Here is a 55,620-nt window from a genome sequence, read left to right on the forward strand (position 1 = left end):
GTCCCGGCCATCGTCGCGTGGGAACTGATCGGACTCGGACTGCTGCTCGTGGTACGCGACTACCGAGAGTCGGTCGGGATCGAACTCCCCGCGCTCGATGGACCGGGGGAGAACGACCGTGGAGGGGTCAACTCCGACGACGAGAGCGACCCCACCGACGCGTCAGACCCCGCCGACGAGTCCGCGCCGGAACCGTAACCCGCAACCGCGTGGCCGCCCTGATTCCGGCAATGGAATCCGGGGCGATCCCCCTCGAGTCGGCCGGACCGTTCGACCTGCAGGCGACCGTCGAGAGCGGCCAGACGTATCTGTGGGACCGCGCGGACGGAAACATGTACGAGACGATGTCCGCGTACGGCGGCGACCACTGGTACGAGACGGTCGTCCCGCCGCTGGGGGGCGTCAGCGACGAGCGTGCGGTCGTCCGTGTTCGCCAGACTGACGGGCTGCTGGAGTGGGAGTCGACGACGGACGCGGTGCCGATACTCACCCATCTCCTGCGGCTCGACGACGACCTCGACGCGATCCTCGAGGCGACGCCGGATCTGCCCCTCTTGAACCGCGCGTACGAGGAGTATCGGGGGATGCGGCTCGTCCGTGACCCGCCGTTCCCGTGTCTGATCTCGTTCATCTGCTCGGCGCAGATGCGCGTCAGCCGCATCCACGGGATGCAGCTGGCCATGGCCGAACAGTTCGGCGACCCGGTCTCGTTCGACGGCCGGACGCTCCACGCGTTCCCGACGGCCGAACAGCTCGCCGAGCGCACCGAGGAGGAACTGCGCGACCTGTCGCTGGGCTACCGCGCCCCGTACGTGCAACGCACCGCGGAGATGGTCGCCGACGGCGAGGCCGACCCCGCGGCCGTACGCGGCATGACCTACGAGGACGCCCGCGAGTACCTCACGCGGTTCGTCGGCGTGGGCGACAAGGTGGCCGACTGCGTCCTGCTGTTCTCGCTTGATTTCCTCGAGGCGGTGCCGCTCGACACGTGGATCCAGACGGCGATCGCCGACTACTACCCCGAGTGCGACGCAGGCGGCTACGCCGAAACGAGCCGAGCGATCCGGGACCGGTTCGGCGGAAAGTACGCCGGCTACGCGCAGACGTACGTCTTCTACTACCTCCGCGCGGGAGGAGAGTAAGCCGCAAGCGACGGTGGTTCGGGCTTGCTCGGTCCGATCACCGGTCATCGGCCGGTTCTCACATGGCGGCGGCCGAACATTCATGGCCGATCCAGTGGTACAATGTGGCATGGACTGTAGGGTCGTCGTCGAGGCCGCGGTGCCGGTGTACGATGTCGAGACGACCGACGAGGCGGTCCGGATCGCGATCTCGAAGACGGGGGAGATGCTCAACCCCGATCTCAACTACGTCGAGATCTCGATGGGCACGCGGACGTCGCCTGACGGCGAGCAGCTGCCGCCGGCGTTCGTCGCGGCCGACGAGGCGCTCGTGGCGCTGGAACTGGAGATGTCCGTGTTCAACGTCGAGCGAGAGGAACACGCCGCGCGGATCGCCCGCAAGGAGATCGGTCAACGGCTCCACGACATCCCGCTCAAGATCCTCAGCGTCGAGCCGCTCGAGGACGGTGACGACCGCGGCGACGATGGAGGGGACCACGACGGCGGAAGCGACTACGGTGATGAAACTGATCGCGATGCCGGGGGCGACGAGCTGCTGCCGGAGTTCGAGGAGATGGTCGAGGACGAGCGGTAGGTTCACCCCACGCGTCGCTTACGGGCGGTGTGGTCCGGCAGTCGCGAACTCGGCGCTGTCGCTGTGAACTGTTCGGTCGCTACGGGAGAGTACGTTCCGTGAGTTAGTCGGCGCGAGGCGCGACAGTCTCGGTCGTCTCCTCCTCGGCGGACGACGTGATCCCGGACGCCAGTTTGAACACGGCGGCTTTGTGATCCGTCTTGGATCGGTGAATCGACGTCGGTTTGACGCCGAGTTCCTTGTACTCGGTCAGGTCGATGTCTGTGCTCCACTCCTCATACTCGCTGCGTACCTCGCTAAGAAGGCCGTGCAGGTGAATGAGCTCCTGCTTTTTCATGGACGAATTTCGGTTGCGACCCAAGGGTTAAAGACTTATCTTGAGGTTCGTTAGCACGGTCCTCGACGCATTTAGATGGGTCGAGCGAACCGGTCGGATCCTAGGGAGATAGCCGAGTTCGTTTCGAGCGAATCGGCGAGAAACGGAGCCGTTCGGCGGCCGATCGGCGCCTCGCGCGGACGGCGACTCGCGGCGGTCGCTCCGACTGTCCGGCCACGAACGTTTTTTGAGGCGGCGCACGCCTACGGGCGTGTATGGAGTACGACGACATGTTAGACCGCGCGATCGAGGAGACGCCCGACGTCGAGGAGCGCGGCTCCCGGTTCGAGGTCCCCGACCCGGAGGTTCGTTCGGAAGGGAACGTCACCGTCGTCGAGAACTTCCAGGGGCTGGTCGACACGCTGAACCGCGAGGAGTCGGCGCTGTTGAAGTTCCTACAGGACGAACTCGGGACGGCCGCGCGTATCGACGAATCCGGACGCGCGCGGCTCACGGGCGATTTCAAGCAGGGTCGGGTCGCAAACGCCGTGGAGGCGTACATCGACGGCTCCGTCATCTGCTCGGAGTGCGGGCTCCCTGACACGCGAATCGTCGAGCAGGGCGGCGCGGACGTGCTCAAGTGCGACGCCTGCGGCGCGATCACGAGTCTCGGAACGTAGTCGCGCCGACCGGTACCGGCTCACCTGCGGTTCACTCGAACTGTTTCACCGCATCGAGGTCTCGCTCGGTCCGCATGAACTCCGCGAGCCGTCGCGTCGCGTGACACGAAGGACATGAGAAGTTCTCCCGGTGGTTCGGGAGGTCGGTGGGCACCTCTTCCCAGTCTTTCGAGCATTCGGGACACATCAGTCGGACGAAGGCTTCCACCATACCCGGACCCGTTGCTCGGCGGACCAATAAAGACTTGTGAGAGTTTCCGGCCGCCTGCTGTGGACACTGCGGATACGTGGTCCGGTCAGCCGTCGGCGACGTGGGTCGTCACGGGCGGGCGATCAACTCACTTCGGCTTCCGAGCGCGGGTAGTATCGTATCAAAAGTCGGCGGTCAAACGAAATCAGCGGCCGCACGTCGACGGGAGCAACGGGATCAGGCGTTCACGTGCCCGCGGTCGGGCCCGCCCGATCCCGGGACGCCCTCGGCGTCCTCGGCCGCATCGAGCAGCTCCTTGTAGCGGTTCCGGATGGTCACTTCGCTCACCCCTGCGACCTCGCTCACCTGGCTCTGGGTCAGGGCCTCGTTGGTGAGCAGCGCGGCGGCGTAGACGGCGGCTGCAGCGAGCCCGACCGGCGACTTCCCGCTGGTGACGCCGGCCTCCTCGGCCGTCTTCAACAGCCCGCGGGCGCGCCACTCGCCCTCGTCCGACAGCCCCAGTTCGGAGGCGAACCGCGCGAGATACTGCGCGGGGTCGGCCGGGGCGACCTCCAGTTTCAGCTCGCGGACGATGTAGCGGTACGTCCGCGTCAGCTCCATGCGGTCCACCCGCGACACCGCCGTCAGCTCGTCGAGCGAGCGCGGGGTGTTCGCCTGCCGGGCCGCGGCGTACAGGCTCGCCGAGGCGACGCCCTCGATGGAGCGGCCCGGCAGCAGGTCCTCCGAGAGTGCCCGCCGGTAGATGACGGAGGCGGTCTCGCGGACGTTCTCCGGCAGACCGAGCGCCGAGGCCATCCGATCGACCTCGCCGAGCGCCTGCTTGAGGTTGCGCTCCTTCGAGTCGCGCGTGCGGAAGCGCTCGTGCCACGTGCGCAGCCGCTGCATCTGCTGGCGGCGCTCCGCCGAGAGCGTGTTGCCGTAAGCGTCCTTGTTCTGCCAGCCGATGTTGGTCGACAGCCCGTTGTCGTGCATCATGTTCGTCGTCGGGGCGCCGACGCGCGACTTGCTCTCGCCGTCGCTGTTGAACGACCGCCACTCCGGCCCGCGGTCGATGGCGTCCTCCTCGAGGACGAGTCCGCAATCGGTACAGACGGTCTCGCCGTGCTCCTCGTCGGCGACGACGTTGCCGCCGCACTCGGGACAGACGCGGACCGATTCGGTCTCCTCGGTCCGTTCGTCCGATCGTTCTTTCGATTCCTCCTCGTGCTGCGTGTACCTACTGATGGTGGTTTCTGATTCGCTCATTGTGTGCTCCCGGATCGACGGCGGACCGAAGGCGAATAAGGGGCCTTCGACCGTGTCGTCCTTACTACTTGTTACGCACAGCAAGTATATAACTGTTTTGCTGATGTGTATGCGACACTCACGCCCCTCTCCGGGCTGCTATTGGGCAAATTCTGGGCTTTATCGGTTGGGTAGACCGGAAAATATGTGAATAAAAATCATTCGGAATTCGGGATAGTTATCAATAATAAATCTTTCGGCGACGGGATCGCGGAACGCGGAGAGCGGAGCCCGCATGGCCGGTCGACGACCGACAACACTTACCACGGCTCGGGATCGGGTTCCGTCATGACCGACGCCTACATCGTCGGGGCGGGCCAGTCGTCGTTCGGCTCGTTCCCGGAGGAAACGTACCGGACCCTCTTTCGCGAGGCGTACGAGGCCGCAGTGCCCGCGGACCTCGATGGGGGTGACGTTGACGAAGCGTTCGTCGGAACGCTCGGCGTCGGCGGCCGCCAGATCGGGCTCGCGGGCCCCGCCGTCACTGAGCACATCGGACTCCACGGAGTCCCCTGCACGCGCGTGGAGAACGCCTGTGCGGCCTCGGGGTCCGCGCTCCGGCAGGCCGTGATGGCAGTTCGCTCCGGAATGGCGGACCTCGTCCTCGCGGGCGGCGTCGAGGTGATGACGGACGCGTCCGCCGAGGCGACGAAGTACTGGCTGGGCGTCTCCGGGGAGACCGAGTGGGAGCGCATGGCCGGGACGACGTTCTCGGGGGTGTACGCCCAGATGGCCGACGCGTACCTCCGCGAGTACGACGCCCCGCGCCGGGCGCTCTCGGCGGTCGCCGCCAAGAACCACGCCAACGGCGCGTCGAACCCGAAGGCACACCTCGGCTTCGAGTGCTCGATCGAGGACGCCGAGTCGGCGGCCGTCGTCGCCGACCCGCTCACGCTGTACCACTGCTGCCCGACGAGCGACGGCGCCGCCGCGGTGCTGGTCGCCAGCGAGGAGGCGGCGACCTCGTTCGACGAGCGCGTTCGGGTCGCCGGCGTCGGCGCCGCCTCCGATCGCGTCGGGCTGTTCCAGCGCGACACCTACACCGCGATCCCCGCCAGCGAGTCGGCCGCGGCGACGGCCTACGATCGCGCGGGAGTCGCCGATCCACGTGCCGGGCTCGACTTCGCCGAGGTCCACGACTGCTTCGCCATCGCCGAGCTGCTCGCCTACGAGGACCTCGACTTTTGCGAGCGAGGCGGGGCCGCCGAGCTCGCGCTCGACGGCGTCACGGCCGCCGACGGCGACCTCCCGGTCAACACCTCCGGCGGGCTGAAGTCGAAGGGCCACCCGATCGGCGCGACCGGCGCCGGGCAGGCGGTGGAGGCGTTCGACCAGTTGACCGGCGCCGCGGGCGAGCGCCAGCTCGACGATCCCGAGCGCGGATTGACTCACAACGTCGGCGGTTCCGGCGGTGCGGCCGTCGTTCACGTGTTCGAGGCCGAGGGGGTGACCGGCGCGTGAGCGATCCCGAACCCGGAATCGGAACCGCATCGGGATCCACCGAGACCGCAGGGGGGTCCGAGGCGGACGCACGGACACGGATCCTCGGCGCCGGCGCGTACGTGCCCTCGGCCGGCCTGCCCCGCGAGGCAGTCGTCGACGCGTGGGGTCGATCCCGCGCCCGCGGCGTCGACGCCGTCGCGGTTCCGGCCCCGGACGAGGACGCGCTCACCATGGGCGTCGCGGCCGCCGAGCGCGCGCTCTCGGCGGCGGGGATCGACGCCGGCGACCTCGCGGGGCTCGCGTTCGCGACGACGACCCCGCCGCTGGCCGAGGAGGACCTCCTGCCGCGGCTCGGCGCCGCGCTCGGGGTCCCCGCGGACGCGCGAACCCACTACGTCGGTCGGAGCACGCGGGCCGGGACGCGGGCACTGCGGGCGGCGCGCGACGCCGGGGCGGTCCCGGCGCTCGTCGTCGCCGCCGACGCGCCACCCGCGGCGCCGAACTCCCCGGAGGGCCACGCGGCCGGTGCGGGGGCGGCGGCGGTCGTCTTGGGTCCCGGGTCGGGCCACGGCGCCCGACTCGCGGGCGACGCCGAGGCGGCGGCCGACTACCCGGGAACCAGGTTCCGACGGGTGGGCCGCGAGGAGACGGAGGGGCTCGGCGTGACGACGTACGACCGGGCGGCGTTCACGCGGCCGATCCGCGCGGCCGTCGACCTACTCGGCGACGAGGCGGACGGACCCGCTCCGAGCGAGGCCGCCGCGCTCGCGATGACCGCTCCGGACGGCGATCTTCCTGCTCGGGCGGCGCGGGCGGTCGGACTGGACGCCGACGCGGTCTCGACGCCGGTGGAGACGCTCGGCGACACCGGCGCGGCCGGACCGCTTCTCGGGCTGGCCGCGGCCCTTCGCGAGGGGGCTACTCCGACGCTCGTCGTCGGCTGGGGGAGCGGTGCCGGCGCGGATGCGGTGGTCGTCGACGGGCTGGCGCCTGTTGAAGGCGACCTCGACACCGACCGGGAGTTGTCGTATCCGGCGGCGCTCAGGCGCCGCGGCGAGATCACGGGCGACGAGCCGCCGGCGGGGGGCGGCGCGGCGGTGTCGGTGCCGACGTGGCGGCGATCCCAGCCCGCGCGCTACGGCCTCCTGGCGGGCCGATGTCCCGACTGCGGGGCGCTCGCGTTCCCGCCGGAGGGGGCGTGCCCGGACTGTCACGGGCTCGTTTCCTACGAGTCAGTCCGGCTACCGACCGAGGGCGTCATCGAGACCGTGACCGGCGTCTCGCCCGGGGGTGCCCCGCCGGAGTTCGCGCGTCAGGCCGAGCGCGGCGGCGACTACGCGGTCGCGATCGTCCGGTTCGAGCGCGACGGCGCGGCCGCGAGCGTGCCCCTCCAGGTCACGGACGCGGACCCGGACGCCGTCGAGGCCGGCGACCCCGTTCGGGCGGTGTTCAGACGGATCTACGAACAGGAAGGGGTCGTGCGGTACGGTCGAAAGGCGCTGCTCGCGTCCGAGGATCGGTGAGACGGCCGGGACGATGGCCGACGAGGCGGGTGGGAACTCTGTGTGAAAAGTGCCCGCGGGGGCCACGTCGTACCTGGGGGGGATGAGAGAGGCACACGACGGGACGGCCGTCCGCAGGCAGTGTTGACTAGATCAGTTGTATGTAATCAGCGTTACGACTGACAGCCACCGATCTCCCGCCCGATGTGACGGTGTCATCCGGTCTCGCCCGGGATGGATCGTGTTGTTCTAACCCATAGATATAAGTAATTCAATCACCTCACCGTGGGACGAGGTACACGCGAATGGCGAAAGGCACGGTCGCATTCTTCAACGACACTGGCGGTTACGGATTCATCGAAAGCGAGGACGCGGACGAGGACGTCTTCTTCCACATGGAGGACGTCGGCGGTCCCGACCTCGAGGAAGGACAGGAAGTCGAGTTCGACATCGAGGAGGCGGAGAAAGGCCCACGGGCCACCAACCTCCAGCGTCTGTAAGGCGCTATCCGAGGTATCGAACCCGGACCGTCAGCGGTCCGTCGGAGCTATCTACTTCGATCTGTTCTTGCAGGGACTCGCGCGCCGCCGAGCGCCAGCCGTCCGCGCCGGTACCCGGGAACCGCGGGAAGCCGTCGGGGAGGAACGCCCGCGGCTCGACGTGGACCGGCTCGGCGTCGCCGTCGTACTCGTACGCTCCCTCCGTGCCGGCGACGTGGATTCGCGCGCGCATCCGTCCGGAAAACGGGGGCGTGATCCTGAGCACCGCCTCCCGGCGCCCGCGGTCGCGGGCTTCGAGCGCGGCGAGCACGTCGTCGGTGGTCACCGCAAGCTGGCGGATAACCGAGGGATCGCGGTTGTCGGACTCCGACACGCGGAGTTACGTCCTCGTGTGGACTCTCTGTTCGAGCGGTCCCGAGCAGTCCGGGCACGTCGCCCGGTAGGAGAGGGAGCTGACGCTCGTTTCACACTCTCGACAGACGAACGACTGTCCGACCATCGAACTCCCGTAGTACGGACATGATGTTAAGTGTTACCACGCCAGAGCGGGCGTGATCCTTGCGACCGGCGATCCCGGTCGCCTCGGGCTATCCGCGCGGCTGTCGAGGATGGAGCAATATCCGAAAAGCGCGGTATCGTTCGAGCGGGAGACGGTCGTTGCCTACGCTTCGTGGTCGGTGACGAAGTCGGGCTTCACCGTCTTCCCGTCGACCTCGCCGCGGAGGTGGTCGACGAACTCGCTCGGGGCGACGTCGTTGCGCTCGTTCTCGAAGCGGTCGCGCACCGAGACGGTTCCGGCTTCCTCCTCGTCGCCGCCGACGACGACCATGTAGGGGACGCGGTCGTCGTGGGCCGCGCGGATCTTCCGCCCGACGGTCATGTCGCGGTCCTCGACCTCGACGCGGAACTCCGATAGCTCATTCTTCACGCGGTGGGCGTACCCGAGGTTGTCGTCGGAGATGGGGAGGATGCGCACCTGCTCGGGCGCCAGCCAGAACGGGAAGTCGCCGCCGAAGTGCTCGATGAGCACCATGAAGAAGCGCTCGTAGCTCCCGTACAGCGCGCGGTGGATCATCACCGGGCGGTGCTCCTCGTTGTCCTCGCCCGTGTACGTCAGGTCGAACCGCTCGGGCATGGTGAAATCGAGCTGTACCGTCGGCCCGTCCCACGACCGACCGAGGGCGTCCTCGAAGGAGAAGTCGATCTTCGGGCCGTAGAAGGCGCCGTCGCCGGGCTCGATCCCCCACTCCAGCGAGGACGACTCCAGTACCGCCTCCAGCTGCGACTCGGCCTGCTCCCACACCTCGTCGCTGCCGACGGACTTCTCCGGGCGCGTCGCCAGGTCGACGGACACGTCCAGATCGAACGTCTCCAGCACCTGCTCGATCCCGTCCATCACCTGCCGGACCTCAGCTTCGATCTGGTCGGGCCGCACGAACAGGTGGCCGTCGTCGATGGTGAACGCCCAGGTGCGCGACAGGCCGGACAGCTCGCCGCGCTGTTCCTTACGGTACACCTTCCCGTGTTCGGCGTAGCGGACCGGGAGGTCGCGGTACGACCACGATCCCTGATCGAAGATGGTCGCGTGCCCGGGGCAGTTCATGGGCTTGAGGCCGTACTCCTCGTCGTTCACGTCGAAGAGGAACATGTCGTCCTCGTAGTTCTCGTAGTGGCCCGACTCCTCCCACAGCTCCGTGCGGAACACGTGGGGCGTCTCGACCTTCCCGTAGCCGGCGTCGTCATTCAACTCGTCGACGTAGTCCTCCAGCTCCGAGAGGATCGTCTTGCCCGGGGGGTGATACAGCGGGAGGCCCGGACCGGTGATCGTGGGGATGGAGAACAGGTCCATCTCGCGGGCGATCTTGCGGTGGTCGCGCTCCTTGGCCTCCTCGCGCATGTGCAGGAACTCCTCGAGATCGGACTCGGACTCGAAGGCCGTCCCGTACACGCGCGTGAGCTGGTCGTTCTCCTCGTCGCCGCGCCAGTAGACCGAGGAGATGGACAGCAGCTCGAACGCGCCGATCTGTCCGGTCGACTCGACGTGCGGGCCCTTACAGAGGTCGCGCCAGTCGTCCTGCTCGTACACCGAGACGGGGTCCTCGCCGGCGGCCTCCTCGTTCAGGATCTCCGTCTTGTACTCGTTGTCCTCGTACTCCGCGAGCGCGTCCTCACGCGACACGTCGAGGCGCCGGATCCCGTAGTCCGCCTCGACGACGTCGGCCATCTCGGCCTCGATCGCCGCGAAGTCGTCCTCGTCGATGTCGACGTCGGCGACGTCGTAGTAGAAGCCGTCCTCCGTCGGCGGGCCGATCGCGAGCTTCGCCTCAGGGTACACTCGCTGGAGCGCCTGCGCGAACACGTGCGCCGCCGAGTGACGCAGCACCTGCAGGTACTCCTCGGACTGGTCGGTGACGATCTCGATCCGCGCGCCGTCGTGGACGGGCGCGGCCTTGTCGACGAGTTCGCCGTCGACGACGCCCGCAACGGTGTCCTTCCCGAGTCCGGGTCCGATCTCGTACGCCACGTCCTCGACGGATGCACCCTCCGAGACGGACAGCTCCGAGCCGTCCGGCAGGGTGACGACGATGTCGCTCATACGCGTTCGGTGCCGGGGGGCGCGAATAAGTCTTGTCGAACCGTGCGAGAGCGCCACGGAGGCGGTCGCTTCGGGGTACGCGCTCCGGCGGCCGAACCGACGCTCGCGCCGCCCGGATCCCCGCTTCGGAAAGAGCCAACACCTGCGGGGTCGAACCCGACGTATGGACTTTACCGTCGACGCCGACCGGCTCCGCGACGACATCGAGGCAACCGCCGCGTTCGGGGACATCGACGCCGGCGAGGGTCGCGGCCGGACCGTCCTCGTCGGCACCGAGGCGAACCGCCGCGCCCGTGAGTACCTCCTCGACCGCATGGATGCCGTCGGCCTCGACGTGACCGTCGACGCCGTCGGTAACATCGCCGGCACGTGGATACCCGACGGCGCGGACCCCGACGCCGCCCCCGTCGCCGCGGGGAGCCACCTCGACTCGGTGCCGGAAGGCGGCATCTTCGACGGCCCCCTCGGGGTGTACGCTGCGCTCGAAGCCGTCCGCGCAATGCAGGAGGCCGACGTCTCGCCGGATCGCCCGGTCACGGTCGTCTCGTTCACCGAGGAGGAGGGACAGCGGTTCGCCGATGGACTGCTCGGGTCGTCCGTTGCGGTGGGCGAGCGGACGGTCGAGGAGGCGCTCGCCCTGACCGACGACGAGGGCGTCACGCTGGAGGCGGCACTCGAGGACATCGGCTTCCACGGCGAGGGGCATCTGGACGCGAGCGGGTGGGACGCCTTCTACGAACTGCACGTCGAACAGGACACCACCCTGGAGGACGCGGGTGTCCCGGTGGGAGTTGTCACGACGATCACGGGGATCACGCACCTCGACGTGGAGATCCTGGGCGAGGCGAACCACGCGGGCGCCACCCACATGCACGACCGGACGGACGCGCTCGCGGCGGCCGCCGAACTCGTGCTCGACGTGGAGGCCGCCGCGAACGGGGTCGTCGAGGCCAGCAGCGACTCGGCGGTCGGCACGGTCGGCTCGCTCGACGTGTCGCCGAACGCGACGAACGTCGTCCCGGGGCGCGTCGAGGCCGGCGTTGACATTCGCGACGTCGAGTACGAGTCGATGGAGACGGTCGTCGGCGCCGTCCGCGACACGCTCGACCGGATCGAAGCGGAGCGCGGCGTCGAGACCGAGTTCGCTCGCCCGTTCGATCTCGAACCGACACCGATGGCCGAGCGACTCCGCGAGGCGGCTCACCGCGCCGGCGACGACGCCGGGATCGGGACGATGGACCTGCACTCCGGCGCGGCCCACGACACGATGCACGTCGCTGACGTGACCGACGGGGCGCTCCTGTTCGCCCCCTCCCGCGACGGCATCAGCCACAACCCTCGCGAGTGGACAGACTGGGACGATTGCGCGGCCGCGACGCGGGTGATCGCCGGCGCCATCGCCGAGACCGCGGGCGTCGCCGAGGAGTAGGCGTCACCTCACGCCGCGAGCGCAACGTCCAAGTATAACATCACCACGACACCCACCATCGTCCCGAGCGTCGCCACCCGTTCGTGGCCACGTGAGTGGGTCTCGGGCAGGATCTCGTCGGAGATGACGAACAGCATGCCGCCGGCGGCGAAGCCCATCGCGTACGGGAGGATCGGCGCCGCCAGCGCGACGGCGACGGCGCCGATCACGGTCAGCGGGATCTCGACGAGCCCCGACCGGATCCCGGTGAGGACCGCGTACGCCCGGCGGTCGAACCCCGCGTTGACCGCCGCCACGGACACCGCGAGCCCCTCCGGGATGTTCTGGAGTCCGATCGCGAGCATGAGCGAGAGCCCGTTGGCGACCTCCCCGGAGCCGAAGCCGACGCCGACGGCCAGCCCCTCGGGCATGTTGTGGATCGTGATGGCGACGATGAACAGGATCACGGAGGCGACCTTCGTGTCGACGACCGTCTGGTCGGGACGCGACCGGCCCGTGATGAGCACGTGGACGTGGGGAACCCAGTGGTCGGCCTGGTCGAGGACGAGGACGCCGAGGACGATCCCGACGAGGACGGGAACCGGCGAGAGCAGTCCCGTCGCGGGGATCCCGGGCGCGACGATCTCGGTCAGCTCGATCCCGGGAACGATGAGCGAGGTGAACGACGCCGCGAGCATGACGCCCGCGGCGAAGCCGAGCGCGCCGTCGAGCGCGCGCTCGCTGGGGTCGCGCACGACCAGCACCAACAGCGCGCCGATCATGTTCATCCCGGCGATGACGACGCCCCCGACGAACGCCTGAACGATGGGGTTGGTCCCGGCGACGGAGACGAACAGCTCCTCGAGCACGTACGCGACACCGACCGGCGCCCATCAAAAGCTACCGGTCGCCGCGACGCTCCGTCCGCTGAACGTGGCGGGTTTCCCGGCCGGCGTCGGGAGTTCACCACCGTACCATCGGGACCTGCCGTCGAGACTCACTGACTGCGGGGATCAGTCGTCGGCCGACGGGTCGGGCGATACGACGGGAGGGACGCGGGACTCGTCGCCGGCGGCGACGCGGAAGCCGCCGGTCTCGGTGCGTCCGGACAACTCGCGCTGGGGGTACGGGATCTTGATCCCGGCGTCGTCGAGGGCGGCTTTCACCTCGCGAACGACCGCGGCGGTCGCGAGCGCGCGCTTCGGCGCGCTCGGCGTGTCGATCCAGAAGCGGCACTCCAGCACGACCGCCGAGTCGCCGAACGACTTCGGCACCACCTGTGGAGGAGGATTGTCCTCGACCTCGCTCACGTTCGCGAGGGCGTCGTTGACGACCTCCTCGGCGACCCCGAGATCGGCGGCGTAGTCGACGCCCACGTCGACCGAGAGGCGGAGCTGGCCGAGATGGGTTCGATTCGAGACGGTCGCGTTCGCCACCCGCTCGTTCGGGATGACGACTACCTCGCCGCCGGCGGTGCGGATGCGGGTGTTGATCACGGTGATGTCGGCGACGATCCCCTCCTCACCGTCGATCTCGACCCAGTCGCCGAGCTCGAACGGCCGCGAGAACATGAGGACGAAGCCCGCGATGAGCGAGCCGATCGTCGTCCGCGAGGCGGTGCCGACGACGATTCCGAGGAAGCCCGCGCCGATGAGCAGGCCGCCGAGGTTGATCCCCCAGACGGTGAGGGTGCCGACGACCGCCGCCCCGAGCACGCTCACTTGGAGGACGCGGAAGACGATCCCCTTCTGGTGTTGGTTGATGCTGTCGGACTGTCTCGCGTAGTCGTCGAGGCGACTCTCCAGCAGGTCGATACCGATGAGCGCGGCCGCGACGACCCCGACAGTGACCAGCAGCCTGACCAGCCCGGGCACGGTCGCGGCCATCGCGTCGACGGCCGCGAGCGCCACGCCGACGTATCCCCACACGAGGAGCACGGCGAGCCCGCAGCCCAGCGTCACGGCGAACTGGATCGTCCTGACGACCGCTGTGACGGGGAGCCGCCAGTCGACCGTCGTCGCCTCGACCGGGACGCGTTCGTGGCCGAGAACCCGGTCACGGACGACCCGATGTGCGACCCGGACGCTGCGCGGCGCCAACAACAGCGCGGTAACCGCTGCCGCCACGATGATGACGACCGTCGCCGCCACGCGCGCCTCGACGGTGACGAACCCCTCGAGGGTCTCTCTCAGCGTGGCGAGGAAGGCGTATTGCATACGTTCGACAACGAAAGCAAACGCAAAAACGCGGCGGTGTGGCTATCGCTCCCGATTTTCCCAAGCCCAGTCCGCGCCGCCGGCCGGGGCGTGAGGGCTCTCGTCCGGACGCCTCACAGCCGTTTGCTCACGTACGGCCCGTCCTGGTGGTAGCCGAGCTTGTCGCGGTAGTAGCCCCGCACGCCGATGCCCGAGATGACCGAGAGCTTCCCGAAGCCGGCGTCCGCGGCGATGTCCTCGGCCCTCCGGAGCAGTTGTCGGCCGTAGCCGCGGTGCTGCCAGTCACCGTCGTCCTCCTCGGCGTCGGTCCCGCGGTCGGCGCCGTCGAACGTCGCCGGCGAGCCGTACACGTGGAGTTCGCGAACAAGCGCCGCGTCCGCAAGCTCCCGGCGCACGGGGTCACCGTCGGCCGCGGGGCCGGCACCCGGCGCGGCGTGGGAGTACGACGGGAACCGGAGGCGGCAGAAGCCGACGAGCAGGTCCTGTTCGGTGTCCTCGAAGGAGATGAAGTGCTCCACCCCGCCGCCGGACTCGTAGGTCATCACGTCCAACTCGACGTCCTCGGGGCGGGGGTCGGCGTCGTTGTGTCCGACCTCACGCGCCCGAATGTCCCGAAGCTCGTACCCCTTCTCGTCGGCGCGCTGCTCGGCGAGCTGCCGAAGGTTCGACTTCCAGACGCCGGCGTCGATGAAGTCGGCGGGGATGTCACGCTGGACGCGCTGGAGCCGGCAGTACTTCGGGATCCGATCCATCGCGTCGGCGACGAGGTCGGCTGCCTCCTCGTTGTCCAGCGGTTCGAACTCGTCGCGGCGCCACGAGTCGTACACCCGCGTTCCCCGGACGACGAGCGTGGGGTAGATCTTCAGGTAGTCGGGTCGCCAGTCGGGGTTCTCGAACAGCTGTCGGAAGTCCTCCCGGCACATCTCCCGGCTCATCCCGGGCTGGCCCGGCATCATGTGAAAGCCAACCTTGAACGCCGCGTCGCGCAGCCGGCGGTTCGCGTCGATCGACGCCTGGTTGCCGTGGCCGCGGTGCATCTCTCGGTTGACGCGCTCGTAGGTCGTCTGGACGCCGACCTCGACCTTCGTCCCGCCGAGGTCGAGCATCCGGTCGATCTGCTCTGGGTCGCACCAATCGGGCTTCGTCTCGAACGTAATGCCCACGCAGCGCACGTCCGACGACTCGTTTCGGCTCTTCACGTCCTCCAGGTACTGGAACTCGTACTCGTCCGGTTCCTGCGCGAAGCTGCGCCCCTCGGCGGGGTTCGGCCGTGCGTCCGTGTCGTACTCGTTCATCGCCTGCAGCGCGCGCTTGACGAACCACTCCTGGTAGTCGTGCGAGCGCGCGGTCATCGTCCCGCCCATCAGGATCAGCTCGGCCTTGTCGACGGGATGACCGATGTGGCGCAGCTGTTCCAGCCGGAGGGTGACCTGCCCGTAGGGGTCGTAGTCGTTCTGCTGGCCGCGCGCCGCCGCCGGCTCGTGCCCGGTGTAGCTCTGGGAGGAGTCGAACTCCGAGGCGGGGCCGCCGGGGCAGTAGAGGCACTTCCCGTGCGGGCACGTGTGCGGCGAGGTCATGATCGCGACCGGCGAGACGCCCGAGGCGGTGCGCACGGGCTTCCTGCGCACCACCTCGCGGACCTCCTCGCGGCGACCCTCGGGGGCGCGCTGGAGCAGGTCGGTGTTCTGTGGCACCTTCGGGGAGGAGAACGCCGAGCAGGCGTCGCGCTTGGCCGACTCCAGGTCGTCGCGGCCGATATCGCGGTCGAGGATCCGCTCGACGAGCCGGGCGCACGCGCGCTCGAACGCCGCCGGCTCGTCGGACTCCTCGGCGTACTCGGTGAGTTCGGGGTCCGCCTCCGCGGTACCGCTCATTGGGAGTATGTGGCCGGGGTTCGGGCCTAAGGGTTTCGTTCGTCGGGATCGTCGTCGTCGTCGGAGGGCCCCCGAAACTTCGGAGCGAAGTACAGGAAACAGATCCCGAACAGGATATAGAACACACCCATCAGAGAATCGACAGAGACGCCGATCAGCGGTACGTCGCCCATCCAGCTCCAAGCGACAAGTCTCCACACACCGTTGAGAATCAGTACGATTCCCATCGCGACCGGAAACCAGTAGTTCACCTTCTCGACCTGGGTCATCCCCCGCGTGTCCTGGTCGGGCATCGGCGGTCCGCCTCCGTCTAGGACAGACAGCGGAGTTTGTTAGGCCGATCGTACGTTCGTCGCGAGCGGCTCGAAAGCCCACACGCTTCCCGGCTGATTCGTCCGTCGATCACGGAGCGTCCGCTCGCGAATGGAGGCGAACCGCGGCAGAACCGACGATCCGTGTCGCGCTCAGTTCAGCTGCCCGGCGACCGCGTCGACGACGGCGTCGGTCACCTCGTCGCGGCGGCCCGCGAGGTACTCGATGCGACCCTGGCGGACGCCGACGGCGGTGACGCCCGCGTCGGGTACCGCCATCGCGGCGTCGCCGGCGGCCGAACGCACGTCAACCTCGTCGTCGGCGCGGACGTACAGCTCGTCGGTGCCGTACAGGACCGTCGCGTCGCGGTCGCCCCGGCGCTGGAGCTCGTCCGCGAGCAGCGTCGTCGACGGGAAGTCGAAGCGGTGACTGAACGCGTCGGCGTCCAGCGTCGCGAACGTGCGGCCGTCGACCTCGCGCTCCTCGATGTTCGCCTCGGCGGTGTCGAGTTCCGTCTCGAGCTTCTCGCGGAACTGCCCCGCGATGTGGCCCGCGAGGTCGCCGCCCTCGGAGTCGAAGAGGATGTCGGTGATGAGCTCGCGTTTGTCCTGGTAGCTCTGGTAGTACGCCTCCAGCGCGACGGCCTCGCGCAGTTCGGTGACGCGGTCGGCGTCGACGCCGGCGTCGGTCGCGAGGTCGGCGTACGTCTCCGGCGTCCCCTCCCAGTAGCTCACGGCGGGGAGGTGGACGACGTCGTCGGCGACGTCGTCGTTCACGGTCGCCGCCAGCACCGACGCGAGCGCGCCCGTCGTCAGGTCGGCGGTCTCGGCGCCCGCGAGCCCGGGGTTGACGAGCGTCGCCACGGTATCGGCGATCTCCGGGTCCGCCGTCGCGGCGTCGACGACGACGCGTTCGGCATCGTACACGCCCAGTAGGTCGAGTCCGTCCTCGGACTCGACGGTGGAGCCGGTGCCCAGAAGGAGGACGAGCGGGAGCTGCTCGCCGTGGCGGTCGCGGTCCTGGAGCATCCGGGTGGTGTCCTTCGTCGCCGCGTCCATGTCGTACACCGGCTCGTCGAGCGGTCGGCGCTTGAAGTAGTGGTACTCCGCGTCGCTTTTCGCGTGCTCCTCGCGGATCCGCGGGAGCACCGCGCGCTCGACGGCCGCGCCGGCGACATAGCCGTCGGCGGTGGCGGCGTGGCGAACGACGATCGGGCGCGATTCGATAACTGCACGGCGGATCGACTCCGCGGCCTCGAGCAGGTCGTCGCCGACCGTGTCGATCGCCGGGTGATCGCCGAGCGCGGCGACGCCGTCGGGGCGTGCCTCGTCGCTCAGCGCCTCGGCGAGCCGTCGTTCGACGGCCGCGGCTTCATTTCCCTCGAGCGCCGCCAGCGCATCCGTTTCGACCTGAATCTCGTTGCGCCGTACCTCGACGTCTCCCTCGAGACGGACGATGTCGCCGACCTCGATCTCGGGGTACGCGCGGACGCCAGCCTGGACGAACGCCGCACAGTCGACGACGCCCGTCTCGTCACGTAGCTCGAACACCGTCGGCCCACCCGTCTGGCGCGCGCCGACGACTTCTCCCTCGATGCGGACCGTCTCGCCGACGCGGTCCGACAGCGAGCCGATGTCGACGCGCTCGCTGTCGCCGTTGGGCATCGACTGCTTCCGCTCGCGAACGGCCTCGATGTCGTCGCCGTCGTCCGACTCGCCTTGCGAGGGTTCCGATCGGCTGTCGGCTCCGGCGTCGTCGGCTTCGGTTTCGTCAGTCCCGGCGTCGGCAGTTTCGGTCCCTTCAGTTTCAGCCGCTTCGTCTCCGTCGTCGGCCGCGGACTCGCTCCCGTCGTCGCTGGGATCGTCCGGGGTCGGCTTGTGGGTCACAGCGGAGCCGTCGTCCCCGTCACCGTCGCCGTCGTCCGGTTCGGGATCGACCTCCTGTGTCCCCTCCTGGACGAGCACGCCGCGGAACTCTCGCTCGGTCTGTCGAATGGACCACGCGAGGTCGACGTTGCCGTTCTCGCGAACGTTCTTCACCTGAACGAACACCTCGTCTCCGGGCTCCCAGTCGAGCGATTCGATCCGGCGGTCGAGCTCGGATCGGTGAAGGAGACCGGTAACGTTCGATGACAGGTCGATGAACACGCCGAAGTCGGCGTAGCCGTCGACGACGCCGCTGTAGAACCGGTTCGGCTTCAGTTGGTTCGGGTCGTTGCCGCGGAACTCGAAGACGACGTCTTCCTCGTGGGAGGAGCAGATGCGTCCGTCCACGGACGCACCACAGATGATACACTTACCCATTTGTGTGGAGCCAGTGGCCCCTGCCTAAAACTGTTGTCGAAACGTCGACGCACGTGCTTGCCACGTGAGTTCCACGTCGTCACCCGATATCGCCGGGTACGAGCGCCGCGAGTTCCGTCGCCGGTCGGGGCGACGCCGTCAAATGATGTACCACCGGGTCAGCAGCGTCGCGATCGCGTCGAACCCGCGGAAGCCGTAGCCGAACACCAGTGCCGCCGGCACGGCTGTCGCCGCGACTGCCCGCCACGTCGTCGTTTCGTGAATCTCGCGGATGCCCACGACGAGCAGACCCGCGCCGTACAGCGCACACGCTGCTCGAAGCGACGGAACCGGCACACCGGCGAGCGCACAGGGGGCACTCGCGTACGCGATCACCTGCACCGTCTCGCTGATCCCGGCACGGTCGCGAACGAAGACGATCAGCAGGACCGTCTGCAGCGCCGCCGTGAGGTGGAGGCCCGCGGGCGCGATGAACACGGCCACGAACAGCAGCGAGACGAGTGCGGAGACCGCCGGACCGCCGAACGCGGTCGGGATCGTCGCGGGATCGAGGAGGAACCGACCGGCGGCGAACGCGAGGGCGACGCAGACGGCGAACACGAGCCCCGGCGCCTGATCGCCCGGAGCGATCCCGGTACCGAAGAAGCGACCGGGCCGAACGAGCACCTCCGCCCAGGCCCGCGCGACCGCGTTCGGGCCGCGAGCGCGCCCTCCGTCGGGGTTGTCAACCCACGTTGTCACACCCGAGGTAGCGACGGCGCGGCCATGACGGTTGCGGTCTCGGCGGCGACCGCGCGGTGTTTCGGTCGCCAGATCGTACAGCGTTCAGTCGCGACGGAGCACGTGACAGTCCCGACACCGTGCCTGGTAGCTCTCCTCGGCACCGACGAGGATCGTCGGGTCGTCGGCGTGGGCCGGCTCGCCCTCGATGAGTCGCTGGTTGCGGGTCGCAGGCTCTCCACACTTCGCGCAGATCGCCTGGAGCTTGTCGACGTACTCGGCGACGGCCATCAGGTCCGGGAGCGGATCGAACGGCTCGCCGCGGTACGTCTGGTCGGTGCCCGAGACGATCACGCGGCGGTCGTCCTCCGCCAGCGCCTGACAGACGTCGACGAGCGCGTCCGAGAAGAAGTTCGCCTCGTCGATCGCGACGACCATCTCGCCGTTGAGCTCCTCCGGGATGTCCCACGGTCCGTCCCCCTCGTTGTCGACGACGCTTGCTTCCCACGACCGGCCGTTGTGGGTGCCGATAGTCGTCTCGCCGTACCGGTTGTCGAGCGCGGGCGTGAAGACGGCGATCTCCTGTCCCGCGATCTCCGCGCGACGGAGCCGTCGGAGGAGCTCCTCGGTCTTCCCGGAGAACATCGATCCCGAGATGACCTCGATCCACCCGGAACCGGTGATCGCGTGCATACCAGTTGAGGGCGGTTTCTCCGCGGAAAACCGTTTCTCTCTGTGGTTCGGCTGCCGTTCTGGCGCGACACTGTGCTGTCGCTGGCGGGTGTAGCGTTCCGGAAGGATTGTGCGTGGGTGCTGTCTGTAGGGCGCCCCGAAGGGCGCACAGCACCTGCATCCGTGTGGATGCGTGGGACCGGATTTGAACCACGGTCGCGCGTTCCGCGCTCCCTGCCTCAAATCCGCTCGTGTACGCATCCCGTGAGATGCGTGGGACCGGATTTGAACCGGCGGACCTCTACAGGACAGCGCCCTCAACGCTGCGCCGTTGGCCTGGCTTGGCTACCCACGCATCGTGCGTCAGTACGCACTCCGTTGTATCCCGGTTACGGATAAAGGGCTTTCCATTCCGACCAGTCCGCGAGTGAGATTCCCATGCCGCGCGGTGATCTGACGCCCCGAGCGGGAACGCTCCGATGATCAGACAACTGCTATACGGCAGCCGGTACAGTGGGCGCCCATGAGCACGGACGCTCCGCCACCACTGGCTCGGTTCCGCGGGTTCGCGCGCGAGCACAGCCTCGGCGTCGCCGGGATCCTCTCTGCGGTCGCGCTCGGACTCGTGTTCGCGGTCGTCGGGGGCGTCGTTCCCTCGACCGTCCTTCCTCGTGCGCCGTCGGCGGTGCTTGCGGCTATCCCGACGATCAACGCGGTGATCTCGCTTGCGGCGATCGCCACGATCACGCTCGGCGTTCGGGCGGCTCGGCGACGCGAGTTCGAGACGCATCGACGGTATATGCGCGCTTCGACCGGTCTATTCGGTACGTTTCTCGTGCTGTACCTCTATCGGCTCACGATCCTGGGAACGACTGACTTCGGCGGACCGACGACTGTCGAGCGGTTCGTCTACCTCCCGGTGCTCGCTGTACACGTTCTCCTCGCGATCGTTTGCGTGCCGCTCGTCGTGTACGTCCTGACGCTCGCGGCGACGCGACCGGTCACCGACCTGTTCGACACCGCGCACAGGCGGGTCGGCCGAATCGCGGCCGCGCTGTGGCTCGTCTCGTTCGGACTCGGCGTCGTCGTGTACGCGCTCCTGTATCTCGTGTACTGAGCGGTGCTGTTACTGGGTCTGCTACCGCCTGAGAGGCTCGAAGGTTGAAATACGATGACGGAACCAACACCGCTGATGCGGTGAGCGTCGCCGCGGACCGACAGCGGGTGTGCGACACGACGGTCCGCGGGCGGAGTGTGTGTCGCCTGTTCGCCAACACGATCGCGACTGTCGTCGCGAGGAAGCATCACACAGCCGTTCGACCGCGCACTGCTCCCTCTCGCTGTATTCTGGGCGGCTCGGCACGGGGACCTCGCCACGGTTCCCACGAGGGTTCGTTCGCGTCGCTCACTCACCCTCGCGTTAGTCGTCCGCGGGGGACGGGCCACCCACCGCCGGCCGACTCACCTCGCGGTCGGCCGCCTCGCCGTCGATGTCGTACGGATACTCCCCGGTGACGCAGCCGAGACACAGGTCCGCCTTCGTCGACGAGAGCGCGCCAGCGACAGCGTCGACCGATAAGTACGACAGCGAGTCGGCGCTGATATCCTCGCGGACCTCCTCGACCGATCGGTCCGCGGCGATGAGCTCCTCGCGGGTCGCCATGTCGATCCCCATGTAACACGGCGCGATGATCGCGGGCGCGCCGATCCGAACGTGGACCTCCTCGGCGCCGGCGTCTCGAAGAAGCTGCACGAGCTGCGTCGAGGTGGTGCCGCGCACGATGGAGTCGTCGATCAGTGTGACGGACTTCCCCTCGACGGTCGAGCGGATCGGGTTCAGCTTGAGTCGCACCGCCCGCTCGCGCTCGTCCTGCGTCGGCATAATGAACGTCCGGCCCACGTATCGGTTCTTCATCAGGCCCTCCGCGAACTCCACCTCGGCGCCGTCCTCGGCGGCGGCGTCGGCGTAGCCGGAGGCGAACGCGCGCCCGGAGTCGGGCACGGGCATCACTACATCCGAGTCCACGCCGGCCTCCCCCCACAGCGCGCGTCCGAGGTCGCGTCGGGCCTCGTACACGAGCGTGTCGTCGATGACGGAGTCCGGGCGTGCGAAGTACACGTGCTCGAAGAAGCAGTGCGCGGAGTTGTCGGCCTCGAACAGCTGATACGAGTCGAAGCCGCTCCCGTCGCGCTCGAGAACGACGAGTTCGCCCGGGCGCACGTCGCGAACCAGATCGCCGTCGAGCGTGTCGATCGCCGCCGACTCGCTGGCGATGACGTAGCCGTCCTCTAGTTCGCCGATGCACAGCGGTCGGTTCCCCTGCGGGTCGCGCACGCCGATGACGGTGTCGTCGTGCATCACCGTGAGCGAGTACGAGCCGTGGATCCGACTCATCGTCCGCTTGACGGCGCGGATCAAGTCCGACTCCAGGAGGTTACGCGCGAGGTCGTGCGCGATGACCTCCGTGTCCCCCTCGGAGGTGAACGCGTGGCCCGAGGACGCGAGCTCGTCGCGGATATCGTCGGCGTTGACGAGGTTCCCGTTGTGCGCGAGCGCGAGCGCGCCGGACTTGAACGACACCGAGAACGGCTGGGCACATCGGGCGTTGACGCCCCCGGCTGTCGGGTAGCGAACGTGGCCGATCCCCGCGGACCCGGAGAGGTCGTCCAGGTCTGACTGCGTGAAGGCGTCGCCGACGAGGCCCATCTCGATGTGGCTGTGCTGCTGGAACCCGTCGTGAGTGGCGATCCCGGCGGAGTCCTGCCCGCGGTGCTGGAGCGCGTACAGCGAGTAGTACAGCGGCCGCGCGGCGGCGCGGTCGTCGAGTGTGATGCCGACGACGCCGCACTTCTCGGTCGGGCCGTCCACGGGGGCCGGCTCACGCGAGCCGTCGCCGAGCGGTTCGGTCAACGATGTGACCGGCGCCGCTGCCCGGTCCCCGGAGTCGCCGTGTGACATGGTCGCTACTGGAAGCCGATTCCACAAAAACCCTCGTTATCGTGCGTAGGTCGCCACGAGAACTCACGGAGGTATTCACGAACGTGAATACAATGGCGGAGCCTCGTTCTCACCGCTGCGTCCGCTGGTTCGGATACTGGTGAAACGGGATCCGTCGACGATCGTGCCTCATGGGCTGTCGGATCTCAAGCACCGCCTGTACACGGACCGTCGTCAGCTCGCGCACTGAGGACGTGGACCCGTTCGACCGATAGCGGTGGCGCCGCTGAATGACGGTGGTAGCGAGTGAAGGAGAGAGAAGACGCGAGTTAGTTGTCGCCGGCCTTCGACTGCCACTCGTAGTCGCGCCGCTTGGCGGACTTGCCGAAGCCGCACGAGGAGCACTTCTTCTTCTTCACGTGGTAGGACTTCTCGCCGCAGCGTCGACACTTGACGTGCGTCGTCTTGTTCTTCTTCCCCTGAGACGGCGTTCCGGCTCCGGTCATACGTTGATGGAAACGACGTTGTCGCCACGGATAATCGTTGTGTCTTCGACTTCGTCGTCGGTCGACCCCTCCAGTTCGGTGGGGTCGAGCACGACGTTCATGTGCTGGTCGTAGCCAGCGAGTACGCCGAAGTGAGCGGTACCGTCTTTGAGGTGGACCGTTACCGGAGTGTCCAGAGTCTCCTCGAGTACGTCGAGCGGGCGGCCAGTCATGTTCGGTTCGTCGGCAGATTCGGGTTTAAGCGTACCGGACGCCGTCGCTCCCCTTGGCGATCGGTCCGCGGTGTGACTGCGCCCTCCGAGCGCGCGAACCGCGACTCCGTCGACGACGTGACACCCGAACCCGAGCAGTTTTAACAGATGACCGATACAGTACATATACCATCGCCCGCGGGTAAGTACGGGGTTCGGCCCCGTATTGTGGGATTGCGGACCGACGCGCTGTAAGACGCCGGGGTCCACAGTGACCCGTCCGGGGCTTTCCGTACGAGCATCGGCCGCGCGCGACGCGCGGGATTCACGCTCGCAACGCAGACAACACACAATGGAAGTAGAAATCGCAACAATCGGCGGCTACGAGGAAGTCGGTCGCCAGATGACGGCAGTTCGCGCAGGGAACGACATCGTCGTGTTCGACATGGGCCTCAACCTGAGTCAGGTCCTGATTCACGACAACGTCGAGACGGAGAAGATGCACAGCCTGGACCTCATCGACATGGGCGCCATTCCGGACGACCGGATCATGAGTGACCTGGAGGGCGACGTGAAGGCCATCGTGCCGACTCACGGCCACCTCGACCACATCGGTGCCCTCTCGAAGCTGGCCCACCGATACGACGCGCCCATCGTCTCGGCGCCGTTCACCATCGAACTGGTCAAACAGCAGGTCCAAAGCGAGAACAAGTTCAACGTCGACAACGACCTCGTCAAGATGGAGGCGGGCGAGACGATGTCCATCGGCGATTCGGGCAACGTCGAATTGGAGTTCGTCCACGTCACTCACTCCATCATCGACGCGATCAACCCGGTCCTCCACACGCCCGAGGGCGCGGTCGTCTACGGGCTCGACAAGCGCATGGACCACTCGCCGGTCCTCGAGGATCCGATCGACATGGAGCGATTCCGCGAGATCGGCCGCGAGGGCAACGGTGTCCTCTGTTACATCGAGGACTGCACCAACGCCGGCCGAAAGGGCCGCACGCCCTCCGAGTCGCACGCGCGAAACCACCTCAAGGACACGCTCCACAGCATCGAGGACTACGACGGCGGCATCGTCGCCACCACGTTCTCCTCGCACGTCTCGCGCGTCTCCTCGCTCGTCGAGTTCGCCCAGGACATCGGCCGCGAGCCAGTGCTCTTGGGCCGCTCGATGGAGAAGTACAGCGGGACCGCGGAGCGACTGGACTTCGTCGACTTCCCCGACGACCTCGGAATGTACGGCCACCGGAAGTCCGTCGACCGGACGTTCAAGCGGATCATGCAGGAGGGCAAGGAGAAGTACCTCCCCATCGTCACCGGTCACCAGGGCGAGCCGCGCGCGATGCTCACCCGCATGGGCCGCGGCGAGACCCCGTACGAACTGGACGACGGCGACAAGGTCGTCTTCTCGGCACGGGTCATCCCGGAGCCGACCAACGAGGGACAGCGCTACCAGTCCGAGCGCCTCCTGAAGATGCAGGGCGCGCGCATCTACGACGACATCCACGTGTCGGGCCACCTCCGCGAGGAGGGACACTACCAGATGCTCGATGCGCTCGAACCACAGCACGTCATTCCCGCCCACCAGGACATGAAAGGCTTCGCGCCGTACGTGGACCTCGCGAGCCGGAAGGGGTACAAGCTGGGGCGTGACCTCCACGTCACGCAGAACGGGAACATGATCCAGCTGACGGAGTAACGATGACACAGGACGCGACGGCCGACCGGGTACTCGCGGCGGTCCGCCAGCGCCGCGACCGCGTCAACGCCGCCATCGACGAGGACCTCCCGATGGCCGAGCCGGAACGACTGTACGAAGCCAGCCGGTACATCCTGGAGGCGGGCGGCAAGCGCCTCCGACCGACGGCGGCGCTCCTCGTGGCCGAGGCGATCGCCGGCATCGACGCCGACGCGACGACCGACTACCGGTCGTTCCCGGCGCTCGACGGCGAGCCGTTCGACCTCATGCGCACGGCCGTCAGCGTCGAGGTGATCCAGTCGTTCACCCTGATCCACGACGACATCATGGACGACGACGACCTCCGGCGCGGCGAGCCGGCGGTCCACCGCGCGTACGACGTGGAGACGGCGATCCTCGCCGGCGACACGCTGTACGCGAAGGCGTTCGAGCTGCTCTCGGACACCGGCGCGGAGCCGGCGAACACGGTCGAGGCGGTCAACCGCCTCGCATCGGCGTGTACTCGGATCTGTGAGGGGCAGTCGCTCGACGTGGAGTTCGAGAACCGCGACGACGTGACGCCCGAGGAGTACCTGGAGATGGTCGAGCTGAAGACGGCCGTGCTGTACGGCGCGTCGGCGGCCATCCCGGCGGTGCTCATGGGCGCCGACGACGAGACGGTCGAGGCGCTGTACCAGTACGGCGTCGACTCCGGGCGCGCGTTCCAGATCCAGGACGACGTGCTCGATCTCACCGTCCCCTCGGAGAAGCTGGGCAAACAGCGTGGCTCCGACCTCGTCGAGGGGAAGGAGACGCTCATCACCCTCCACGCGCGCCAGCAGGGCGTCGACGTCGACGGGCTCGTCACCGCCGAGACGCCCGCCGAAGTGAGCGAGGCGGCGGTCGACGACGCCGTCGCGGTGCTCGAGGACGCCGGATCCATCGACTACGCCCGCGAGATGGCCGAGGATCTCACCGAGCGCTCGAAGGAGCGGCTGACGGTGCTCCCCGAGGGCCCGGCTCGCGACCTGCTCGCGGACTTGGCCGACTACCTCATCTCCCGCGAGTACTGACGATTCGCGGTATCCGACCGTGTGCCCTCCCAAACCCTCCCAAAGGGGTCGTCGACGGCCCGCTGTGATCCGGTCGTCCCGTCCGGAACGGAAACGCGGAAGTCGTTCCCGAACGCTCGGTCAGTCGTGAGTCTTCCGTGAGCACGTCCCGAAACGCGGCGCTGTTTCTCGCGCTCGGGATCTGCTGGGGCGGCAGCTTCCCGGCTATCGAGGTCGGGCTGACCGAACTGCGCCCGCTGCTGCTCGGCGCGTACCGCTTCGACCTCGGAGCACTCGTGGCGCTGGCGTACGTGTTCTGGCGCGCGGAGGAACCGATGCCGCGCTCGCGGACCGATCTCGGTGCGATCGTCGTCGCCGGGCTGCTGTTCGTCGTCGCCAACATCGCTTTCCTCGCGTACGGCCAGCAGTACACGACCGGCGGGATCGCCTCGATCGTCTACAGTCTCAACCCGATTTTGACGACGTTCTTCACGGTATGGCTGCTCGACGAGGGAAGCCTCGACGCGCGCGGGTACGTCGGCGTGCTGCTCGGGATCGCGGGAGTCGGGTTAGTCGCCCAGCCGTCGCCGTCGAACCTCGGCGGCGACACGACGATCGGCGTCGCGCTCGTGTTCGTCGCCGCCGTCGCCGTCTCCTTCGGCAGCGTCGCCACCCGGTGGCTGGAGCCCGAGTCGGAGGCGCTGCCGCGAACGGCGTGGGGAATGGCGCTCGGCGCCGTCCTCCTCCACGCACTCAGCGTCGTCGCCGGCGAACCCCAGCCGCTCCCGACGGCGCTGTCGCCGGCTGTCGTGTTCTCGCTGGCGTTCCTCGGCGTGTTCGCCTCCGCGATCGGCTACGCCATCTACTTCGGGCTGCTCGACCTGCTGGGGCCCTTCGAGATCAACCTCGTGAGCTACGTCGTTCCGGTCGTCGCGACCGTCGCCGGTGCGGTCATCCTCTCGGAGCCGGTCACGCCGCTGACCGTGATCGGCTTCGTCGTCGTCGTCGCCGGCTTCGCGTTGGTGAAACGCGAGGCGATCCGTCGCGAACTCGACGGGCGTCACTGGTGACCGCGGCGACAACGCTCGGGGAGTGGACTGCCGTGTTGCGGGTGCGCGAGTCGAGTCGTGTGGAGTCGAGCCTACGAGTCGGCGTCGCCGTCACGTAGCTCGTCGATGTCGGCGAGCAGCTCCTCGGCGTGATCCTCCGGGGAGACGCCCTCATAGACGCGCTCGATCCGGCCGTCGGGGCCGATCAGGTACGTGTTGCGGAACACGCCCTCGACGACGTTGCCGAAGACGTTCTTCTCGCCGTAGGAGTCGTACGCGTCGGCGACCGAGCCGTCCTCGTCGGACAACAGCGGGAACGGGAGGTCGTGCTTCCGGGCGAACGCCTCGAGGTCCTCGACGGGGTCGTCGCTCAGGCCGAGGATCGCCGCCTCGCGCTCCTCGAACTCGTCGTAGGCGTCGCGGAACCCGCACGCCTCGGTCGTGCATCCGGGGGTGTCGGCCCGGGGGTAGAAGTACAGGACGACGCGTCGTCCCTCGAACTCCGCGAGCGAGACCTCGCGACCGACGTGGTCGGGAAGCGAGAAGGCGGGCGCCTCGGTTCCGGTGTCGAGCATAGGCGTCGATCGGACGGCGGGATGAAAAGCGGTGTCGGTGTCGCAGTCGCCGGCGACATGAAACACGGCGTCGGCGACGGGCGGGTCGCCGCCGTGATCACTCGATCGGCTCGGCGGCGTCCCGCTCGACGAGGGGATCCGCGTTCGCCGTCGGCAGCGAAACCACGTCATCGTTCGCGAGTTCGTACTCGCGCTCGTCGACGCCCAGGATCTGCCCCACGTCGCGGGTGATCCGCACCGTTTGGCGGTCGGTGTCGCCGCCAGACGCCTCCGTCTCTTCGCCGGCGGCGGACTCCGTGTCCGTGCCGCCGGCCCGGTCCGGTTCGGATCCGGGAACGAACTCCTCGGGGGGACCGTCGGGGTCGCTGGGGGAACCGTGGGATTCGGACTCACTGGCGGCCGGCGGGCCGGCATCGGCGGTCGATGCCGGCTGCGCGTCCGTCGTCGACCCGGTCGCCGTGTCGGTTGCCGTCGATCCGTCTCCGCCCATCGCGTCCGCGAGGACGCCGTGCCCGCCGTCCGCATCGGCCGTGTCGGCTGTAGCGTCCGTTCCACCCGCGGATCCGTCGCTCGTGGTTCCCGGGCCGGCCGGCGGTTCGGAGTCCGATCCCTGTTCGGGCGGAGCGGTGTCAGGTGCATCCGCCGCGGACGCCTCGCCGCCGGTCGCAGGGGGCGCTGCCGGCTCGGCCTCGGGGGCGGTCGACGCCGCGACTTCGGAGGCGCTCGACGCCGTGGCTTCGGGTGCGGTCGCGCGTTCGTCCGCGTCGGCTGCGTCGCCGGCGAGGTCCACGTCGGCGCCGTTCTCCAGCACGTCGAGGACGCGGCTTTTGTTCTGCTCGATGCGGACGACCAGGTCCTCGAACAGTTCCGCCTCCTGCACGGTCATGCCCTCGGTGTCGGTGGGCGCGCCCGCGGCGGCGAACGACGAGAGCTTGACGACCTTGCCGACGCGGCGCTCGTACAGCGACTCGACGACCTCCTCGGCGGTCTCGATCTCGTTGGAGAGCTTTCGGACTCGGTCGTCGGAGAAGGGCTGGTCGACGCTCGCGGCGCGCTCGTCACGCTGACGCTTGCGCTCGCCGAGGTACGCGGCGACGTCCTCGTAGAAGGAGTCGCGCAGGTGCTGGAGGCTGTCCTTCGAGCGCTCCTTCGATTGTACCGAGCGTAGTTCGTCTAAGTCCATTGTGTGGTATCCGCCGGTGTGCTACTCCCGCGCCTTCTCCGCGCGTCCGCGCGCCATGAGGAACACGCCGACGTACTCGGGGACCGATACGATTCCCTCCGACACCTTATCTCTGTCGTCGCCCACGTCGACCGGCCCCGGATCGTGCACGTCGACGAGGATGTCGCGGCCGCGGAAGCGCCCGGGGACGGCGTCCGTCAGCGGGTCGAAGCCGTCGAGCGCGTCCCGTTCCAGCGGGCACACGAGCAGGCCGCTCCCGCCGTGGATGGATCCGGGGAGGCGGATGAGCCGGCGGATGTCGGTCGTCACCGGCTCGTCGATGGGTGCGGTCTGCTCGGCGGTGACGCGTTCCGCGATCGCCCGCACCAGCGTCGACGCGCCGGGGCCCAACTCGACGTTGCCCGATTTCACGCCCTCGGGGTTGCGTTCGAGGACGCCGTAGATGGTTCGAGCGGTCTTCTCGCCGACGCCGTCGAGTTCCTGCAGCTCCGCGAGCGCGTCTTCCTCGTCCATCGCGCGCAACCGCTCCGCGTAGGCGACGAGCTCCTCGTGGACGCGCCGTCCCCACCCGCCCTCGCGACGGAGCTGCTTCTGGAGGGTCGTCCCGCGCTCGTTCGGCCGCCGCTCGATGAGGCCGTCGTAGTTGAGATCGACCGCGCGGACGTAGTCGACGACCTCCCGGCGGGCCGTGGAGTCGAGCTCCGCGATCGACTCGTCGCGGACGTGGACGTGGTAGCCGCGACCGCCCGAGAAGACGACCTGCATGTCCGCGTCAGCGAAGCCGAAGTCGTCCGCAAGGACGTCGAGCAGCGCGAGCAGTTCCTCCTTGCAGGCGGCGAGCATGTCGCCGTAGCTCGTTTCCTCGGGATCGACGCCGGGCAGGTGGTCGGCGTCGAGGTCGAACACGAGATCGGCCGAGCGCCAGCCCTTCTCGCTCATCCGCTTGTTCGCGGGGTCGTCGTAGCGGGCGGCCGAGAAGTACGCGTGTCGCGGCGTCTCGCGCGCGAGGAACTCGCTCACCTCGCCGATGTCGAGCAGCGATTGGTGGCGGACCATCGTGGTGCCGTCGCCCGCGGTGAAGGGGATGTGTCCCCACTCGCGCTCGTTGGCCTCGGGCGGCGGGGAGACGGACGCGCTCCGGTAGTAGTCGCCGAAGCGGCCCTTCAGGTACTCGCGGGTGCGGCGGTTCATCTGACGACGCTTGGGTAGTGGCGACGCCGGTATGAGTGTTGCCGTCTGGTCCGCCCGGTGGGCCCGGACGCGGCGCCGGGCGCCACGACGAGTCCCGGAACACCTAACCCCGAAACCCGCGACCGCTCTGGCATGATAGACGAGACGGTCGCCGAGATCCGGGAGATGCAGACGCACTCCTCGTCGGTCGTCGCGGTGAAGGCCGCCCGTGCGCTGGGCGACCTGCTCGACCGCGAGTACGCCACGCTCGACGAGTTCGAGCGCGACCTCGACCACAACACCGGCGCGCTCCGACGGGCGAACCCGTCCCACGCCAGCCTCCACCGCGCGATGCGCGCGATCGCCGACACGGTGCTCGGCAACGCCGAGACGGTCGAGGAGGGAAAACAACTGTTGGACGTGACGATCGAACAGGAGGTCGAACGGGTCGAGACCGGGAAGCGTGAAGCCGCGGCTACCGCCGCGCGAACGTTCGAGGACGGGGAAACGTTCCTCACGCACGACTACTCGTCGACGGTGCTCGAGGCCGTGGAGGCGGCGGCCGTCGGCGGCGCACACATGACCGCGTACGTCACCGAGGCACGCCCGCGCTATCTCGGACGCAAGACCGCGCGCACGCTCGCCGAGATGGACCGCATCGACTCCCATCTCGCGGTCGACGCCGCCGCCGGCTACCTCCTCCGGGAGGTGGACCCGGACCGTGTCGTCGTCGGCATGGACTGCATCGTCGGTGACACCCTCTACAACCGGATCGGAACGTTCCCGATCGCGGCCGCCGCCGCCGAGGTCGGCGTTCCCGTCGTCGTCGTCGGCTCGGGCACGAAGATCATCGACGACGAGTTCCGCTTCGAGAACGAGTCGCGGCCCCCGAGCGAGGTGATGCTCGAACCCGTCGACGGCATCACGCTGGAGAACCCCGCCTACGACGCGACGCCGATCTCGCTCGTCGACGAAGTGATCACCGACGAGGGCGTCCGCGAGTTCTGAGCCGCCGCGGCGGGTCGTTCCTCGCCCGTACCGGATCAGTCGTCGCCCGCGACGCCGTCCCTGTCTGTCGGCGTCCGCGACGACTCGGGCTCCCCATCGTCGCCGAGACGCCGAACGCGGACGCTCGACACTTTGTACTCGGGGATCCCGCTCGTGGGGTCGACGTGATCGCCGGTGAGTCGGTTCACGGCGCCGTCGGCGAAGTGCATCGGCACGAACACGACGCCGTCGCCGGGGCGGTCGCTGATCTCGGCGCGCACCTCGATCGCGCCTCGGGGGGACTCGACGCGGACGCGCTCGCCGTCGGCGATCCCGAGCCGCTCGGCGGTCGCGGAGTTCACCTCGACGAACGCCTCGCCCACGTGATCGAGAAGACCCTCGACCCTCCGCGTCAGCGTCCCGGTGTGCCAGTGGTACAGCACGCGGCCGGTCGTCATCGTGAGCGGGAACGCCTCGCTCGGGAGGTCGCCCGGCTCGCCAGTATCGGCGGGGACGAACCGCGCCTTCCCGTCGGGGAAGTTGAACTCCTCCGCGTACAGGTACGGCGTCCCCGGGTCCGACTCGTCCTCGCAGGGCCACTGGAGCCCGCTCTCCTCGCGGAGGCGGCCGTGACTGATACCGCCGTAGATCGGCGCGACCTCGCTGATCTCGTCCATCACCGCGGCCGGGCCGTCGTACGACCACGTGTCGCCCGCGTGGTCGGTCCGGTTCGCCAGTTCTTGGATGATCGCCCAGTCCTGTCGCGCGTCCCCGGGAGGATCGGTCGCCTTGCCGACCAACTGCACGCGCCGCTCGGTGTTCGTGAAGGTGCCCTCCTTCTCGGAGAACGTCGCCGCCGGGAGCACCACGTCGGCGTACGCGGCCGTCTCGGTCGGGAAGACGTCCTGCACGACGAGGAACTCCAGCGCCTCGAGCGCCTCCTCGGCGTGGGCCAGATCCGGCTCCGACAGCGCGGGGTTCTCGCCCATCACGTACAGCCCCTCCACGTTGCCCGTGAGCGCCTCGTCGAACACCTCCGGCACCGTCAGTCCCTCCTCGGCGGGCGGGCGCACCCCCCACGCGCCCTCGAACTCGTCGAGCACGTCGGGGTCGCCGGGGTCGCGGTAGCCGGGCAGGAGGTTCGGGAGCGTCCCCATGTCGCCGCCGCCGCCCTGGACGTTGTTGTGACCGCGGAACGGCGAGACGCCGGCGCCGGGCTTGCCGAGGTTCCCGGTGACGAGCGCGAGATCCGCCAGCGCGAGGACGTTCTGCGTGCCGTGGCTATGCTGGGTCATCCCCATCGCCCACCCGAAGACGACCGAGTCGGCGGCGGCGATGGTCTCGGCCGCCCGTTTCAGATCCTCGGGCGCGACACCCGCGAGGCGCTCGACTTCCTCCGGGGTGAACGGCTCCACCTTTTCGCGGAGGGCGTCGAAGTTCCGCGTTCGCTCCTCGACGAACTCGGCGTCGTGGAGGTCGTTGGCGACGATGTGCCGGATCAGTCCGTTGATCCATGCAACGTCGTACCCCGGCTCGGTTCGCACGTACTGGCTCGCGTGCTCGGCGATCTCGACCTTCCGCGGGTCGAAGACGACGAGGTCCGCGCCGGCGTCGACGTTGCGCTTGATCCGAGTGGCGAGGACGGGGTGGCTCTCGGTCGTGTTCGATCCCGTGATGAGGTAGGCGTCGGCCTCGCCGATGTCCTCGTTGATACGGTTCGACATCGCGCCGTAGCCGAGCGTCTGCTTGAGCGCCGCGACCGTCGAGGAGTGACACAGACGCGCGCAGTTGTCGATGTTCTTCGTCCCAAGGACGCCCCGCGCGAACTTCTGCATCAGGTAGTCCTCCTCGTTGGTGCACTTCGAGGAGGCGAACGCCGCCAGCGCGTCCGGTCCGGCGCGCTCGCGGATCGACTCGAACCCCTCGGCGACCCGGTCGAGCGCCTCGTCCCACGATGCGGGGCGCAGCTCCCCGTCGTCGCCCCGAACCAGCGGCGTCGTCAGCCGCTCGTCGGAGTTCGCGAACTCGTAGCCGAACTTCCCCTTCACGCACGTCGAAAAGTCGTTCACTGGCGCGTCCGCGGGGTCGTCGGTCGGGACCGCCCCGAGCACCTCCTCGTCCTTCGAAACCAGTTGGAAGCGACAGCCGACCGCACAGAAGCCGCAGGTCGTCTCGGTGAACTCCACGTCCTTCAGCCGGTGGTCGGCGATCCGGCTCGCGGCGTCGAACAGCCAGCCCTCCTTCATCGTCCGCGCCGCGAGGGATTCGGCGGCGTGTTCGCCCCCCAGCAGCGCCGACCGGCCGGCGTCGCCCGCCTTCGTCTTCGCCCACCGGAACGCCGAGGCGAGGCCGCCCGACTCGGCGCGTTTGCGGGTCGGCGAGGGATCGCGGCCGTCGCCGCGGTCGCCGGCCGCGGTCGCGCCCGTGGCGCCCCCGGTGCCCTCCCCGCCGGCGTCGACGACCCCGCGCCGCCCGCCGGTCTCGCTCGTTGCGCGGGCAGCCTTCTCCCTGTCCGCCGTCAGCGACTTCCCGACGCTGTTGGCGTGCGTGAACCCCGGGATCGGCAGCGTCGCGAGCCCGGCGAGCCCCTGCTCGGTCAGCGACCCGGTCGGGCACACCGTCGCGCAGTGGCCGCAGGAGACGCACGCCGAGTCCGCCATCGTCTCGGCGTCGGACTGGAAGCCGATCTCGGTGTCCTCGCCGCTCCCCTCGATCCGGAGGACACCGGACACCTGTACGTCGTTGCAGGCGTCGACGCAGCGCGCGCAGGTGATACACTTGTTGCGGTCGATCTGGATGAACGGCGAGGTGTCGTCCAGCGGCTCGTACTCTGCCCGCTCGTCGAAGACGCCGAACCGTGGCTCCTCGACGCCCGTCTCGATCGCGGCGTCCTGCAGTTCGCAGCGCCCGTTCTGGTTGCAGGTGGTGCACCGGAGGTTGTGATCCGACAGCACCAGATCGAGGTTGACCTCGCGGCTCTCGCGGGCGTCGGGGTCGTCAGTCCGGATCTTCACGCTGTCCTCGGCGGGGTGAGAGCACGCTGCCACCAGTTCCCCGTCTGCTTCAACGGTGCAGGTCCGGCACGTCGAGCGCGGCCCGATCTCGTCCGAGCAGGCGCCGCCGTCGCGGTCGTACGCACAGAGCGCGGGGACGGTGCCTTCGTGGTCGACACGCTCCATCGCGTCCAGCACCGTCGCGCCCGCGGGCACCGACACCTCCGTCCCGTCGACGGTGACCGTTACCGCCGCGTCGCCTCCGTCGCCGCTACCGGTCTTGTTGCCCTTCCCGCAGTCGCACGAGCCACAGCCACACCCGTCGCCGTCGCTCGTCCCCACGGGCGGATCCGACGCCGTCCCGGGCGCGAACGTCTCGGTCAGCGGCGTCGACGTGCGCGGGTCCGACACCCGCGTCGCGTCCGGGACCCGCGGAAGCGGGTCGCGTCCGTCGCCCCCGCTGACCTCGTCACCTCCGTCGGCGCTCACAGGTCACACACCCCGGCAGGACAGCGGCCGTCGGCGTGCGCACGGAGGTCGGCAGCGAACTCGTCGAGCGCGGTCGCGAGCGGGCGGGCGGCGTCGGCGCCGAACCCGCACAGCGACGTTCGACCCATCGTCCGCGCCAACTCCCGCAGTCGCGACTCGGCGAACGCGCCCGCGTACACCTCGCGGAGCAGCTCGTGGGCGCGGACGCTGCCCGTGCGACACGGAACACATCGACCGCAGTTCTCCTCGCGAGCGACGCGCATCCGCCGTCCGGCGACGACGACCGGACACCCGCCCTCGGACCCCTCGACGAACGGCTCGATCGAGCCGTTCGTTCCCAGCCCAACCCCGCGCAGCGCCGGCGCCGACGCAGGTGTGTCGAGATCGCGGGTCAGCCCGCCGAACTGACCGCCGACGCAGGCGAACGCCTCGGAGGATCCGGTCTCCCCGGTCCCTTCGGCCCCTTCGTCCCCATCGATCGGTTCTCCGCCGAACTCGTCCTCGACGAGCGCCCGCGAGAGGCTCGCGTCCGTCGGAAGTTCGACCGTGCGCCGCTCAGGCCCGACGACCGTCACGAGTCTGGTTCCGGGGTCGGCGGCGTCGGCGTCGAGGCGCTCCGGGTCGGCGACGGCCCGCTCGACGGCCGCGAGCGTTCTGGGCGTGTGCACGAGCGTCGGCCGCTCGAACAGCCCCCACGTCTCCGGTCCGGGCGGTCGTCGTCGGGCCTCGATCCGGTCGTTCCCCTCCACCGACTCCAGCACGGCGGTATGTTCGGCAGTCATGTAGTCGCCGTCGGCGCCGACGACCTCCACCGTCAGATCCGTCTCCGCGGCGACGCGGTCGCCGACGGTCCGTACCCGCTCGGCGACGACCGGATCGTCCTCGGGGAGGACGGCGACGATGTCCTCGGCGTCGACCGCGCTGGCGGCGACGACCGCGCCGGCGACGGCTCTGCCGGGCAGGCTCCCAAGCAGCAGGCGGTCGCCGTCGGCCTTCGGATCCGCGTCGAGGCCGTTGATCACGACCACCGGGTCGCCGTCGGCGTCGCGGGCGTCGCGCCATCCCTCGGCCAGCGGTTCGTCCTGGCGGGCGTCGCCCCAGCCGCGACCACGGAGTCCGATCTCCGACACGGTGTCGAGCGCGCCGGCGCCGAGGGTCGCCGGCGACTCGAACGTGGTCGGGTCGGTCCACCCCGCGCCGCGGAGCGTCCGTCGTGTCCCCGCCGAGAGCGGCCCGTCGCCGACCGGGAAATCGTCGGGTGCGGGGTCGTGGTCGACGACGGCGGTCGCGCCGTCGACCGGGAGTCCGCCGTCGGCGAGTATGCTCACCAGCCCCGCGGCGTCGTTCGGATCGACCGACCGGTGGACGGCGGTTCGGCCCTCCCGAGTCACGGCGACCAGCGGCAGGTGGACCGTTCCGGGCGACCCGACGGCGAGCGTTTCGATCGGCGGGCCCTCCGGGTCGGCCGCGGCGTCGGCGGCCCGTCGGGCCGCCTCCAGCACCGCGCGCCCGTCGGGACCGTCGAACGCGACCCGGACGGTCGTCCCGGCCGCGTCGGCTGTCGTCATGGCTCACGGTTTCGCGGATTCGGGCAAAAACGTTCGCACGGTCGGCGAGGGTTGACGTGTCGCCCTGCTCGTCCTGTGTCAGTCGAGGTCGATGCGGACGCCCTCCGCGTCCGAGCGCTCGACGGCGTCGAGCACGCGCTGGACCTCGTAGCCGTCCGCGAAGCTCGGGGTGAACTCGTCGTCTCGCGCCACGCTCTTCAGGAACTCGTAGTTCTCGTGGACGAAGGTGTGCTCCCAGCCGATGACGTGGCCCGGCGGCCACCAGTGCTCGATGTACGGGTCGTCCTCGTCGGTGACGAGCACGGTCTCGTAGCCACGGGCGTCGCCGGTCATGACCTCCAACTCGTTGAGCCGCTCCAGCGAGAACTGCAGGCTCCCCTCGCTCCCGTGGACGGCGACCGTGTGGTCGTTCTTGTGCCCCTCGGTCACGCGCGAGGCCTCGAAGGTGGCCATCGCGCCGGAGTCGTACTCGACCTGCGCGGAGTAGGCGTCGTCGACGGTGACGGGCCGCGTCTCGCCGTCCCCGCCCTCCACCGGGCGGTCCTCGGTGAACGTCTGCAGGTGTCCGGAGACGCTCGCGGCCTCGCCGACGCGGTCGCCGACGAGGAAGCGCGCGAGGTCGATCGTGTGCGCGCCCAGGTCGCCGAGCGCGCCCGAGCCGGCCATCTCCTCGTCGTTGCGCCAGCTCCACGGCGCCTCAGGGTCCGAGAGCCAGTCCTGGAGGTACCGCCCGCGGACCTGGCGGATGTCGCCGAGTTCGCCCGCGTCGATCAGGCGCTTCGCGTAGCGGATCGCGGGGACGAAGCGGTAGTTGAACGCGCAGGCGGTGGGCACGTCGGCCTCCGCGGCAGCGTCGCGCATCTCCTCGGCCCCCGCGAGCGTCGGCGCCAGCGGCTTCTCACAGAGGACGGGCGTGCCGGCCTCCAGCGCCGCGACCGACGGCTCGACGTGGAGGTGGTTCGGCCCGAGGTTGTAGAAGGCGTCCACCTCGTCGACCACGTCGCGCCAGTCCGTGGCGGTGTGCTCGAAGCCGAGCGTCTCCGCGGCGTCGGCCAACGCCTCCTCGTCGCGCCCGATCACGGTGTGGCGGTTCGTCTCGGGCGCGTCCTCGAAGAACATGGGCAGCCGGTCGAGCGCGTTCGCGTGCGCCTTCCCCATGAAGCGATACCCCAGAACGCCGATGTCGATGGGTTCGTCGGTCATTCTGTCTTCACCTTATTCCGCCCAGTACGCGTCGCCGGGCGTCGTCTCGAAGCGCGCGCGCTTCAGCAGGTCGACGGCCTTCTCCATGCCCTCCCGGGAGGAAGTGAGCGCGTCCTCGTGCTCGATGGAGAGCGCGCCGTCGTAGCCGACCATCCGGAGCGTGCTGACCACGTCCTTCCAGTGCCCCTCGCCGTGGCCGTAGCCGACCGACCGGAACAGCCACGAGCGGTTCTCGCTGTCGTCGTAGTCGGTCGTGTCGAGCACGCCCTTCTCGCGCGACTGCGACTCGTACACCTTCGTGTCCTTCGCGTGGACGTGGTGGATCGCGTCGTGCTCGCCGAGCACGCGGATCGCCTCGGTCACGTCGATCCCCTGCCAGTAGAGGTGTGAGGGGTCGAAGTTGGCGCCGACGCGTTCGTTCGTCGCCTCGCGCAGCCGGAGCATGCCGTGGGGCTCGTACACGAGCATGTTCGGGTGCAGCTCGATGGCGAGGTCGACGCCGTGGTGGTCGGCGTGCGCGGCGAGATCCGACCAGTAGTCCTCGGCGACCTCCCACTGGTACGCCTCGGCCTCGGCGTGCTCGGTGGGCCACGGCGCCGTGATCCAGTTGGGGACCTCGTCGTTCGGGCCGCCCGCCGGCAGCCCCGAGAAGCAGGTGACGGTGTCGACGCCGAACTCGTCGGCGAGCTCGACCGCCTGTCGAAGCTCGTGATCCGCCGCCGCGGCGGTCTCGTCGTCGGGGTGCAGCGGGTTGTTATGGGTCGCGAACGCGCTCACGCGCAGGCCGTGCTCGTCCAGTTCCGCCCGTAGCGCCTCGCGCGCGTCCTCGTCCGCCAGCAGCGCCTCGCGGTCGGTGTGGTCCTGTCCGGGATAGCCGCCGACGCCGAGCTCGACGGCCTCGACGCCGATACCGGAGAGATACTCGAACGCGTCCGGGCGCGATTCACCGCCAAGTGGTACGGTCAGTACGCCGATATCCATACTCGCGGTTTGTACAACGATCCGAATAAATCTATATGTCGGATGGGGGGATCGGAATCCTCCGCGGGACCGACGGCGGACCGCTGTCCGGACGGTTCGGCTCGGTGGCGCCCGGATCAGGCCGCGGCGTCGCGCTCGGCGGCGCGCCGGTCCATGGGGTCCTCTAGCTCGCCCATGACCTCCTCGAAGGCGTCCGTGGCGGTCACCAGCCCGCGGATCTCGCCGTCGGAGACGACGAGCGCGAGCTCCTGTCCCTCCACCTGGAAGCGGTCGATCGCGTCCGAGACGGTCGCGTCCGGCGAGAGTGTCATCGGCGGGGCGGCGACCTCCCGGAGGTCGTGGTCGGGGTCCGTGAGCCGGTCGACCTCGCGGATGAACGCGGGCACGTACACGATGCCGAGGAACTCCTCGCGGTCGTCGCCCAGCAGCGGGAACCGCGTGTGAGGGTACTCGCGCATCCGCGCGAGGTTCTCCTCCCAGTCGTCCCCGGTCGACAGCGACACGATCTCCTCGGGCGGGACCATGATCTCCGAGACGGTTCGCTCGCCGACCCGGAGGGCGTTGACGACCTCCTCGCGACGTTCCTCAGAGAGATCGCCGGCTTCCAGTGTGGAGGAGAGCTCCCGGCGGAGGTCGGCGCGCGACTCGATGACGTCCTCCTCGGTCTCCAGCCACGCGCCGGTCATCTCCACGCCGAACAGCTTCAGTGTCCCCTTCGCGACCCAGTCGCCGAAGGTGATGACCGGCGAGATCAGCATGTGGAAGTAGTACAGCGGCGTCGCGCCGTACCGGGACACCATCCGCGAGCGCTCCACGCCGAGGTACGTCGGCGTCTGCTCGCCGTGCGTGAGGTGGAGGAGGTTGATGATGACGAACCCGAGGATCGCGCCGGCCCCAACCGACGCCAGCGCGGTGTTCGCGAACACCGGCTCGAACAGCGCCGCGAGCGCCGGCTCGGCGACGATCCCGACGGCGATACTCGAGGCGGTGATCCCGACCTGGCATGTCGTCAGGTAGATCTCGAGGTTCTGTGTCATCTCCCACGCGCGTTTGAGCGCGGGCGTGTCGCCGACGAACTCCGTCTCGGTGAACTGTCGCGCCCGCGTCAGCGCGAACTCGATCGCGACGAAAAACCCGTTCGCGAGGATCAGGCCGAGACCCGCGACGAGTCTGATCAGAACCTCCGGCGTGCCCATCGCTGTCGTAACCATCGCTCCCGAGTTGCTCTCGACGGGACAAAAGCCGGACGGCCGATCGAACCCTAGTCGTCGAGTCTGACCGCTCGTCCCGTCTCAGTCGAGCGGTAGATGCCGTCGATGACGCGTTGGACCGTCAGCGCCTGTTCGACGGTGTTGCGGGTGGGCGCCTCGCCGGTTTCGACCGCTTCGAGGAACGCCGCCTGTTCGGCGCGGTGGGGGTCGACCTCGCGGGTGTCCACGTTGGTATCCGTGAGGTGGTGGCCCCCGCCCACCCCGTTCTCGAACAGCGTGAGGTCGCCGCTGTCGCGGTCGAAGTGCGCGCCGCCCTCGGTCCCGCGGACGAAGAAGTCGTTGTTCTTCGGGCGATTCGTCGCCCACGCGGCCTCCAGCGAGACGGTCGCGCCGTCGGCGGTGCGGATGAACGCCGAGACGGAGTCGTCGACGTCGAAGTCCTCGGGACCGGCGTCGTCGCCCCACATGTCGATGTAGGTGTAGTCGTCGCGGCCGCCGAACTCCGAGCGCGCAACGCCGGAAACCTCGACGACCTCCGGGAAGTCGAGGAAGTACAGCGCGAGGTCGATGGCGTGGACGCCGATATCGATGAGACTGCCGCCGCCCGAGACCCCCTTGCTCGTGAACCACGAGCCGCGACCGGGGACGCCCCGCCGCCGCACGTAGTTCGCCTCGACGTGGTTCACGTCGCCGAAGCGCCCCTCGGCCTGGTAGTGCTTCAGCACCTCGACGGGCGCCGAGAAGCGGTTGTTGAACCCGACCATGCAGATCCCGTCGGCCTCGCGGGCGGCCTCGGCGATGCGCTCGGCCGACTCCAGCGTGTGCGCCAGCGGCTTCTCCAGCAGGACGTCCAGCCCCCACTCCAGCGCGGAGACGGCGTACTCCTCGTGGAACCGGTTCGGCGTCGTGATGAGCACGGCGTCGACCATGTCGTACAGTTCGCCGGCGTCCTCGAACGCGTGCGCGTCGTACTCGCGGACGAAGCGCTCGCGCGCGCCGGCGTCGACGTCCATGCCGCCGACCAGGTCCGCCCCGAACGATACCAGACGCTCGGCGTGGTGGTGACCGATGCCGCCGAGTCCGACAATGCCGACCCGGACCCCGGACGGGTCGAAGCCGTCGACGAGCGTCATCGTCGCACCCGAGGAGGACTACTCGATATCGAGTAACGTATCATGTTGGGAAGGAGGGGAAGGGGGTCAGTATAGTTGTCGTTCCTGTTCCTCGCGTTCGGCCTCCGCCTCCGCCTGCTCGGAGCGGTTGCGGCGACCACGGAGGTACTGACGGGCGAGCGGGAGGAATCGGTTCTTCCCGTCGCGTGCCAACGCGTACAGCCCGTACACCCACGGGACGAACAGCAGTGACACCGCCGCGAGGTACAGGGCGTCGACCATCCTACTCGGCCTCCTCGCCGCGCGCGTCGGCCGCCGGTTCCGTCGTCCGCGAGACGCCGTGGACGAGCGCCTCGCCGGTCGTGTCGTCGAACAGGTGGACCTTCGCGCGGTCCAGCGTCACGTCGATGCGGTCGCCCTCCTCGAGCGTGCTGTCGGGAGACACGCTCATCAGGAGCGTGTCGTCGCCGCTCACGTCCCCGCCCATTCCGGAGTCGGAGTCCTCCGCGAGCATGAGGTAGACGAAGATCTCGTCGCCCATCGGCTCCATGACGTCCACCTCGACGTCGATCAGTTCGGTCGGGTCGGTCGCGTCATCGAGGAACTCCTCCGGGTAGACGTCCTCCGGGCGGACGCCGAGCGTCACCGGGGTTCCGGGAGCGATCCCGACGCCCTCGGTCGGGAAGGTGATATCGTAGTGGGCCGACGAGAAGCCGGAGGCGGTCAGCTCCCCGCGGGTGAAGTTCATCGCCGGCGAGCCGATGAAGCCGGCGACGAACTCGTTCGTGGGCTCGTTGTAGCAGGTCAGCGGTGCGGCGAACTGCTGGAGTTCGCCCTCGTTGAGGACGGCGATGCGGTCGGACATCGTCATCGCCTCCGCCTGATCGTGGGTGACGTAGATGATGGTCGTCTCCAGTTCCCTGTGGAGTCGCTGGAGTTCGGTGCGCATGTGGACGCGCAGCTTCGCGTCCAGATTCGCCAGCGGCTCGTCCATCAGGAACACTTCGGGCTCGCGGACGATCGCGCGGGCGATGGCGATGCGCTGGCGCTGCCCGCCAGACATCTCGTCGGGCATCCGGTCGAGCATCCCCTCCATCTGAACGATGCGGGCGGCGTCATCGACGCGACGGTCGATCTCGTCTTTCTCGTAGTTGCGCAGCCGCAACCCGAAGGAGATGTTGTCGTACACGTCCATGTGCGGGAACAGCGCGATGTTCTGGAACACCATCGAGATGCCGCGGTCCTTCGGCGGCAGCGTCGTCACGTCGCGCTCGCCGATGTTGATCGTGCCGTCGCTGGGCATCGTCAGCCCCGCGATCATCTCCATGGTCGTGGACTTCCCACATCCGGAGGGGCCGACGAGCGTGATGAACTCGCCGTCCTCGATGTCGAGGTTCATCCCCTCGACCGCGGTCACGTCCTCGTACCGTTTCGTCACGTCCTTGAGTTGAACTCGTGCCATTGTGTTACTCCTTGAGTGCGCCCGCGGTCAGTCCGCTCACGATCTTCTCCTGGGCGACGACCACGAGGATCGCCACCGGCACCACGGCGATGATGCTGCCCGCGGCCATGATGCCGTACGTCACCTCGAACTGCCCCGCACGCTGGAGGCTCAGCAGGCCGCCCACGATGGGCGCCCAGTTGTCAGGCTGTCCGTTGTTCATCAGCTGGCTGAAGAAGAACTCGTTGTAGACGGCGATGAACGTCAACACGCCCGCCGTCGCCACGCCCGGCGCCGACAGCGGGATGATGACCCGGAACAGCGCGCCCAGTCGGGTCGTCCCCTCGACGCGGGCGGCGTCCTCCAGCCCGTCGGGGATCTGTCCGTAGAACGTCGTGAGAATGAAGATCGACAGCGGCATGAACAGCGAGCTGAAGGGGAGGATCATCGATCCCGGCGTGTTGTAGAGGGTGAGCCCCGGGATCACGTTCCCCGTGAACAGCTGGTACAGCGGGACGAAGAACGCCGCCGGCGGGAAGTAGCTGATCGCGAGCACCAGCAGCATCAGCGGCGCCCGGCCGGGGAACCGCAGCCGGCCGAACACGTACCCCGCGAGGCTCGACAGCAACAGCACGATAGCCGTCGTCGACAGCGCCAGTACGAGGCTGTTCACCATGTATCGCAGGAAGTTGATCTTCCGGAACACCTCGACGAACACGGAGAAGTCGACCGCCGCCGGGACCACGGCCAGCGGTACGTTCTCCGGAGTCACGCCCAGCACCAGCAGGAAGTAGAACGGGAACAGCGTGGTGACCAGGAAGAAGAACGTCGCGACGTAGAACATCGCGCGGTACGCCCGCTCGGGGTCGTCGATCGACCGCGCGACCCACCGCTGGAGCGGGCCGCGCTTCAGTTCCGGCTCGGCCTCGACGCCGCCGTCGGTTCGCGTGTTGCCGCTCATAGGTTACCTCGCGCGTAGCCCACGATGTACACTGAAACGACGATCCCGATGATGGCCGCCGTGACGAACGCGATGGTCGCCGAGGAGCCGAGCATCCGGTTGCTCCACGTCGTCACCACCAGACACGACAGCGACGGGACGGTCGTACACCCCGCGACGGTCTCGATGAGTCCGTAGATCCGCATCGCCTGGATCGTGCGGAACAGCATCGCGACCAGCACCGTCGGAAGGATGATGGGCAGCGTGATGTACTTGAATCGCTGCCACGGCGACGCGCCCGCGACCTTCGCCACGTCGAAGAGACTCCGGTCGATCGACTGCATCCCGGCGAGGATGAGCAGCGCCATGAACGCCGTCGTCTTCCAGATGTCGGCCACGATGACGATCATCGTCGCGTCCTGCGCGTTCGCCAGCGGCGTCGTCGTGAGCAGCCCCAGTTGGTTCAACAGCGCCGGGTTCTGGGAGGTCCCGACGAGGAAGCCGACGTTCGGCTGGAACATCAGGTAGAAGATCATCCCCTGGACGACGATCGGGATCGCCCACGGGAGGATGATCGCGACCCGGACCCAGCGGCGCCCGCTGAACTCCTGATCCAGCACGAGCGCCTGTACGAACCCGATGATCGTCTCGAAGGAGACGCTGATCAGCGTGAACACCAGCGTCACCGCGAGCGCGCTGTTGAACAGCGCGTCGACCGTCAGGCTATCCGGCAGGAACGGCGACGGTAACAGCGCGGACCGTTCGCCCGTGAGGATAGCCACGTAGTTCTCCAGCCCGACGAACCCGCCGACACTCGCCGCACCCACGCTGTCCGCGAACAGCGAGATCCTGAACGTCGACAGCAGCGGCCAGAGCGCGATCACGGCCAACAGCAACAGCGCCGGCGACAGGAGGAGATACGCGTACTGCGTCTCCGAGAGGTTCTCCATCCACCTGACGGTGTTCACGTACACGCCCGATCGTTCCTGCGGCGGGCCGCTCGTCTGTTGTTCGGTGCTCATGACACTCGGGAACCGGTATACGTTAGTTCGGTGCTCATGTCACTTGGTAACAATCGAACATTACGATAATAAGTGTATGGTCCGTTCCCGCTACGCCTGACTCTCGATCGACTCGATCGACTCCTTCAGGTCGCTCATCGCCTCCGTCGGGGTCTTCTGCTCCCGGAGACTCGCGTTCACCTCCTTGGCTATCTGCGACGACTCCTGTGGCCAGACGGACGTGACGGGTCGCGGCAGCGCGTTTTCGCCGGCGACCTGCAGGCTGTTGACGTAGCGGCCGATGATCTCGAGTTCCTGGGTGCGCTCGGTGTTGATCAGGTCCGCGATGGGCGGCGTCCACCCGCCGATCTCGAACATCCGGAGCCGAACCTCGTCCACCTGCAGCGCCCGGAACAGCTGGAGCGCCGCACGCTTGCGCGGCTCGGTCGCGTTCGGGTTGAGCGTGAGGTGCCACCCGCCGAGCGCCGAGGTGCTCCCGCCGATCGATTCGTACGGCGAGTCCTCCTGTGACACCGCGTACGGGATCGGCATGACGCCGAGGTCCTCGCCGAATGCGTCCTCCGCGCCGTTGATGTTGATCGAGTACGGCCAGTTCCGGTGGGCGACCACGTCGCCGTTCGTGAACGGCTCGCGCGAGGGCTCCTCGGTGTACTGGACGACCGCGTCCGGAGAGATGTCCGCGTAGCCGTCGAGCGCGACCTCGTCGTCGCTCCCGTTGATGAACGTCCGCATCATGCGGATCGCGTTGATGACGTTCTCCTCGTCGACAGTGACCGGCCGGTCCCCGATGGGGCCGAAGTAGTTCTCGAACTCGCCGAAGTACGAGCCGCCGTGCGATCCCATGAACTCGATGAAGTCACAGCAGGCGAGCCCCTCGTAGGAGGCGCCCTGCCAGGTGAAGCCGGTCTGGATGTCCGTGGCCTCCATCGTCTCGGAGACGACCGAGGAGAACTCCTGCCACGTCATCGGCTCGGTGGCCCACGTGTCGAAGTCCTCGTCGGTGTAGCCGGCCTCCCGCATCAGGTCCTTGCGGTACTGGATGGTCGGGAAGTCCGCGAACAGGGGGATCCCGAACAGGTCGCCGTCGGGGTTCTGGGCCGTCGCGACCATGTTCTCGAGATAGTCGTTCTGGACCTGGTCGGTGATCGAACTGGGCAGCTCCTCGCTGAGGTTCGCCAGCTGCTCGCGGGCGATGAAGGGGATCGTCCAGCCGTTGTCCATCATTAGGACGGTCGGCTGCTCCTGACCGGCCGAGAGGATCTGCTGGTACTGCGAGCGTCGGTCGCCGGTCGTGAACGAGCCGGCGAGGAACTCGATGGAGATGTTCTCCGGGAGCCCCCCGTCCTCGCGGAGCGTCTGGACGATGTCCTCTGACGCGTTCGCGAAGTTGGAATCGGCCGCGATCTGAATGGTCACGTCCTCCTCCGGCGGTTCCGTGTTGATTGGTCCGCCTCCGTCGCCGCCGCCACCACCGCCGCCGTCACCGCCGCCCAGACAGCCCGCCAGCCCGAGCGTCGCGCCGGTGCCGCCAGCCGCAGCGAGGTAGTCTCGCCGCGATACTCCGTTCCGTGTTTTGTCGTCGGACATCAGGCTGATATAGGGAACAATCATTAATATAGGCTATGGCTTTTACAACAGTAGTTGTTAACAAAGAATATCCGCCAGCACAGGTGAGTTTTCTTCTGTTCGATCGCTGGCGTCCCCACCTACTGTGAGACGATTCGAGCGAAATTGGTCTTCCCGCAGTCCCCGCGCCGCCGGTCGATATCCGGCGCACGGCGTCGGTTACGCTCCGGCGGTAGCGTGGGTCATTCGATCGGCGGCGCGTCGACGACCGTGAGTCTCGTTCCCTCGATATCCTCGACGATCGCGCCCCACCCGCCGACGCTGACGTGCTCGCCGTCGACATCGAGATCCACCGTGACCTGTCCGGCCAGTTCGAAGCCGGTGTCGGCCTCGGAGGCGAACGGGACGCGGACGTCGACGACGGTTCCCTCGACGGTGCACTCCTCGCCGGTATCGGTTTCGTACCCGTCGACCCGAAGACGAACCGGGGCGTCCTGCCAGCGTCGCTCTCGGAGGTCACGGACGAGGTGACGAACGTCGAGGTACTCGAGTGGAAGCCCCGGCTCGGCGGCGTCGTATACCGTTTTCCACGGCTCCCACAGCGTCGTGAGGAAGTACCAGTAGAACACGTACGTGTGCGTCCGATCGTTCACGAGCACGCCGTAGCGGTCGTACGAGTCGGGGTGGTGGGCGAACGACGCCCGCCTGCGGTCCGCGAGGGCCACGAACGGCGCGGGGAGCGGTCGGTGGCGCGCCTCGACACAGATGTCCTCGAACAGCGCCGGGTCCGGACGTTCGTTCGCGTCGTCCGTGTGGACGGAGACGCGCACCGAGACGCCGCGCTCGGTCGCGTCGCGAAGTGCGGGAGCGAGGCGTCGGAGGTTCGCCGCCGTGGTCGACAGAAGGATCTGATGGTTCGCGCCCTCGATGAACGCCTCCGCCCGCTCGATGACGGTCCGGAACCGCGTGACGATACTGGCGCCGCCGGCCTCCAACTCGGGCTGTTCCCACCGCTGTTCGACTTCTTCTGCGGCCGTCTCCAGCCGGTCGGCCCGACTCCGGAGGTCGTCCAACACGACCGAGGGACTGTGTGCCCGAGCCTGCAGCGAGCCGTCCTCGTACGTCTCGATGTACTTCTGCTCCTCCAGCGTTCGCAACACGTCGTAGATACGGGGGGCGGGGACGCCGCTCGCCTCCGCAACGTCGGTCGCCGACGCCGTCCCCAACTCCAGCAGCGCGACGTACGCTTCCGCCTGATACGGCGACAGGCCCGCGGTTTCCAGCGTCTCGACGAGCGACTCGGTCTCCATGCCGGGAGCCCGTCGTGCTCGGGGAAAACCGTACCGCCTGCGAGCGCTCGCCCCGCCCGCACAGGGTTTCGCGGGCTCAGTTCTTCCCGGGCGCGGGCCATCGCGGGGTCTTCGGCGCCTCGATGCGTGCGGCCTCCTCGTCGGTCAGCTCGACCGACACCGCAGCGACGTTCTCGCGGAGGTGCTCGCTCGACCGCGGCCCGATGATCGGCGCATCGACCACGTCTTGGTGGAGCAGCCACGCGAGCGCCACCTGTGCCGGCGTCGCGTTCTTCGCTTCAGCGAGCGAGCGGATCTCCTCCAGCACGGCCCAGTTCTCATCGGTGAATCGGTTCTTCGTGTACTCGTCCGTGCCCGCGCGCAACCCCGAGTCCGGCTCCTCGTCCCGTTCGTATTTGCCGGTGAGGAAGCCGCCGGCGAGCGGCGACCACGGGATGACGCCCACGTCCTCGCCGGCACAGACCTCCAGCAGGTTCGCCTCCTCGTGACGGTCCACGGCGTTGTATTCGGGTTGCATGCAGGCGAATCGGCTGTAGTCCTCGACGTCGCTCGTGTACAGCGCCTTCGTGAACTGGTAGGCGGTCATCGTCGAGGCACCGATGTACCTGACTCGTCCGGTCTCGACGAGGTGATCCAGCGCCGCGAGCGTTTCCTCGATCGGGGTGTCGTCGTCCCAGCGGTGGATCTGGTACAGATCGATGTAGTCGGTGCCGAGTCGGTCGAGACTGGCCTCGACCTGATCGAGGATGTGTTTGCGTGACAGCCCCGACCCGTTCGGCCCGTCGAACATGTCCCAGTACACCTTCGTGGCGAGGACGAGCTCGTCGCGGTTCGCGGAGGCGACCGCGTCGCCGACGATGTCCTCGCTCTCGCCGGTGGAGTAGACGTTCGCGGTGTCGAGGAAGTTGATCCCGAGATCGAATGCCTCGTGAACGAGATCGACGCTCGCGTCGTGGTCGTCCATCATCCACGGCTCCCCGGACCCGAAGTTCATGCAGCCGAGACACAGCCGGGACACGTCCAGTCCCGTGTCGCCCAGCTTCGTGTACGCCATCCCGTCGAACTCGCGTGCGTCGCTCATGCGAGAAACTGACACGACGTGGATAGATAACCGTCCCGGCGAGGGGTGTCTTCGCGGGTCGGACGGTGGACGCCGGCACGTTCGTCCGGGCTACGGGCTGGGGTACCGCGGGGTCTTCGGTTCGGCGATCTGCCCCACCTGATCCGGAGTCAGCTCGACCGAGAGCGCCGCGACGTTCTCGCGGAGGTGCTCGCTCGACCGCGGCCCGATGATCGGCGCGGTGACGACGTCCCGCTGGAGCAGCCACGCGAGCGCCACCTGCGCCGGCGTGGCGTCGATCTCCGCGGCGACGCTCCGGACGGCGTCGAGCACGGCCCAGTTCTCCTCGGTGAAGTAGCCGCGGACCGACTCGGAGGCGGCGCCGCGGGTGCCGTCCGTCGGCTCGGCGTCGCGTTCGTACTTGCCGGTGAGGAAGCCGCCGGCGAGCGGCGACCACGGGATGACGCCGATCCCTTCCTCCTCGCACACCTCGAGGAGGTTCGGCTCCTCGTAGCGCGCGACGGCGGAGTATTCGGGCTGCATACAGGCGAATCGGCTGTAGTCCTCGATGTCGCTGGTGTAGAGGGCTTTGGTGAACTGGTAGGCGGTCATCGTCGAGGCGCCGATGTAGCGCACGCGTCCGGTCTCGACGAGGTGATCCAGCGCCGCGAGCGTCTCCTCGATGGGGGTGTCGTCGTCCCAGCGGTGGATCTGGTACAGATCGATGTAGTCGGTACCCAGCCGGTCGAGACTCGCCTCGACCTGATCGAGGATGTGCTTCCGGGACAGTCCCGAGCCGTTGGGGCCGTCGCGCATCTCACCGAACACCTTGGTGGCGAGGACGAGTTCGTCGCGGTTCGCGGAGGCGACCGCGTCGCCGACGATGTCCTCGGACTCCCCGGTGGAGTAGACGTTCGCGGTGTCGAGGAAGTTGATCCCGAGGTCCAACGCCTCGTGGACGAGATCGACGCTCGCGTCGCGGTCGTTCATCATCCACGACCGTTCGCTCCCGAAGTTCATGCAGCCGAGACACAGCCGGGACACGTCCAGTCCCGTGTCACCCAGCTTCGTGTACGCCATGGAGTCCGACTCGGGCATGGCTCTCTCGGCGTCGCCGTCGGGCATAAGCGCCAGTGGTCTCGCCGCCGGTTGTGTGCGGTTCACACCCACACAGCCGCCGGAAGCGGTCGCAAAGACAATCCTTAAACGACGCGACGGGGAACCCGAACGTATGGCTGGAACCATCGAAGTGCTCGTTCCCGGCGGCCAGGCCAATCCCGGCCCGCCGCTCGGTCCCGAGCTCGGTCCGACGCCGGTCGACGTGCAGGCGGTCGTTTCTGAGATCAACGACCTGACCGCCGCGTTCGACGGCATGGAAGTCCCCGTCACCGTCGAGTACGACGACGACGGCTCCTTCAGCATCGAGGTCGGCGTCCCCCCGACGGCGGAACTGATCAAAGACGAGGTCGGCTTCGAGACGGGCTCGGGCGAGCCCCAGAAGGACTTCGTCGCGGACATGTCCGTCGAACAGGTGCGGAAGGTCGCCGAGCAGAAGCTGTCCGACCTGCTCGCGTACGACGTGAAGGCCGCGGCCAAGGAGGTCGGCGGCACCTGCGCGTCGCTCGGCGTCACCATCGACGGCGAGGACGCCCGCACGTTCGACGACCGCGTCGACGCCGGCGAGTACGACGACGTTCTCGCCGACGAAGCGGCGGCGTAACGGACGGGTTCCACTTCTCGCTCGCCGACCGACGGTGCTCGTCGGTCGCGACGCCTCGACCGCGTAGCCGCGGCGCTCCCCGGCGAACCCCTTCCTCCGTGAGTCGCTCCCACGCCGCGTCGCGTCCACAGCGCATCGCCGGCGACGTGCACCGCCGTGTGACAGCGAACCGCGGGGGACTGCCCTTCGACGGCCTTAAGTGTCGCGTGGGCAGATTCGACGGTGAGACAGGCGTACGCCTGTTTCACTGACCCGTAGGAGCATTCCTGCGTACTACGGAGGTGAAAAATGGCAGATTCAATCGAGGACGCAGTATCCCAAGCACTGGAGACCGCCCCCGCTCGCAACTTCCGCGAGACCGTGGATTTGGCGATCAATCTCCGGGACTTGGACCTCAACGACCCGTCGAATCGAGTTGACGACGAAGTCGTGCTTCCGGCCGGCACCGGCCAGGAGACACGGATCGTCGTCATTGCGGAGGGCGAGACCGCCCTCCGCGCGGAAGACGTCGCAGACGACGTCCTGTCGGGCGACGATCTCTCGGAGCTCGCCTCCGAGGAGAACGACGCCAAGGACCTCGCCGATGAGACCGACTTCTTCATCGCCGAGGCCGACATGATGCAGGACGTCGCGTCCAACCTCGGGCGCATTCTGGGGCCGCGCGGCAAGATGCCGACGCCGCTCCAGCCCGACGACGACGTCGTCGAAACCGTCAACCGCATGAAAAACACCGTCCAGATCCGGTCCCGCGACCGCCGCACGTTCCACACGCGCGTCGGCGCACAGGACATGACGGCCGATGAGATCAGCGATAACATCGACGTGATCATCCGCCGGCTGGAAGCGGACCTCGAGAAGGGGCCGCTCAACATCGACGCGATCTACGTCAAGACGACGATGGGTCCGTCCGTGGAGGTGCCCGTATGAGCAGTTCCGCACAGGAGCGCAAGACCGAGACCATCCCGGAGTGGAAGCGCGAGGAGGTCGCCGAGCTGACCGAGTTCGTCGGCTCGTACGACGCCGTCGGCGTCGTCGACCTCACGGGCATCCCGAGCCGGCAGCTCCAGGACATGCGCCGCGACCTGCACGGGCAGGCCGAGCTGCGGATGTCCCGGAACACCCTCATCGAGCGGGCGCTCGACGAGGTGGACGAGGGCGTCGAGGACCTGGGCCAGTTCGTCTCGGGCCACGTCGGCCTCATCGGGACGAACGACAACCCGTTCGGGCTGTTCAAGCGGCTCGAGGAGTCGAAGACCTCCGCGCCCATCGGCGCGGGCGAGATCGCCCCGAACGACGTCGTCATCCCCGAGGGTGACACGGGGGTCGACCCCGGACCGTTCGTCGGCGAGCTCCAGCAGGTCGGCGCGGACGCCCGGATCGACGGCGGGTCGATCAAGGTCATGTCCGACTCCCACGTGCTGGACGCCGGCGAGGCGGTTTCGGACGAACTCGCCAACGTGCTCGGCGAGCTCGGCATCGAGCCGAAGGAGGTCGGGCTGGACCTGCGCGCCGTCTTTGCGGACGGCGTCCTGTTCGAGCCGGACGAGCTCGCCATCGACGTGGACGAGTACCGCGCGGACGTCCAGTCCGCCGCGGCGGCGGCGCGCAACCTCTCGGTCAACGCCGCCTACCCGACCGCCCGCACCGCGGGCACCCTGCTCGGCAAGGCCGCCGGCGAGGCGAAGTCCGTCGGCCTGTTCGCCGCCATCGAGGACGAGGAGCTCATGCCGGACCTCGTCTCCCGTGCGGACGCGCAGCTGCGCTCGCTTGCGGCCGCCATCGACGACGACGAGGCGCTCCCCGAGGAGCTCCGCGGCGTCGAGGCGCCCGCGCCCGAGCCGGCCGCCGAGGCCGAGGAGGAGACGGACGAATCGAGCGACGACGAGGACACGGAAGCCGAGCCCGACGACGCCGACGACGATGACGATGACGGCGACGGAGCGGAAGGCCTCGGCGCGATGTTCGGATAAGACACACTAGGACCATGGAATACGTTTACGCTGCACTCATCCTGAACGAGACGGGCGAGGAGATCAACGAGGACAACGTCACGGCGGTGCTCGAAGCCGCCGGCGTCGACGTCGAGGAATCCCGCGTGAAGGCCCTCGTGGCCGCGCTGGAGGACGTCGACATCGAGGAGGCCATCGAGACGGCCGCCGCTGCGCCCGCCGCGGGCGCCGCGGGTGGCGCCGCCGCCGGCTCCGCCGACGAGGCGGAGGCCGACGACGGCGACGACGAGGCCGAGGAGGAGGCCGCCGACGAGGCAGCCGCCGACGACGATGACGACGACGACGGCGACTCGGGCGAGGGCCTGGGCGAGCTCTTCGGCTGACGCCGACGACGCTCACCTCGTCTCGACCGACTCGACCAAGATCACACTTCTTTCGACGCCGACCGCGAGCGACCGCGCTGGCGACGTGACTCTGACCGACAGGCAGGTTCGTCCACCGGGATCCGGACGCCTACCGCGATCCGAGCGTTGAAACGCGATGACGGGCGCACTCCTCCTCGGTGTTCTCGCTTCCCGCCGCCGTCCCGCCCGCCGGAACGGTCCTGCTCGCGTACACGCTCGCCGGGTGCGCGCTCGGCTGTTGCAGCGGATTGGTCCCCGGGCTGCACGCGAACAACTTCGCGTTCCTGCTCGCGGCCGCGGCGCCGGGGCTCGACGCGCCGCCGCTTCCGCTCGGCTGTGCGATGGTGGCCGCCGGCGTCGTCCACACGTTTCTCGACGTGGTGCCGTCGCTGGCGCTCGGGGTCCCCGACGCCGCGATGGCGGCCGCGGCGCTCCCGGGACACACGCTCGTCGCGGAGGGACGCGGCCGCGAGGCGATGCGCCTCTCGGCGGTCGGATCGGGACTGGCACTCGCGATCGCGCTCCCCGCCGCGGTCGTCGTCACCGCGGGGATGCGCGTCGCGTACCCGCACTTGCGCGAGTGGCTGCCGGTCGTGCTCGGCGGGGTGGCGCTGTCGCTCGTGCTCACCGAGTCGACCCACCGGCGCCGGGTCGCCGGCGCGGTCTCGTTCGCGCTCGCGACGGCGCTGGGACTCGTCGCCCTCGACGCGCCGACGGACCCGCTGGTGTCGGCCGGCGGGATGCTCGCCCCGCTGTTCGCGGGCTTGTTCGGTGTCCCGGTGCTCGTCGACGCGCTCGGCGGCGCCGGCGTCCCGCCGCAGGGAGACGCCCGGCTGGGACTGTCCGGCCGGGACCTGACGGGTGCGGCCGCGGCCGGCGCGGGCGGCGGCGCCGCAGTCGGCTACCTTCCCGGGGTCTCAGCAGGCGTGGCGGCCGTGCTGGCGCTCCCCGCAACCGCCGGCCGCGACCCGGCTCGCGAGTACGTCGTCGCGACCAGCGGCGCGAACACGGCGACGGCGGTGTTCGCGCTGTTCGCGTACTGGTCGTTCGACGCGACGCGCTCGGGCGTGCTCGTCGCCGTGGACGACGCCGGGGTCCCGGCCGCGCTCCCGCCGCTGCTTTCGGCGGTGGTGATCGCGGGTGCGGTCGGGGCCGTCGCGGTGGTGCTGCTCGGCGACGCCGCGCTCCGCGTCGTCGGCCGGCTCCCGCACGCCCCGCTGGTCGCGACGGTGTTGGCGGGACTGGCGCTGCTGTCGGTCGCGTTCGCCGGCGCGCTTGGGCTGGCCGTGTTTCTCGTGGCGGCCGTTGTCGGGTTCGTTCCCGTCCGGCTCGGCTGCCGGCGGGTGCACCTGATGGGCGTGCTGCTCGGTCCCCTCGTGATCGCATGATCGGTCCCGTCACACGACAGCGATCCGCACGAACGCTGAGCGGGACGGGCCGTTCGCGCCGCCCGAAAGACAACCGTTAAAACCCGCGCGCCGGTGTCTAGCCGTATGAGCCAGTCAGAGTCCGAGCAGCGTTCCGAGCGACGCTGCGTCTCCTGTGGCATCAACGTCGCGGGGACGGCCGCGGCGACGTTCAAGTGCCCCGACTGTGGCACGCAGATCAGCCGCTGTGCGAAGTGCCGCAAGCAGAGCAACCTCTTCGAGTGTCCCGACTGCGGGTTCCGGGGGCCCTAACATGGGGAAGGTCGCCGCAAAGATGAAGGTCATGCCGAAAAGCCCCGATATCGACCTCGACGAGCTCCAGCAGAAGCTGGAGGAGTCGCTCCCGCAGGGCGCGGAGATCCGTAACGTCGAGCGCGACGACGTCGCGTTCGGTCTCGTCGCCCTCCTGCCGATGGTCGTCGTCCCCGACGACGCCGGCGGCACCGAGGCCGTCGAGGAGGCGTTCTCCGGCGTCGAGGGCGTCGAGAGCGTGAAGGTCGAGGAAGTCGGCCGCCTGTAACCGGCCGCACCCATCGCCGGATCGACGTCCGATCCGGGCACCCCTTTTCACGGCTTCCCCGGTTCCCGTGAGCCACCGGCTCGCCGTCTCGGCGTGTCCCGTCGTGTCCCGTCGACGTACCGTCCCGGCGCGTTTCGCTGATTCGTTACGAACCGAAACTCGAATCCGCGAGACGGCGGCTTGATCGTGGGAAGATTAATGATGCCCCGGCGTCAGGGTCCGACAGACGTTCACATGGGGATGTACGACCGGATCCTCGTTCCGACCGACGGCTCCGACGGCGTCGAGCGCGCGGTACGTCACGCCGTCGATCTCGCGGTCCAGCACGGGGCGACCGTCCACGCGCTGTACGTCGTCAACTCGGCGTCGTACGCCGGGATGCCGATGGAGTCGAGTTGGGAGGGGATCGACGAGATGCTCCGTGGCGACGCGGAAGACGCCGTCTCGCTGGTGGAGGGGCTCGGCGACGACTACGACGTGCCGGTCGAGACGGCGGTGATCGACGGCTCGCCGAGCCGGGAGATCGTCCGCTACGCCGAGGAGAACGACTGTGATCTGATCGTAATGGGGACGCACGGCCGCGGCGGTATCGACCGGCTCCTGCTCGGGAGCGTCGCCGAATCGGTCGTCCGATCGTCGTCCGTTCCGGTGCTCACGGTGCGGGTCACGGACGCGACGTAGCCGTCGAACCGGTCGAAACGGGGGTCCGGAACCGCCGTTCGACGGCGAGCCGGCGGTCGTCAGCGCCCGACCAGCAGTCGGTCAGCGGTCGGCCGGGCGCAGGTGCTCGCAGTCGCCGGCCGTCACCCTGACCGTCTCGTCGCCGGTGTCAACCACGAGCACTCCGGGGAACTCGATCCCGACGGCCTCGCCCTCGACGGCGCCGCCGGGCGTCTCCACTCTGACGCGCTGGCCCACGGTGTCGGCGTACTCCTCCCACGCGTCGACGGCCCCGCGGAGGTCGCCGGCGAGCGCGTCGAACTCCTCGAGCACTCGCTGGACGAGCACGCGCCGGTCGACCGGCTCGCCGCGCTCGGCGAGCAGACTGGTCGCGTCGGCGGACGCGGGCAGGTCGTCGGGATCGATATTCGCGTTGACCCCGGGGCCGATCGCGAGCCACGAAACCCGGTCGGCCTCCCCCTCCATTTCGGTGAGGATGCCACACAGCTTCCGGCCGCCGCGCTCGGTCGGCTCCGTCCCGGTTTCCCCGTCGTCGGCGACGAGCACGTCGTTGGGCCACTTGATCCGCGCGTCGACGCCCGTCTCGCGGCAGGCGCGCGTCACCGCGACGGCCATCGCGAGCGTGTACGCCGGAGCGTGAGCGGGCGGGACCTCGGGGCGGCACACGACCGACAGCCAGACGCCGCCCGGCGGCGAGACCCATTCGCGGTCGAGGCGTCCGCGCGAGGCGGTCTGTTTGTCGGCGACGACAGCGACGCGGGACGCGCCGGCCGCGGCGAGTTCGCGCGCCCGGTCGTTCGTCGAGCCGACGCTGTCGTGGTAGTCCACGTCGAACGGAGCGTCGAGGCCGTAGGCGATCGCCTCGCCGGAGTACCCCGACACGTCAGTCACGACGTAGCCGTCGTCGGTGCTCTCGACGGCGACTCCGGCCTCCC

Annotated in this window: 54 protein-coding genes and 1 tRNA gene (2 of these 55 only partly in view); 21 read left to right on the forward strand and 34 right to left on the reverse strand. The window is 68.7% G+C overall.

The genetic code is table 11. From position 1 onward, the window contains the following. The 3 genes from ABJD39_RS14405 to ABJD39_RS14415 all read left to right on the forward strand — a co-directional run. Positions 1 to 198: the final stretch of a hypothetical protein gene (locus ABJD39_RS14405; protein WP_348610148.1), read on the forward strand. 1,428 nt of this gene lie to the left of the window's left edge; only the last 198 of its 1,626 coding nucleotides appear in the window; its start codon lies off the left edge, out of view; the stop codon is at positions 196 to 198. 32 nt (positions 199 to 230) lie between these two features. Beyond that, complete coding sequence (locus tag ABJD39_RS14410; RefSeq protein WP_348610151.1) at positions 231 to 1,142, forward strand: DNA-3-methyladenine glycosylase family protein; 912 nt, start codon at positions 231 to 233, stop codon at positions 1,140 to 1,142. Positions 1,143 to 1,251: 109 nt separating this feature from the next. After that, complete coding sequence (locus ABJD39_RS14415; protein WP_348610154.1) at positions 1,252 to 1,716, forward strand: DUF555 domain-containing protein; 465 nt, start codon at positions 1,252 to 1,254, stop codon at positions 1,714 to 1,716. A 103-nt stretch (positions 1,717 to 1,819) separates the two neighbouring features. On the opposite strand, the gene ABJD39_RS14420 is transcribed toward ABJD39_RS14415, so the two are convergent. Continuing rightward, positions 1,820 to 2,053 (reverse strand): UPF0058 family protein, encoded by a 234-nt coding sequence (locus ABJD39_RS14420; protein WP_348610157.1) that lies wholly within the window; start codon positions 2,051 to 2,053, stop codon positions 1,820 to 1,822. 254 nt (positions 2,054 to 2,307) lie between these two features. On the opposite strand from ABJD39_RS14420, the gene ABJD39_RS14425 reads away from it, so the two are divergent. Continuing rightward, positions 2,308 to 2,712, forward strand: coding sequence for a translation initiation factor IF-2 subunit beta (locus ABJD39_RS14425; protein WP_348610160.1), 405 nt, complete (start codon positions 2,308 to 2,310; stop codon positions 2,710 to 2,712). 31 nt (positions 2,713 to 2,743) lie between these two features. On the opposite strand, the gene ABJD39_RS14430 is transcribed toward ABJD39_RS14425, so the two are convergent. Both ABJD39_RS14430 and ABJD39_RS14435 read right to left on the reverse strand, forming a co-directional pair. Next, complete coding sequence (locus tag ABJD39_RS14430) at positions 2,744 to 2,923, reverse strand: hypothetical protein (protein WP_348610163.1); 180 nt, start codon at positions 2,921 to 2,923, stop codon at positions 2,744 to 2,746. A 216-nt stretch (positions 2,924 to 3,139) separates the two neighbouring features. Next, positions 3,140 to 4,168 (reverse strand): transcription initiation factor IIB, encoded by a 1,029-nt coding sequence (locus ABJD39_RS14435; protein WP_348610166.1) that lies wholly within the window; start codon positions 4,166 to 4,168, stop codon positions 3,140 to 3,142. Between the two features lie 327 nt (positions 4,169 to 4,495). Between ABJD39_RS14435 and ABJD39_RS14440 the strand changes: the two genes are divergently transcribed. The 3 genes from ABJD39_RS14440 to ABJD39_RS14450 all read left to right on the forward strand — a co-directional run bounded on the left by ABJD39_RS14440 (position 4,496) and on the right by ABJD39_RS14450 (position 7,652). Then, complete coding sequence (locus ABJD39_RS14440; protein WP_348610169.1) at positions 4,496 to 5,668, forward strand: thiolase C-terminal domain-containing protein; 1,173 nt, start codon at positions 4,496 to 4,498, stop codon at positions 5,666 to 5,668. Continuing rightward, complete coding sequence (locus tag ABJD39_RS14445; RefSeq protein ID WP_348610172.1) at positions 5,665 to 7,173, forward strand: zinc ribbon domain-containing protein; 1,509 nt, start codon at positions 5,665 to 5,667, stop codon at positions 7,171 to 7,173. The genes ABJD39_RS14440 and ABJD39_RS14445 overlap by 4 nt, the downstream gene beginning before the upstream one ends. A 284-nt stretch (positions 7,174 to 7,457) precedes the next feature. Further along, positions 7,458 to 7,652, forward strand: coding sequence for a cold-shock protein (locus ABJD39_RS14450; RefSeq protein WP_073311520.1), 195 nt, complete (start codon positions 7,458 to 7,460; stop codon positions 7,650 to 7,652). Positions 7,653 to 7,656: 4 nt separating this feature from the next. Here the strand turns inward: ABJD39_RS14450 and ABJD39_RS14455 are convergent, their stop codons facing one another. Continuing rightward, positions 7,657 to 8,025, reverse strand: a complete 369-nt coding sequence (locus ABJD39_RS14455) for a hypothetical protein (RefSeq protein ID WP_348610176.1) — start codon at positions 8,023 to 8,025, stop codon at positions 7,657 to 7,659. A gap of 288 nt (positions 8,026 to 8,313) precedes the next feature. Continuing rightward, positions 8,314 to 10,248: a threonine--tRNA ligase gene (thrS, locus tag ABJD39_RS14460; RefSeq protein WP_348610179.1), complete on the reverse strand. Its 1,935-nt coding sequence runs from the start codon at positions 10,246 to 10,248 to the stop codon at positions 8,314 to 8,316. 163 nt (positions 10,249 to 10,411) lie between these two features. Between thrS and ABJD39_RS14465 the strand changes: the two genes are divergently transcribed. After that, positions 10,412 to 11,677, forward strand: a complete 1,266-nt coding sequence (locus tag ABJD39_RS14465; protein WP_348610182.1) for a Zn-dependent hydrolase — start codon at positions 10,412 to 10,414, stop codon at positions 11,675 to 11,677. A gap of 8 nt (positions 11,678 to 11,685) precedes the next feature. On the opposite strand, the gene ABJD39_RS14470 is transcribed toward ABJD39_RS14465, so the two are convergent. The 8 genes from ABJD39_RS14470 to ABJD39_RS14505 form a co-directional block, all read right to left on the reverse strand. Further along, on the reverse strand, positions 11,686 to 12,525 hold the full coding sequence (locus ABJD39_RS14470) for a ZIP family metal transporter (protein WP_348610185.1): 840 nt from the start codon (positions 12,523 to 12,525) through the stop codon (positions 11,686 to 11,688). 144 nt (positions 12,526 to 12,669) lie between these two features. Further along, positions 12,670 to 13,872: a mechanosensitive ion channel family protein gene (locus ABJD39_RS14475; protein WP_348610188.1), complete on the reverse strand. Its 1,203-nt coding sequence runs from the start codon at positions 13,870 to 13,872 to the stop codon at positions 12,670 to 12,672. A 113-nt stretch (positions 13,873 to 13,985) separates the two neighbouring features. Beyond that, positions 13,986 to 15,746: a tRNA uridine(34) 5-carboxymethylaminomethyl modification radical SAM/GNAT enzyme Elp3 gene (locus ABJD39_RS14480; protein ID WP_348610191.1), complete on the reverse strand. Its 1,761-nt coding sequence runs from the start codon at positions 15,744 to 15,746 to the stop codon at positions 13,986 to 13,988. Between the two features lie 26 nt (positions 15,747 to 15,772). Further along, entirely contained in the window at positions 15,773 to 16,039 is a 267-nt protein-coding gene (locus ABJD39_RS14485; protein WP_348610194.1) for a hypothetical protein, read from the reverse strand. Positions 16,040 to 16,210: 171 nt separating this feature from the next. Next, positions 16,211 to 18,361, reverse strand: coding sequence for a DHH family phosphoesterase (locus ABJD39_RS14490; RefSeq protein ID WP_348610197.1), 2,151 nt, complete (start codon positions 18,359 to 18,361; stop codon positions 16,211 to 16,213). Positions 18,362 to 18,499: 138 nt separating this feature from the next. After that, the gene (locus ABJD39_RS14495) at positions 18,500 to 19,102 is read right to left on the reverse strand and encodes a YIP1 family protein (protein ID WP_348610200.1); all 603 of its coding nucleotides are present in this window, start codon (positions 19,100 to 19,102) and stop codon (positions 18,500 to 18,502) included. Between the two features lie 84 nt (positions 19,103 to 19,186). Beyond that, a complete protein-coding gene (locus ABJD39_RS14500) occupies positions 19,187 to 19,774 on the reverse strand; it encodes a thymidine kinase (protein WP_348610203.1) in 588 nt (195 codons plus the stop codon). Positions 19,775 to 20,023: 249 nt separating this feature from the next. Beyond that, a tRNA-Leu gene (locus ABJD39_RS14505) sits at positions 20,024 to 20,108 on the reverse strand. Between the two features lie 168 nt (positions 20,109 to 20,276). On the opposite strand from ABJD39_RS14505, the gene ABJD39_RS14510 reads away from it, so the two are divergent. Beyond that, positions 20,277 to 20,870 carry a DUF420 domain-containing protein gene (locus tag ABJD39_RS14510; protein ID WP_348610206.1) on the forward strand — a complete coding sequence of 198 codons (594 nt, stop codon included), beginning with the start codon at positions 20,277 to 20,279 and terminating at the stop codon, positions 20,868 to 20,870. 303 nt (positions 20,871 to 21,173) lie between these two features. On the opposite strand, the gene purF is transcribed toward ABJD39_RS14510, so the two are convergent. The 3 genes from purF to ABJD39_RS14525 form a co-directional block, all read right to left on the reverse strand. Further along, a complete protein-coding gene (gene purF, locus ABJD39_RS14515; protein WP_348610209.1) occupies positions 21,174 to 22,712 on the reverse strand; it encodes an amidophosphoribosyltransferase in 1,539 nt (512 codons plus the stop codon). A gap of 308 nt (positions 22,713 to 23,020) precedes the next feature. Further along, the gene (locus ABJD39_RS14520; RefSeq protein WP_159669710.1) at positions 23,021 to 23,197 is read right to left on the reverse strand and encodes a 50S ribosomal protein L37e; all 177 of its coding nucleotides are present in this window, start codon (positions 23,195 to 23,197) and stop codon (positions 23,021 to 23,023) included. Continuing rightward, positions 23,194 to 23,409, reverse strand: a complete 216-nt coding sequence (locus tag ABJD39_RS14525; protein WP_159669708.1) for an LSM domain-containing protein — start codon at positions 23,407 to 23,409, stop codon at positions 23,194 to 23,196. Before ABJD39_RS14525 ends, ABJD39_RS14520 begins: the two co-directional genes overlap by 4 nt. A 331-nt stretch (positions 23,410 to 23,740) precedes the next feature. Here ABJD39_RS14525 and ABJD39_RS14530 point away from each other — a divergent pair, with 331 nt between their 5' ends. The 3 genes from ABJD39_RS14530 (at position 23,741) to ABJD39_RS14540 (ending at position 27,194) form a co-directional block, all read left to right on the forward strand. Continuing rightward, positions 23,741 to 25,093, forward strand: coding sequence for a ribonuclease J (locus tag ABJD39_RS14530; protein WP_348610214.1), 1,353 nt, complete (start codon positions 23,741 to 23,743; stop codon positions 25,091 to 25,093). A 2-nt stretch (positions 25,094 to 25,095) separates the two neighbouring features. Beyond that, positions 25,096 to 26,145 (forward strand): geranylfarnesyl diphosphate synthase, encoded by a 1,050-nt coding sequence (gene idsA3, locus ABJD39_RS14535; RefSeq protein ID WP_348610217.1) that lies wholly within the window; start codon positions 25,096 to 25,098, stop codon positions 26,143 to 26,145. 137 nt (positions 26,146 to 26,282) lie between these two features. Next, positions 26,283 to 27,194: a DMT family transporter gene (locus ABJD39_RS14540; protein WP_348610220.1), complete on the forward strand. Its 912-nt coding sequence runs from the start codon at positions 26,283 to 26,285 to the stop codon at positions 27,192 to 27,194. 71 nt (positions 27,195 to 27,265) lie between these two features. On the opposite strand, the gene bcp is transcribed toward ABJD39_RS14540, so the two are convergent. The 3 genes from bcp to priS all read right to left on the reverse strand — a co-directional run bounded on the left by bcp (position 27,266) and on the right by priS (position 30,122). Next, on the reverse strand, positions 27,266 to 27,748 hold the full coding sequence (bcp, locus tag ABJD39_RS14545; RefSeq protein ID WP_348610223.1) for a thioredoxin-dependent thiol peroxidase: 483 nt from the start codon (positions 27,746 to 27,748) through the stop codon (positions 27,266 to 27,268). 97 nt (positions 27,749 to 27,845) lie between these two features. After that, the gene (locus ABJD39_RS14550; RefSeq protein ID WP_348610224.1) at positions 27,846 to 28,931 is read right to left on the reverse strand and encodes a hypothetical protein; all 1,086 of its coding nucleotides are present in this window, start codon (positions 28,929 to 28,931) and stop codon (positions 27,846 to 27,848) included. Between the two features lie 21 nt (positions 28,932 to 28,952). Beyond that, positions 28,953 to 30,122 carry a DNA primase small subunit PriS gene (priS, locus tag ABJD39_RS14555; RefSeq protein ID WP_348610226.1) on the reverse strand — a complete coding sequence of 390 codons (1,170 nt, stop codon included), beginning with the start codon at positions 30,120 to 30,122 and terminating at the stop codon, positions 28,953 to 28,955. Between the two features lie 132 nt (positions 30,123 to 30,254). On the opposite strand from priS, the gene ABJD39_RS14560 reads away from it, so the two are divergent. Next, positions 30,255 to 31,109, forward strand: a complete 855-nt coding sequence (locus ABJD39_RS14560; RefSeq protein WP_348610228.1) for a translation initiation factor eIF-2B — start codon at positions 30,255 to 30,257, stop codon at positions 31,107 to 31,109. Between the two features lie 35 nt (positions 31,110 to 31,144). On the opposite strand, the gene fdhF is transcribed toward ABJD39_RS14560, so the two are convergent. The 14 genes from fdhF to ABJD39_RS14630 all read right to left on the reverse strand — a co-directional run bounded on the left by fdhF (position 31,145) and on the right by ABJD39_RS14630 (position 49,064). Continuing rightward, positions 31,145 to 34,570 (reverse strand): formate dehydrogenase subunit alpha, encoded by a 3,426-nt coding sequence (fdhF, locus tag ABJD39_RS14565; RefSeq protein ID WP_348610231.1) that lies wholly within the window; start codon positions 34,568 to 34,570, stop codon positions 31,145 to 31,147. Next, entirely contained in the window at positions 34,567 to 36,138 is a 1,572-nt protein-coding gene (locus ABJD39_RS14570) for an NADH-ubiquinone oxidoreductase-F iron-sulfur binding region domain-containing protein (protein WP_348610234.1), read from the reverse strand. Before ABJD39_RS14570 ends, fdhF begins: the two co-directional genes overlap by 4 nt. Before the next feature lie 78 nt (positions 36,139 to 36,216). Further along, entirely contained in the window at positions 36,217 to 37,341 is a 1,125-nt protein-coding gene (locus ABJD39_RS14575) for a Gfo/Idh/MocA family protein (protein ID WP_348610237.1), read from the reverse strand. A gap of 12 nt (positions 37,342 to 37,353) precedes the next feature. Continuing rightward, positions 37,354 to 38,322, reverse strand: a complete 969-nt coding sequence (locus ABJD39_RS14580; RefSeq protein ID WP_348610240.1) for a sugar phosphate isomerase/epimerase family protein — start codon at positions 38,320 to 38,322, stop codon at positions 37,354 to 37,356. Between the two features lie 116 nt (positions 38,323 to 38,438). Continuing rightward, the gene (locus ABJD39_RS14585; protein ID WP_348613659.1) at positions 38,439 to 39,518 is read right to left on the reverse strand and encodes a hemolysin family protein; all 1,080 of its coding nucleotides are present in this window, start codon (positions 39,516 to 39,518) and stop codon (positions 38,439 to 38,441) included. A 65-nt stretch (positions 39,519 to 39,583) separates the two neighbouring features. Continuing rightward, positions 39,584 to 40,666, reverse strand: a complete 1,083-nt coding sequence (locus tag ABJD39_RS14590; protein WP_348610243.1) for a Gfo/Idh/MocA family protein — start codon at positions 40,664 to 40,666, stop codon at positions 39,584 to 39,586. A 66-nt stretch (positions 40,667 to 40,732) separates the two neighbouring features. Continuing rightward, entirely contained in the window at positions 40,733 to 40,927 is a 195-nt protein-coding gene (locus ABJD39_RS14595; protein WP_348610246.1) for a hypothetical protein, read from the reverse strand. Between the two features lies 1 nt (position 40,928). Then, the gene (locus ABJD39_RS14600) at positions 40,929 to 42,107 is read right to left on the reverse strand and encodes an ABC transporter ATP-binding protein (protein ID WP_348610249.1); all 1,179 of its coding nucleotides are present in this window, start codon (positions 42,105 to 42,107) and stop codon (positions 40,929 to 40,931) included. 4 nt (positions 42,108 to 42,111) lie between these two features. Next, on the reverse strand, positions 42,112 to 43,047 hold the full coding sequence (locus tag ABJD39_RS14605) for a carbohydrate ABC transporter permease (protein WP_348610252.1): 936 nt from the start codon (positions 43,045 to 43,047) through the stop codon (positions 42,112 to 42,114). Beyond that, complete coding sequence (locus tag ABJD39_RS14610) at positions 43,044 to 44,048, reverse strand: carbohydrate ABC transporter permease (protein WP_348610255.1); 1,005 nt, start codon at positions 44,046 to 44,048, stop codon at positions 43,044 to 43,046. The genes ABJD39_RS14605 and ABJD39_RS14610 overlap by 4 nt, the downstream gene beginning before the upstream one ends. Positions 44,049 to 44,138: 90 nt before the next feature. Then, positions 44,139 to 45,635, reverse strand: a complete 1,497-nt coding sequence (locus ABJD39_RS14615; protein ID WP_348610258.1) for a substrate-binding domain-containing protein — start codon at positions 45,633 to 45,635, stop codon at positions 44,139 to 44,141. 221 nt (positions 45,636 to 45,856) lie between these two features. Further along, a complete protein-coding gene (locus ABJD39_RS14620; protein ID WP_348610261.1) occupies positions 45,857 to 46,924 on the reverse strand; it encodes a TrmB family transcriptional regulator in 1,068 nt (355 codons plus the stop codon). 76 nt (positions 46,925 to 47,000) lie between these two features. Then, on the reverse strand, positions 47,001 to 47,978 hold the full coding sequence (locus ABJD39_RS14625) for an aldo/keto reductase (RefSeq protein WP_431357887.1): 978 nt from the start codon (positions 47,976 to 47,978) through the stop codon (positions 47,001 to 47,003). A 117-nt stretch (positions 47,979 to 48,095) separates the two neighbouring features. After that, positions 48,096 to 49,064: an aldo/keto reductase gene (locus tag ABJD39_RS14630; RefSeq protein WP_348613660.1), complete on the reverse strand. Its 969-nt coding sequence runs from the start codon at positions 49,062 to 49,064 to the stop codon at positions 48,096 to 48,098. Positions 49,065 to 49,215: 151 nt separating this feature from the next. Between ABJD39_RS14630 and ABJD39_RS14635 the strand changes: the two genes are divergently transcribed. The 8 genes from ABJD39_RS14635 to ABJD39_RS14670 all read left to right on the forward strand — a co-directional run bounded on the left by ABJD39_RS14635 (position 49,216) and on the right by ABJD39_RS14670 (position 54,685). Beyond that, on the forward strand, positions 49,216 to 49,704 hold the full coding sequence (locus tag ABJD39_RS14635) for a 50S ribosomal protein L11 (protein WP_348610267.1): 489 nt from the start codon (positions 49,216 to 49,218) through the stop codon (positions 49,702 to 49,704). A gap of 288 nt (positions 49,705 to 49,992) precedes the next feature. Next, positions 49,993 to 50,631 carry a 50S ribosomal protein L1 gene (locus ABJD39_RS14640; protein WP_348610270.1) on the forward strand — a complete coding sequence of 213 codons (639 nt, stop codon included), beginning with the start codon at positions 49,993 to 49,995 and terminating at the stop codon, positions 50,629 to 50,631. Continuing rightward, entirely contained in the window at positions 50,628 to 51,674 is a 1,047-nt protein-coding gene (locus tag ABJD39_RS14645) for a 50S ribosomal protein L10 (protein WP_348610273.1), read from the forward strand. Before ABJD39_RS14640 ends, ABJD39_RS14645 begins: the two co-directional genes overlap by 4 nt. Positions 51,675 to 51,688: 14 nt before the next feature. Further along, complete coding sequence (gene rpl12p / locus ABJD39_RS14650; protein ID WP_348610276.1) at positions 51,689 to 52,036, forward strand: 50S ribosomal protein P1; 348 nt, start codon at positions 51,689 to 51,691, stop codon at positions 52,034 to 52,036. 179 nt (positions 52,037 to 52,215) lie between these two features. After that, positions 52,216 to 53,445, forward strand: coding sequence for a tripartite tricarboxylate transporter permease (locus ABJD39_RS14655; protein ID WP_348610279.1), 1,230 nt, complete (start codon positions 52,216 to 52,218; stop codon positions 53,443 to 53,445). A gap of 105 nt (positions 53,446 to 53,550) precedes the next feature. Beyond that, on the forward strand, positions 53,551 to 53,736 hold the full coding sequence (locus ABJD39_RS14660) for an HVO_2753 family zinc finger protein (RefSeq protein WP_073309961.1): 186 nt from the start codon (positions 53,551 to 53,553) through the stop codon (positions 53,734 to 53,736). A gap of 1 nt (position 53,737) precedes the next feature. Beyond that, entirely contained in the window at positions 53,738 to 54,004 is a 267-nt protein-coding gene (locus ABJD39_RS14665) for an elongation factor 1-beta (RefSeq protein WP_348610283.1), read from the forward strand. A gap of 234 nt (positions 54,005 to 54,238) precedes the next feature. Continuing rightward, entirely contained in the window at positions 54,239 to 54,685 is a 447-nt protein-coding gene (locus ABJD39_RS14670) for a universal stress protein (protein ID WP_348610286.1), read from the forward strand. Positions 54,686 to 54,766: 81 nt separating this feature from the next. On the opposite strand, the gene ABJD39_RS14675 is transcribed toward ABJD39_RS14670, so the two are convergent. After that, positions 54,767 to 55,620: the 3' portion of a biotin--[acetyl-CoA-carboxylase] ligase gene (locus tag ABJD39_RS14675; RefSeq protein WP_431357888.1), read on the reverse strand. The gene runs 100 nt beyond the window's last position; 854 of the gene's 954 nt are visible here — the last part of the coding sequence; its start codon lies off the right edge, out of view; it ends in the stop codon at positions 54,767 to 54,769.

It is taken from the genome of Halobaculum rarum, from assembly GCF_040025155.1.
GTDB classification, from domain to species: Archaea; Halobacteriota; Halobacteria; order Halobacteriales; family Haloferacaceae; genus Halobaculum; species Halobaculum rarum.

Bases quoted from the DNA above. Each gene is read 5' to 3' on its own strand.
- ABJD39_RS14550 (WP_348610224.1), bottom strand. From the start codon at position 28,931: ATGGACTTAGACGAACTACGCTCGGTACAATCGAAGGAGCGCTCGAAG.
- ABJD39_RS14425 (WP_348610160.1), top strand. From the start codon at position 2,308: ATGGAGTACGACGACATGTTAGACCGCGCGATCGAGGAGACGCCCGAC.
- purF (WP_348610209.1), bottom strand. From the start codon at position 22,712: ATGTCACACGGCGACTCCGGGGACCGGGCAGCGGCGCCGGTCACATCG.
- ABJD39_RS14420 (WP_348610157.1), bottom strand. From the start codon at position 2,053: ATGAAAAAGCAGGAGCTCATTCACCTGCACGGCCTTCTTAGCGAGGTA.
- ABJD39_RS14645 (WP_348610273.1), top strand. From the start codon at position 50,628: ATGAGCAGTTCCGCACAGGAGCGCAAGACCGAGACCATCCCGGAGTGG.
- ABJD39_RS14480 (WP_348610191.1), bottom strand. From the start codon at position 15,746: ATGAGCGGTACCGCGGAGGCGGACCCCGAACTCACCGAGTACGCCGAG.
- idsA3 (WP_348610217.1), top strand. From the start codon at position 25,096: ATGACACAGGACGCGACGGCCGACCGGGTACTCGCGGCGGTCCGCCAG.
- ABJD39_RS14490 (WP_348610197.1), bottom strand. From the start codon at position 18,361: ATGGGTAAGTGTATCATCTGTGGTGCGTCCGTGGACGGACGCATCTGC.
- ABJD39_RS14640 (WP_348610270.1), top strand. From the start codon at position 49,993: ATGGCAGATTCAATCGAGGACGCAGTATCCCAAGCACTGGAGACCGCC.
- ABJD39_RS14485 (WP_348610194.1), bottom strand. From the start codon at position 16,039: ATGCCCGACCAGGACACGCGGGGGATGACCCAGGTCGAGAAGGTGAAC.
- ABJD39_RS14475 (WP_348610188.1), bottom strand. From the start codon at position 13,872: ATGCAATACGCCTTCCTCGCCACGCTGAGAGAGACCCTCGAGGGGTTC.
- ABJD39_RS14520 (WP_159669710.1), bottom strand. From the start codon at position 23,197: ATGACCGGAGCCGGAACGCCGTCTCAGGGGAAGAAGAACAAGACGACG.
- thrS (WP_348610179.1), bottom strand. From the start codon at position 10,248: ATGAGCGACATCGTCGTCACCCTGCCGGACGGCTCGGAGCTGTCCGTC.
- ABJD39_RS14635 (WP_348610267.1), top strand. From the start codon at position 49,216: ATGGCTGGAACCATCGAAGTGCTCGTTCCCGGCGGCCAGGCCAATCCC.
- ABJD39_RS14435 (WP_348610166.1), bottom strand. From the start codon at position 4,168: ATGAGCGAATCAGAAACCACCATCAGTAGGTACACGCAGCACGAGGAG.
- ABJD39_RS14500 (WP_348610203.1), bottom strand. From the start codon at position 19,774: ATGCACGCGATCACCGGTTCCGGGTGGATCGAGGTCATCTCGGGATCG.
- ABJD39_RS14625 (WP_431357887.1), bottom strand. From the start codon at position 47,978: ATGGCGTACACGAAGCTGGGCGACACGGGACTGGACGTGTCCCGGCTG.
- ABJD39_RS14660 (WP_073309961.1), top strand. From the start codon at position 53,551: ATGAGCCAGTCAGAGTCCGAGCAGCGTTCCGAGCGACGCTGCGTCTCC.
- ABJD39_RS14590 (WP_348610243.1), bottom strand. From the start codon at position 40,666: ATGACGCTCGTCGACGGCTTCGACCCGTCCGGGGTCCGGGTCGGCATT.
- ABJD39_RS14440 (WP_348610169.1), top strand. From the start codon at position 4,496: ATGACCGACGCCTACATCGTCGGGGCGGGCCAGTCGTCGTTCGGCTCG.
- priS (WP_348610226.1), bottom strand. From the start codon at position 30,122: ATGAACCGCCGCACCCGCGAGTACCTGAAGGGCCGCTTCGGCGACTAC.
- ABJD39_RS14665 (WP_348610283.1), top strand. From the start codon at position 53,738: ATGGGGAAGGTCGCCGCAAAGATGAAGGTCATGCCGAAAAGCCCCGAT.
- ABJD39_RS14670 (WP_348610286.1), top strand. From the start codon at position 54,239: ATGGGGATGTACGACCGGATCCTCGTTCCGACCGACGGCTCCGACGGC.
- ABJD39_RS14610 (WP_348610255.1), bottom strand. From the start codon at position 44,048: ATGAGCACCGAACAACAGACGAGCGGCCCGCCGCAGGAACGATCGGGC.
- rpl12p (WP_348610276.1), top strand. From the start codon at position 51,689: ATGGAATACGTTTACGCTGCACTCATCCTGAACGAGACGGGCGAGGAG.
- ABJD39_RS14510 (WP_348610206.1), top strand. From the start codon at position 20,277: ATGAGCACGGACGCTCCGCCACCACTGGCTCGGTTCCGCGGGTTCGCG.
- ABJD39_RS14600 (WP_348610249.1), bottom strand. From the start codon at position 42,107: ATGGCACGAGTTCAACTCAAGGACGTGACGAAACGGTACGAGGACGTG.
- ABJD39_RS14570 (WP_348610234.1), bottom strand. From the start codon at position 36,138: ATGACGACAGCCGACGCGGCCGGGACGACCGTCCGGGTCGCGTTCGAC.
- ABJD39_RS14615 (WP_348610258.1), bottom strand. From the start codon at position 45,635: ATGTCCGACGACAAAACACGGAACGGAGTATCGCGGCGAGACTACCTC.
- ABJD39_RS14465 (WP_348610182.1), top strand. From the start codon at position 10,412: ATGGACTTTACCGTCGACGCCGACCGGCTCCGCGACGACATCGAGGCA.
- ABJD39_RS14620 (WP_348610261.1), bottom strand. From the start codon at position 46,924: ATGGAGACCGAGTCGCTCGTCGAGACGCTGGAAACCGCGGGCCTGTCG.
- ABJD39_RS14415 (WP_348610154.1), top strand. From the start codon at position 1,252: ATGGACTGTAGGGTCGTCGTCGAGGCCGCGGTGCCGGTGTACGATGTC.
- ABJD39_RS14580 (WP_348610240.1), bottom strand. From the start codon at position 38,322: ATGGATATCGGCGTACTGACCGTACCACTTGGCGGTGAATCGCGCCCG.
- ABJD39_RS14525 (WP_159669708.1), bottom strand. From the start codon at position 23,409: ATGACTGGCCGCCCGCTCGACGTACTCGAGGAGACTCTGGACACTCCG.
- ABJD39_RS14585 (WP_348613659.1), bottom strand. From the start codon at position 39,518: ATGGGCACGCCGGAGGTTCTGATCAGACTCGTCGCGGGTCTCGGCCTG.
- ABJD39_RS14530 (WP_348610214.1), top strand. From the start codon at position 23,741: ATGGAAGTAGAAATCGCAACAATCGGCGGCTACGAGGAAGTCGGTCGC.
- bcp (WP_348610223.1), bottom strand. From the start codon at position 27,748: ATGCTCGACACCGGAACCGAGGCGCCCGCCTTCTCGCTTCCCGACCAC.
- ABJD39_RS14595 (WP_348610246.1), bottom strand. From the start codon at position 40,927: ATGGTCGACGCCCTGTACCTCGCGGCGGTGTCACTGCTGTTCGTCCCG.
- ABJD39_RS14630 (WP_348613660.1), bottom strand. From the start codon at position 49,064: ATGGCGTACACGAAGCTGGGTGACACGGGACTGGACGTGTCCCGGCTG.
- ABJD39_RS14605 (WP_348610252.1), bottom strand. From the start codon at position 43,047: ATGAGCGGCAACACGCGAACCGACGGCGGCGTCGAGGCCGAGCCGGAA.
- ABJD39_RS14430 (WP_348610163.1), bottom strand. From the start codon at position 2,923: ATGGTGGAAGCCTTCGTCCGACTGATGTGTCCCGAATGCTCGAAAGAC.
- ABJD39_RS14560 (WP_348610228.1), top strand. From the start codon at position 30,255: ATGATAGACGAGACGGTCGCCGAGATCCGGGAGATGCAGACGCACTCC.
- ABJD39_RS14575 (WP_348610237.1), bottom strand. From the start codon at position 37,341: ATGACCGACGAACCCATCGACATCGGCGTTCTGGGGTATCGCTTCATG.
- ABJD39_RS14450 (WP_073311520.1), top strand. From the start codon at position 7,458: ATGGCGAAAGGCACGGTCGCATTCTTCAACGACACTGGCGGTTACGGA.
- ABJD39_RS14410 (WP_348610151.1), top strand. From the start codon at position 231: ATGGAATCCGGGGCGATCCCCCTCGAGTCGGCCGGACCGTTCGACCTG.